60 protein-coding genes and 1 pseudogene (2 of these 61 only partly in view) are annotated in these 56,588 nt (G+C 52.7%); 45 read left to right on the forward strand and 16 right to left on the reverse strand.

Translation table 11 applies throughout. From position 1 onward, the window contains the following. From Mag101_RS08155 to Mag101_RS08250, 20 genes are all read left to right on the forward strand, one after another. Positions 1-330: the 3' end of an electron transfer flavoprotein subunit beta/FixA family protein gene (locus Mag101_RS08155; RefSeq protein WP_077403299.1), read on the forward strand. Its footprint begins 420 nt before the window's first position; the window shows 330 of its 750 coding nt (coding positions 421-750); the start codon falls outside the window, past its left edge; the stop codon is at positions 328-330. After that, the gene (locus Mag101_RS08160; protein ID WP_077403302.1) at positions 330-1,259 is read left to right on the forward strand and encodes an electron transfer flavoprotein subunit alpha/FixB family protein; all 930 of its coding nucleotides are present in this window, start codon (positions 330-332) and stop codon (positions 1,257-1,259) included. Before Mag101_RS08155 ends, Mag101_RS08160 begins: the two co-directional genes overlap by 1 nt. Before the next feature lie 225 nt (positions 1,260-1,484). Then, the gene (locus Mag101_RS08165; RefSeq protein ID WP_077403305.1) at positions 1,485-2,168 is read left to right on the forward strand and encodes a type II secretion system protein N; all 684 of its coding nucleotides are present in this window, start codon (positions 1,485-1,487) and stop codon (positions 2,166-2,168) included. A 182-nt stretch (positions 2,169-2,350) separates the two neighbouring features. Next, positions 2,351-4,231 carry a type II secretion system secretin GspD gene (gene gspD / locus Mag101_RS08170; RefSeq protein ID WP_077408160.1) on the forward strand — a complete coding sequence of 627 codons (1,881 nt, stop codon included), beginning with the start codon at positions 2,351-2,353 and terminating at the stop codon, positions 4,229-4,231. Continuing rightward, positions 4,231-5,709, forward strand: coding sequence for a type II secretion system ATPase GspE (gspE, locus tag Mag101_RS08175; RefSeq protein ID WP_077403308.1), 1,479 nt, complete (start codon positions 4,231-4,233; stop codon positions 5,707-5,709). Before gspD ends, gspE begins: the two co-directional genes overlap by 1 nt. Before the next feature lies 1 nt (position 5,710). Beyond that, positions 5,711-6,931, forward strand: coding sequence for a type II secretion system inner membrane protein GspF (gene gspF, locus Mag101_RS08180; RefSeq protein ID WP_077403311.1), 1,221 nt, complete (start codon positions 5,711-5,713; stop codon positions 6,929-6,931). Positions 6,932-6,983: 52 nt separating this feature from the next. Further along, positions 6,984-7,412: a type II secretion system major pseudopilin GspG gene (gspG, locus tag Mag101_RS08185; protein WP_077403314.1), complete on the forward strand. Its 429-nt coding sequence runs from the start codon at positions 6,984-6,986 to the stop codon at positions 7,410-7,412. A 20-nt stretch (positions 7,413-7,432) separates the two neighbouring features. Continuing rightward, entirely contained in the window at positions 7,433-8,032 is a 600-nt protein-coding gene (gspH, locus tag Mag101_RS08190; RefSeq protein ID WP_077403317.1) for a type II secretion system minor pseudopilin GspH, read from the forward strand. Then, positions 8,022-8,432: a type II secretion system minor pseudopilin GspI gene (gene gspI / locus Mag101_RS08195; protein WP_077403320.1), complete on the forward strand. Its 411-nt coding sequence runs from the start codon at positions 8,022-8,024 to the stop codon at positions 8,430-8,432. Before gspH ends, gspI begins: the two co-directional genes overlap by 11 nt. Before the next feature lie 7 nt (positions 8,433-8,439). After that, on the forward strand, positions 8,440-9,318 hold the full coding sequence (gene gspJ / locus Mag101_RS08200) for a type II secretion system minor pseudopilin GspJ (protein ID WP_077403323.1): 879 nt from the start codon (positions 8,440-8,442) through the stop codon (positions 9,316-9,318). Between the two features lie 5 nt (positions 9,319-9,323). Beyond that, entirely contained in the window at positions 9,324-10,382 is a 1,059-nt protein-coding gene (gene gspK, locus Mag101_RS08205; RefSeq protein ID WP_232325202.1) for a type II secretion system minor pseudopilin GspK, read from the forward strand. A 12-nt stretch (positions 10,383-10,394) separates the two neighbouring features. Then, positions 10,395-11,705, forward strand: a complete 1,311-nt coding sequence (gene gspL / locus Mag101_RS08210) for a type II secretion system protein GspL (RefSeq protein WP_198040137.1) — start codon at positions 10,395-10,397, stop codon at positions 11,703-11,705. Positions 11,706-11,732: 27 nt separating this feature from the next. Continuing rightward, positions 11,733-12,221: a type II secretion system protein GspM gene (gene gspM, locus Mag101_RS08215; RefSeq protein WP_077403332.1), complete on the forward strand. Its 489-nt coding sequence runs from the start codon at positions 11,733-11,735 to the stop codon at positions 12,219-12,221. A gap of 192 nt (positions 12,222-12,413) precedes the next feature. Then, positions 12,414-12,683, forward strand: a complete 270-nt coding sequence (locus Mag101_RS08220) for a hypothetical protein (RefSeq protein WP_010130445.1) — start codon at positions 12,414-12,416, stop codon at positions 12,681-12,683. Positions 12,684-12,919: 236 nt separating this feature from the next. Then, positions 12,920-13,126: a DUF2788 domain-containing protein gene (locus Mag101_RS08225; protein WP_010130444.1), complete on the forward strand. Its 207-nt coding sequence runs from the start codon at positions 12,920-12,922 to the stop codon at positions 13,124-13,126. Positions 13,127-13,175: 49 nt separating this feature from the next. After that, positions 13,176-15,380, forward strand: coding sequence for a hybrid sensor histidine kinase/response regulator (locus Mag101_RS08230; protein ID WP_077403335.1), 2,205 nt, complete (start codon positions 13,176-13,178; stop codon positions 15,378-15,380). Positions 15,381-15,625: 245 nt separating this feature from the next. After that, complete coding sequence (locus Mag101_RS08235; protein WP_077403338.1) at positions 15,626-16,627, forward strand: glycosyltransferase family 2 protein; 1,002 nt, start codon at positions 15,626-15,628, stop codon at positions 16,625-16,627. Continuing rightward, entirely contained in the window at positions 16,617-18,074 is a 1,458-nt protein-coding gene (locus Mag101_RS08240) for an ArnT family glycosyltransferase (RefSeq protein ID WP_077403341.1), read from the forward strand. The genes Mag101_RS08235 and Mag101_RS08240 overlap by 11 nt, the downstream gene beginning before the upstream one ends. 20 nt (positions 18,075-18,094) lie before the next feature. Further along, a complete protein-coding gene (locus tag Mag101_RS08245; protein ID WP_232325203.1) occupies positions 18,095-18,757 on the forward strand; it encodes a response regulator transcription factor in 663 nt (220 codons plus the stop codon). Beyond that, positions 18,758-19,993: a sensor histidine kinase gene (locus Mag101_RS08250; RefSeq protein ID WP_077403344.1), complete on the forward strand. Its 1,236-nt coding sequence runs from the start codon at positions 18,758-18,760 to the stop codon at positions 19,991-19,993. A gap of 76 nt (positions 19,994-20,069) precedes the next feature. Here the strand turns inward: Mag101_RS08250 and Mag101_RS08255 are convergent, their stop codons facing one another. Further along, positions 20,070-23,207 (reverse strand): TonB-dependent receptor, encoded by a 3,138-nt coding sequence (locus tag Mag101_RS08255; protein ID WP_077403347.1) that lies wholly within the window; start codon positions 23,205-23,207, stop codon positions 20,070-20,072. Positions 23,208-23,539: 332 nt separating this feature from the next. Here Mag101_RS08255 and Mag101_RS08260 point away from each other — a divergent pair, with 332 nt between their 5' ends. After that, positions 23,540-24,352 carry a S1/P1 nuclease gene (locus Mag101_RS08260; RefSeq protein ID WP_077403350.1) on the forward strand — a complete coding sequence of 271 codons (813 nt, stop codon included), beginning with the start codon at positions 23,540-23,542 and terminating at the stop codon, positions 24,350-24,352. A gap of 56 nt (positions 24,353-24,408) precedes the next feature. Here the strand turns inward: Mag101_RS08260 and arsH are convergent, their stop codons facing one another. The 9 genes from arsH to modA all read right to left on the reverse strand — a co-directional run bounded on the left by arsH (position 24,409) and on the right by modA (position 33,474). Then, entirely contained in the window at positions 24,409-25,137 is a 729-nt protein-coding gene (arsH, locus tag Mag101_RS08265; protein WP_077403353.1) for an arsenical resistance protein ArsH, read from the reverse strand. Beyond that, on the reverse strand, positions 25,134-26,183 hold the full coding sequence (gene arsB / locus Mag101_RS08270) for an ACR3 family arsenite efflux transporter (protein WP_077403356.1): 1,050 nt from the start codon (positions 26,181-26,183) through the stop codon (positions 25,134-25,136). The genes arsH and arsB overlap by 4 nt, the downstream gene beginning before the upstream one ends. Positions 26,184-26,206: 23 nt before the next feature. Then, on the reverse strand, positions 26,207-26,683 hold the full coding sequence (locus tag Mag101_RS08275) for an arsenate reductase ArsC (RefSeq protein WP_077403359.1): 477 nt from the start codon (positions 26,681-26,683) through the stop codon (positions 26,207-26,209). Between the two features lie 83 nt (positions 26,684-26,766). Further along, the gene (locus Mag101_RS08280; RefSeq protein ID WP_077403361.1) at positions 26,767-27,108 is read right to left on the reverse strand and encodes a metalloregulator ArsR/SmtB family transcription factor; all 342 of its coding nucleotides are present in this window, start codon (positions 27,106-27,108) and stop codon (positions 26,767-26,769) included. A gap of 222 nt (positions 27,109-27,330) precedes the next feature. Continuing rightward, complete coding sequence (gene xthA / locus Mag101_RS08285; RefSeq protein WP_077403363.1) at positions 27,331-28,146, reverse strand: exodeoxyribonuclease III; 816 nt, start codon at positions 28,144-28,146, stop codon at positions 27,331-27,333. Positions 28,147-28,272: 126 nt separating this feature from the next. Next, positions 28,273-30,378, reverse strand: a complete 2,106-nt coding sequence (locus Mag101_RS08290) for a carboxy terminal-processing peptidase (RefSeq protein ID WP_077403366.1) — start codon at positions 30,376-30,378, stop codon at positions 28,273-28,275. A gap of 376 nt (positions 30,379-30,754) precedes the next feature. After that, a complete protein-coding gene (gene modC, locus Mag101_RS08295) occupies positions 30,755-31,945 on the reverse strand; it encodes a molybdenum ABC transporter ATP-binding protein (RefSeq protein WP_077403369.1) in 1,191 nt (396 codons plus the stop codon). Next, positions 31,935-32,627 carry a molybdate ABC transporter permease subunit gene (modB, locus tag Mag101_RS08300; protein WP_077403374.1) on the reverse strand — a complete coding sequence of 231 codons (693 nt, stop codon included), beginning with the start codon at positions 32,625-32,627 and terminating at the stop codon, positions 31,935-31,937. The genes modC and modB overlap by 11 nt, the downstream gene beginning before the upstream one ends. Further along, the gene (gene modA / locus Mag101_RS08305; protein ID WP_077403377.1) at positions 32,617-33,474 is read right to left on the reverse strand and encodes a molybdate ABC transporter substrate-binding protein; all 858 of its coding nucleotides are present in this window, start codon (positions 33,472-33,474) and stop codon (positions 32,617-32,619) included. The genes modB and modA overlap by 11 nt, the downstream gene beginning before the upstream one ends. A 206-nt stretch (positions 33,475-33,680) precedes the next feature. Between modA and Mag101_RS08310 the strand changes: the two genes are divergently transcribed. The 19 genes from Mag101_RS08310 to Mag101_RS08405 all read left to right on the forward strand — a co-directional run bounded on the left by Mag101_RS08310 (position 33,681) and on the right by Mag101_RS08405 (position 47,972). Continuing rightward, positions 33,681-34,334 (forward strand): RNA polymerase factor sigma-70, encoded by a 654-nt coding sequence (locus tag Mag101_RS08310; RefSeq protein ID WP_077403379.1) that lies wholly within the window; start codon positions 33,681-33,683, stop codon positions 34,332-34,334. Then, positions 34,331-34,549 carry a zf-HC2 domain-containing protein gene (locus Mag101_RS08315; protein ID WP_077403382.1) on the forward strand — a complete coding sequence of 73 codons (219 nt, stop codon included), beginning with the start codon at positions 34,331-34,333 and terminating at the stop codon, positions 34,547-34,549. The genes Mag101_RS08310 and Mag101_RS08315 overlap by 4 nt, the downstream gene beginning before the upstream one ends. A 953-nt stretch (positions 34,550-35,502) precedes the next feature. Then, positions 35,503-35,994, forward strand: a complete 492-nt coding sequence (locus Mag101_RS08320) for an arsinothricin resistance N-acetyltransferase ArsN1 family B (RefSeq protein ID WP_077403385.1) — start codon at positions 35,503-35,505, stop codon at positions 35,992-35,994. Between the two features lie 127 nt (positions 35,995-36,121). Further along, a complete protein-coding gene (locus Mag101_RS17815; RefSeq protein ID WP_157520262.1) occupies positions 36,122-36,457 on the forward strand; it encodes a hypothetical protein in 336 nt (111 codons plus the stop codon). Between the two features lie 141 nt (positions 36,458-36,598). Continuing rightward, on the forward strand, positions 36,599-36,847 hold the full coding sequence (locus Mag101_RS08325; RefSeq protein WP_077403388.1) for a hypothetical protein: 249 nt from the start codon (positions 36,599-36,601) through the stop codon (positions 36,845-36,847). Between the two features lie 184 nt (positions 36,848-37,031). After that, positions 37,032-37,340, forward strand: a complete 309-nt coding sequence (locus Mag101_RS08330; RefSeq protein WP_077403391.1) for a hypothetical protein — start codon at positions 37,032-37,034, stop codon at positions 37,338-37,340. A gap of 158 nt (positions 37,341-37,498) precedes the next feature. Next, complete coding sequence (locus tag Mag101_RS08335; RefSeq protein WP_077408164.1) at positions 37,499-38,275, forward strand: DNA polymerase beta superfamily protein; 777 nt, start codon at positions 37,499-37,501, stop codon at positions 38,273-38,275. A gap of 112 nt (positions 38,276-38,387) precedes the next feature. Beyond that, positions 38,388-38,849 (forward strand): hypothetical protein, encoded by a 462-nt coding sequence (locus Mag101_RS08340; RefSeq protein WP_077403394.1) that lies wholly within the window; start codon positions 38,388-38,390, stop codon positions 38,847-38,849. A 128-nt stretch (positions 38,850-38,977) separates the two neighbouring features. Next, complete coding sequence (locus Mag101_RS17820) at positions 38,978-39,322, forward strand: hypothetical protein (RefSeq protein ID WP_157520265.1); 345 nt, start codon at positions 38,978-38,980, stop codon at positions 39,320-39,322. A gap of 626 nt (positions 39,323-39,948) precedes the next feature. Further along, positions 39,949-40,284, forward strand: coding sequence for a hypothetical protein (locus tag Mag101_RS08350; RefSeq protein WP_077403400.1), 336 nt, complete (start codon positions 39,949-39,951; stop codon positions 40,282-40,284). Positions 40,285-40,967: 683 nt separating this feature from the next. Then, positions 40,968-41,327 carry a hypothetical protein gene (locus tag Mag101_RS08360; protein ID WP_077403406.1) on the forward strand — a complete coding sequence of 120 codons (360 nt, stop codon included), beginning with the start codon at positions 40,968-40,970 and terminating at the stop codon, positions 41,325-41,327. A gap of 723 nt (positions 41,328-42,050) precedes the next feature. Continuing rightward, positions 42,051-42,554 carry an AAA family ATPase gene (locus Mag101_RS08370; protein ID WP_232325182.1) on the forward strand — a complete coding sequence of 168 codons (504 nt, stop codon included), beginning with the start codon at positions 42,051-42,053 and terminating at the stop codon, positions 42,552-42,554. A 73-nt stretch (positions 42,555-42,627) separates the two neighbouring features. Beyond that, a complete protein-coding gene (locus tag Mag101_RS08375; RefSeq protein ID WP_077403413.1) occupies positions 42,628-42,987 on the forward strand; it encodes a hypothetical protein in 360 nt (119 codons plus the stop codon). Between the two features lie 72 nt (positions 42,988-43,059). Beyond that, entirely contained in the window at positions 43,060-43,593 is a 534-nt protein-coding gene (locus Mag101_RS08380; RefSeq protein ID WP_077403416.1) for a hypothetical protein, read from the forward strand. Between the two features lie 36 nt (positions 43,594-43,629). Beyond that, complete coding sequence (locus Mag101_RS08385) at positions 43,630-43,974, forward strand: VOC family protein (RefSeq protein WP_077403419.1); 345 nt, start codon at positions 43,630-43,632, stop codon at positions 43,972-43,974. 216 nt (positions 43,975-44,190) lie between these two features. Further along, entirely contained in the window at positions 44,191-45,387 is a 1,197-nt protein-coding gene (locus Mag101_RS08390; protein ID WP_077403422.1) for a serine hydrolase domain-containing protein, read from the forward strand. A 235-nt stretch (positions 45,388-45,622) separates the two neighbouring features. Further along, positions 45,623-47,191: a DUF1254 domain-containing protein gene (locus Mag101_RS08395; protein WP_077403425.1), complete on the forward strand. Its 1,569-nt coding sequence runs from the start codon at positions 45,623-45,625 to the stop codon at positions 47,189-47,191. Between the two features lie 73 nt (positions 47,192-47,264). Then, the gene (locus Mag101_RS08400) at positions 47,265-47,567 is read left to right on the forward strand and encodes a hypothetical protein (protein ID WP_077403427.1); all 303 of its coding nucleotides are present in this window, start codon (positions 47,265-47,267) and stop codon (positions 47,565-47,567) included. Between the two features lie 66 nt (positions 47,568-47,633). Continuing rightward, positions 47,634-47,972 carry a PAS domain-containing protein gene (locus Mag101_RS08405; protein WP_077403430.1) on the forward strand — a complete coding sequence of 113 codons (339 nt, stop codon included), beginning with the start codon at positions 47,634-47,636 and terminating at the stop codon, positions 47,970-47,972. Between the two features lie 40 nt (positions 47,973-48,012). Here the strand turns inward: Mag101_RS08405 and Mag101_RS08410 are convergent, their stop codons facing one another. Both Mag101_RS08410 and Mag101_RS18320 read right to left on the reverse strand, forming a co-directional pair. Then, positions 48,013-49,293, reverse strand: a complete 1,281-nt coding sequence (locus Mag101_RS08410; RefSeq protein ID WP_077403433.1) for a tetratricopeptide repeat-containing sulfotransferase family protein — start codon at positions 49,291-49,293, stop codon at positions 48,013-48,015. A 15-nt stretch (positions 49,294-49,308) separates the two neighbouring features. Continuing rightward, a pseudogene (locus tag Mag101_RS18320) lies at positions 49,309-49,446 on the reverse strand (hypothetical protein); the annotation flags it as partial. 477 nt (positions 49,447-49,923) lie between these two features. On the opposite strand from Mag101_RS18320, the gene Mag101_RS08415 reads away from it, so the two are divergent. The 5 genes from Mag101_RS08415 to Mag101_RS08435 all read left to right on the forward strand — a co-directional run bounded on the left by Mag101_RS08415 (position 49,924) and on the right by Mag101_RS08435 (position 54,022). Next, the gene (locus Mag101_RS08415; protein WP_077403436.1) at positions 49,924-50,523 is read left to right on the forward strand and encodes a hypothetical protein; all 600 of its coding nucleotides are present in this window, start codon (positions 49,924-49,926) and stop codon (positions 50,521-50,523) included. A 203-nt stretch (positions 50,524-50,726) separates the two neighbouring features. Continuing rightward, positions 50,727-51,038: a DUF2007 domain-containing protein gene (locus Mag101_RS08420; protein ID WP_077408168.1), complete on the forward strand. Its 312-nt coding sequence runs from the start codon at positions 50,727-50,729 to the stop codon at positions 51,036-51,038. Positions 51,039-51,337: 299 nt separating this feature from the next. After that, complete coding sequence (locus tag Mag101_RS08425; protein ID WP_077403439.1) at positions 51,338-52,183, forward strand: enoyl-CoA hydratase/isomerase family protein; 846 nt, start codon at positions 51,338-51,340, stop codon at positions 52,181-52,183. Positions 52,184-52,191: 8 nt separating this feature from the next. Continuing rightward, positions 52,192-52,584: a nuclear transport factor 2 family protein gene (locus tag Mag101_RS08430; protein ID WP_198040138.1), complete on the forward strand. Its 393-nt coding sequence runs from the start codon at positions 52,192-52,194 to the stop codon at positions 52,582-52,584. Positions 52,585-52,777: 193 nt separating this feature from the next. Further along, positions 52,778-54,022 carry a tyrosine-type recombinase/integrase gene (locus Mag101_RS08435; RefSeq protein ID WP_077403445.1) on the forward strand — a complete coding sequence of 415 codons (1,245 nt, stop codon included), beginning with the start codon at positions 52,778-52,780 and terminating at the stop codon, positions 54,020-54,022. Positions 54,023-54,115: 93 nt separating this feature from the next. Here the strand turns inward: Mag101_RS08435 and Mag101_RS08440 are convergent, their stop codons facing one another. The 4 genes from Mag101_RS08440 to Mag101_RS08455 all read right to left on the reverse strand — a co-directional run. Next, on the reverse strand, positions 54,116-54,829 hold the full coding sequence (locus Mag101_RS08440) for a cytochrome c biogenesis CcdA family protein (RefSeq protein WP_077403448.1): 714 nt from the start codon (positions 54,827-54,829) through the stop codon (positions 54,116-54,118). After that, the gene (locus tag Mag101_RS08445) at positions 54,829-55,248 is read right to left on the reverse strand and encodes a thioredoxin family protein (protein WP_077403451.1); all 420 of its coding nucleotides are present in this window, start codon (positions 55,246-55,248) and stop codon (positions 54,829-54,831) included. Before Mag101_RS08445 ends, Mag101_RS08440 begins: the two co-directional genes overlap by 1 nt. Before the next feature lie 234 nt (positions 55,249-55,482). Beyond that, positions 55,483-56,412, reverse strand: a complete 930-nt coding sequence (locus tag Mag101_RS08450; protein WP_077403454.1) for a cobalamin-binding protein — start codon at positions 56,410-56,412, stop codon at positions 55,483-55,485. A gap of 4 nt (positions 56,413-56,416) precedes the next feature. Beyond that, on the reverse strand, positions 56,417-56,588 hold the end of the coding sequence (locus Mag101_RS08455) for a cobyric acid synthase (protein WP_077403457.1). It continues 1,334 nt past the right edge of the window; the window shows 172 of its 1,506 coding nt (coding positions 1,335-1,506); the start codon falls outside the window, past its right edge; the stop codon is at positions 56,417-56,419.

Below are 56,588 nucleotides of genomic sequence, written 5' to 3' on the forward strand. Positions count from 1 at the left end.
ACCTTCGCTTCTGAAGTGAATGTTGAAGGCGAGTCCGTAAAAGTTACCCGTGAGATTGACGGCGGCCTGCAGACCGTTGAGCTGACCCTGCCAGCGGTTGTGACTACCGACCTGCGACTCAATGAGCCGCGCTACGCCTCCCTCCCGAACATCATGAAAGCCAAGCGTAAGCCGCTGGATGTGACCACTCCTGAAGAGCTGGGTGTGGACATCGCCCCGCGCACCAAAACCTTGAAGGTTGAGCCGCCAGCAGAGCGTCAGGCTGGTATCAAGGTTGCCGATGTAGCGGAACTGGTGGAAAAACTGAAGAGCGAGGCGAAGGTAATCTGATGAGCATTCTGGTAATTGCTGAACACGATAATGCGGAGCTGAAAGGCGCCACTCTGAATACCGTCGCTGCCGCCAAGGCAATCGGTGGAGACATCGACGTACTGGTTGTTGGTAGTGGTTGTGGCGCTGTTGCGGAAGCGGCGGCAAAGGTTGATGGCGTAAGCAAGGTGCTGGTCGCCGACAATGCGGCGTACGAGCATCAGCTGGGTGAGAACACCGGCAAGCTGGTTGCTGACCTGGGCAAAAATTACAGCCACGTTCTGGCTGCGGCCACCACCACCGGCAAGAACATGCTGCCGCGCGCGGCGGCACTGCTGGACGTACAGCCGATCTCCGACATCATTGCGGTGGAAAGCCCGGACACCTTCAAGCGTCCTGTGTACGCCGGTAACGTGATCGCGACCGTGCAGAGCTCCGATGCGATCAAGGTCGCTTCTGTGCGTACCACTGCGTTCGACCCTGTAGCGGCCGAAGGTGGCAGCGCTGCGATCGAATCCGTTGATATCGTAGATGACGCCCACGTATCCAAGTTTGTCGGTGAGGAGCTGGCCGAGTCCGATCGCCCAGAACTGACCGCGGCAAGTGTTGTGATCTCTGGTGGTCGCGGCATGGGCAACGGCGAAAACTTCGAGTTGCTATACAAAGTGGCCGATAAGCTCGGCGCTGCGGTGGGTGCATCCCGCGCCGCAGTTGACGCAGGCTTCGTACCGAACGATATGCAGGTTGGTCAGACCGGTAAGATCGTTGCGCCGGATCTGTACATCGCTGTGGGTATTTCTGGCGCCATCCAGCACTTGGCGGGCATGAAAGACTCCAAGGTGATCGTTGCGATCAACAAAGATGAAGAAGCGCCAATCTTCTCCGTGGCCGATTACGGCCTGGTAGCGGATTTGTTCGATGCGGTGCCGGAGTTGGAAACCAAATTGTAATATTGGGTTCATATACTCCATACCGGAAAGGGCGGCCTCTGGCCGCCCTTTTTTATGGTTGGGTGTCTGCACGAGATGTCTGGTGCGTCACATTTTTCACGGGCGGGTTGGTTGTTTATTGACCTGTTTTGTGGGGGAGATTGCCTTTCTTCAGGGAAGCCCGGAGAATAGGCGCCCAATAACGAGAATTACGCTGTTTGTGGTACAGCAGAGACGGGTTCAATCATGTCTTTGGTCAAGCGCACATTATCTTCTGCTTTGCAGAATCCGGGATCTGCTGCCAGTACGGCAAAGCGCAGCCTGTTGGCTACGGTTGCGGTGGTTGGCACCTGGCTGACTACCAATATGTTGGCCTATGGCGATCTGGTGATTCCAAGTGAGGACGCCGCCGACAGCCTCCTGGCTGAGCGCAGTAGCCGCTCAACCGCACGCAGTAACCCTTCCTCGATACCTCCCACGGCATTTTTTGGTGTGGCCGCTGTCAAGCCAACGGCGGAGCCCGAAATTGATCTCGCCAATATCCCGATTACGCAGCTGAACCTGGTGTTGTCCGGTGTTTTGAGCAGCAGCGTTGCCGACCATGCCAGTGCGCTGGTGGCCCAGAAGGGCAAGCCGGCCGAGCGTGTGTACGTCGGGCAGGCGCTACCGGGTGGTGCGGAGGTCTATTCGGTGGAAGTCGACCATATTATTCTGCGCAGAAACGGGCAGATGGAAAAATTGACCTATCCGGATGCGGATGGGCGTCCAACGGTGCCCAAGCAGTATGAGAACTACGCTCGGCAAGCCGCAAAGGTGATTGGTGCGAATCGGGCACCCGCCGACGGGGATCGGCAAGAATCGATTCGCGAGCGCTTAAAGCAATTGCGAGAGATGGCGCGAGAGCGGCAGTCGGCACAGTCGAACAAATAAAAATCTATTGGAGCAGGTGGGGTTTTAGGGCCTGCTCTTTGTCTTCAAGACCAAACTTTTTTTGATAAGAAAGAATTAGAGCCAAAATCATAATGATGAGCGTGTTTCACCAACGGCTAGTTGCTGTCGCCTTGGGTTTTTTACTGTCTTTTTCGGTGCTGGCTCAGTCGATGCAGGAGAGGGTGACGCTTTCTCTCGACAATGCCGATATTCGTGACCTGATCAACTGGGCGGCGGACTTTACCGGCAAGAACATCATTGTTCACCAAAACGTAAAAGGTAAGGTCACGGTCGTTGCCGGTGACCCCATGACGCACCAGCAGGCATTTGACGTATTTATGTCAGTGCTGCAGGTAAATGGCTTCAGCCTGATCGAGCAGGGCGATGCCTGGAAGGTGGTACCGGATTCCCTGGCCAAGCAGCAAGCCATTCCCGTTGTCGACGAGGACAGCCGCGCACCCGGTGAAGCATTGGTCGTGCGCACCGTGCGGGTAGAGAACATTTCCGCGGCACAGCTGATCGCGATGTTGCGCCCGTTGATTCCGCAAACCGGCCATCTCGCGGCCTATGCCGACACCAATACTCTGATCGTCGCGGATCGCGCGGCCAACATCGAGCAAATTGTACGTCTGATTCGCCAGTTGGATCGCGCCGGAGCGATCGACATTGAACTGGTTCCCCTAGAGTTCGCGTCTGCCAAAGAAGTAAAGCAGGTGATGACCGAGTTACTGCAGGGCGGCGGCAAGCAGGCGGGTAACGATATCCAGCCTCTGCGAATCGCCGTCGACGAGCGCTCCAACAGTATCTTGCTAACCGGTGACCCGGTAACGCGTAGCCAGCTCAAAAAAGTGATTTATCGCCTGGACCAGCCGCTCTCGGGAGATGGCAACACCGCGGTGGTGTATGTGCAATACGCCAGCGCCGCGGAGTTGAAGCCAATTCTTGAGGGTATGAGCGGCAGTATCCAGAAAACCGAAAAAGACCAACAGATCGCCAATGTTGAGGTCAGTATTCAGGTCAATGAAGAGTTGAATGCACTGATTCTCACCGCGCCGCCCTCGCTGCTGGAGACCATGCGGGGCGTGATCGCCAAGCTGGACGTGCGCCGGGCACAGGTATTGATCGAAGCGATTATCGTCGAGGTGACAGAGGGCACCGATAACGAACTGGGCATCAAGTGGATCGCGAGCGATGAAGGCAATGTATTTGCCGGCTTCGAAAATGATGTGGCGATCGGTGACCCGGATGATCCCGATAACATCATCGTGGACGGTGTACCGATTAATCCGCGGTCCCTGGACCCGCTGAATCTGGTGCGCAGTGGTTTTAACCTCGGTTTCCTGAGTGGTACCGATGTGCGCGTCGCGCTGAATGCGTTGGCGTCCTCAAATAACGCCAACATCTTGTCGACGCCGACTGTGATGGCACTCGACAACGAAGAGGCGGAAATCCTGGTCGGCCAGAACGTACCGTTTGTGACCGGGCAGCAGTTGCGGGAAGGCAGTGGCACCGATCCATTTAACACCGTTTCCCGTGAAGACGTGGGTACCGAGCTGAAGGTCATCCCGCGGGTGAATAACAACAACTCGGTCACCCTGGAAATCGAACAGAAGGTCGAGAACGTATTACCTGTGACCGGTCCGGCAGTCGACTTGGTGACTAGCAAGCGCGAAATCCGCACCAAGGTGTTGATTGACGATGGTGCCATTTTGGTACTTGGCGGTCTGATCGAAGACAAGGTCACCGAGATCAATCAAAAAGTCCCTCTGCTGGGCGATATCCCGGGCATCGGGCGCCTGTTCCGCAACTCCGCTAAGGAAGTCAACAAGACGAATCTGATGGTGTTTATCCGCCCGAAGATTCTCAGCAACCAGATTGCGGGCTACGAGGAGACACGTCGTCGCTACCGCGACATGCAGGAGAAACAGCTTTACCTGCGCGACCGCACCAGCCGCATTTGGGATTGGAACCGCGGCGACGTTTTGCCCGATTTGCTGCCGCCTGCGGCGGCCACTGAAGAGATTCAAGAAGAGTTTCCTCTGGAGCCCGAGGACACCAAGTGATGACGGAGCTCGCCCTGAAGCGCCTGCCATACGCTTTTGCCAAGCGGCATCAGGTATTGCTGGCCGAGGTAGAAGGTGCGCCGGTGTGTCAGTACGTTGCGCCTTTGAATCCGTCTGTTCTGGCGGAGGTACAGCGCCTGTGCGAAGCACCCTTGGGTGTGGCTTCGGTCGATCTCGACACCTTTCAGCAATCTTTGCAGCGCGAGTACGAAAACCGGGAAGGGGGCAACCTCTCCGATGTCGAGAGCCTGGGTGAAGATCTCGATCTGGCTGCGGTCGCTGACTCAGTGCCCGAGACCGAGGACCTGCTGGAGCAGGAAGACGATGCACCGATCGTTAAGCTGATTAACGCGATTTTTGCCGAGTCCCTGAAGCAGGGCGCCTCGGATATTCATATTGAAACCTTCGAAAAGCGCCTCGTGGTACGTTTCCGTGTGGACGGTGTATTGCGCGAAGTGCTGCAGCCCCGTCGCGCCCTGGCGCCATTACTGGTGTCGCGTATCAAGGTCATGGCGAAGCTCGATATCGCCGAGAAACGTATCCCGCAGGATGGTCGTATCTCACTGTTGATGGGCGGCCGAGAAGTGGATGTGCGGGTTTCCACCATGCCGTCTTCTGCCGGCGAACGCGTGGTAATGCGACTGCTGGACAAGCAGGCGGGCAAGATGGATATGCGCCACCTGGGTATGGCGGAGCGCGATCTCAAGGTCATTACCGAGCTGCTAAGCCGTCCCCACGGCATTCTACTGGTTACCGGCCCTACGGGCTCCGGTAAAACCACCACGCTGTATGCGGGCCTTGCCAGCATCAACCACCGCGAAAAGAACATTCTCACCGTAGAAGATCCGGTGGAATACAACCTTGAAGGCGTTGGTCAGACCCAGGTCAATACCAAGGCCGATATGACCTTTGCGCGCGGTCTGCGCGCCATTCTCCGTCAGGACCCAGATGTGGTGATGGTGGGGGAGATTCGTGACCTGGAGACCATGCAGATCGCCATTCAGGCGAGTTTGACCGGTCACCTCGTACTTTCCACGCTGCACACTAATACCGCCCTTGGCGCCGTGACCCGTCTTGTGGACATGGGTATCGAGCCGTTCCTGCTGTCTTCCAGTCTGATTGGAGTGCTTGCCCAGCGTCTGGTAAGGGTACTCTGCCCGGATTGCCGCCAGCCACATGAAGCGGATGCGTTTGAGTGCTCGGCGCTCGGTCTGGAAGAGGGCGCCAGCGCAACTATCTACGCACCCGGTGGGTGTGAGAAGTGTAACCACAGTGGCTATCTCGGACGTGTCGGTATCTACGAACTGGTGCCGGTCAACGAGAAGCTCCGCCAGATGATTCACGATCGGGATTCCGAAAGTGCACTGGTGCAGGAAGCGCGCACGCTCGGTCCGAGCATTCGCGATGACGGTATGGCCAAGGTGCTGGCTGGGGTAACTTCACTGGAAGAAGTGCTGCGAGTAACCCAGGAGTCCTGATATGGGTGCATTCGAGTACACAGCGCTGAACAGTGGTGGCCGCAAGAATCGCGGCACGCTGGAGGCCGACAGCGCCAAAGCGGCACGTCAGCAACTGCGCGCTAAAGGGCTGATTCCTTTGGAAGTGGCGGCAGCTTCTGGTGAGGCGGCCGGGCAAGCGGCGGGGAGCCTGTTTGGCGGTAGCCCCGGTCTGGGCATCAAGCCGCTGGCTCTGCTTACCCGTCAAATTGCAACGCTGTTGCGCGCCGGTATTCCCCTCGAAGAAACCCTCAGTGCCATTGCCAACCAGACTCGCAACCAGAAGGTGCGGCGCATTGTGTTGGCGATTCGGGCAAAAGTGCTCGAAGGTCACAGTCTGGCTCAGGCGCTGGGGAGCTTCCCAAGAGCATTTCCCAAACTCTACCGCGCGACCGTTGAGGCCGGCGAACACTCCGGGCACCTGGACGGGGTGCTGGAACGGCTGGCGGACTACACCGAGAGCCAGCAGCAGTTCCGGCAGAAGGTGCAGCTGGCACTGATCTATCCCATCGTGCTGGTGGTGATCTGTATCTTGGTGGTGACTGGGCTCATGGTTTACGTTGTGCCCGACGTGATTGAGGTCTTTACCGGTACCGGGCAGACTCTCCCCATGGCGACGCGTATTCTGGTCTCCATCAGCGATTTTATTTCCGCCTGGGGCTGGATGATCCCTCCGGCGATCATCTTGATGGTAGTTGGCTGGCTGCTACTGCTGCGTCGGCCCGGTTTCCGCTACCGCTACCATCACCGCCTACTGGAAATGCCGGTTATCGGTTGGCTGGCACGTGGTGGGCAGAGCGCACGCTACGTGGGTACGCTCGCCATCCTGACCGGCAGCAGCGTACCGCTGGTGCAGGCCATGGGTATTGCCAGCGGTGTAATGGGTAATGACTATTTGAAAGAGCGCCTGCTCATCGCGCAGAAATTTGTGCGAGAGGGCGGCAGCCTGAGAAAAGCATTGGAAGACGTGGAATACTTCCCGCCAATGATGACTTACATGATTGCCAGTGGTGAATCCTCTGGCACACTGGACCAAATGCTGGTGCGTGCGGCTGAAAACCAGGAGCGCGACCTGCAGGGAGCGGTGACGGCATTCGTCAGTCTGTTTGAGCCGATCATGCTGCTGTTAATGGCGGGTATTGTTCTGTTTATCGTGATGGCCATCATGATGCCGATCATGAGCATGAACCAATTAGTAGTGTGACCTGTCCTTGTTTGAGGGTGGGTGTTTAAGATTTGTAAACGCGAGGTGAGAAATGAGCAATTTGCGTAAACAGAAGGGTTTTACCCTGATCGAGATCATGGTGGTGATCGTGATTCTCGGTGTTCTCGGCGCTTTGGTAGTACCGAACATCATGGGGCGTACCGGTGAGGCGCGCATCAAAGCGGCGACTGTGGATTTGAGAGCGATCTCAACCGCACTGGATATGTACCGTATGGACAACTTTGTATACCCAAGCTCCGATCAGGGCCTGGGCGCATTGGTGAGCAAGCCGTCCGGTTTCCCAGAGGCGAAAAATTGGGTTGAGCCTTACCTGAAGAAGGCACCCAAGGATCCATGGGGTAACGAGTACCAATACATCAGCCCCGGAAGCGCCGGTGCCTATGATCTGTTTAGTCTCGGTGCGGACGGTAAGCCCGGCGGTGAGGGCGAATCTGCGGATCTTTTCGCAGCTGAGCTCTAATTTCAGGATTTATTTCTAACATGCGCGTCCCGGCCCGCCATCAGCGGGGGTTTACCCTGATTGAATTGCTGGTGGTGATTGTCATCATCGCTTCGCTTGCTGGCATGGCGACGCTCTCGCTGCGCAATACAGATACTCGCAATTGGACCGGTGAGGTTCAACGGCTGGCCAATCTGTTACAGCTGGTGGCCGATCGCGCACTGATCGATAAAGCTCACTACGGTGTGGTATTTGAAGAGTCGAGTTACCAGGTGGTGCGTTACGACTCTTCGGCGCTCAAATGGCTGGAAGTGGATTTCTCCGCAACCCCCGGCTCCGCCAATGCCAGCCGTTTCATGGCTCACGAACTCCCGCCCAATATGCGTCTTGAAGTTCTGTCGCAAACGGAATTACCCGATGCCGATGGGCAGACAACCAGCTTTTCCCCAAACTCCTCAAGCTCGAAGAAGCAGGACGATGAAGAGATAGCCCCGCAGTTCGCCGCGCTTTCGAGTGGTGAAGTGTTGCCGGTGGAATTGGCGTTTCTGCTGATGCGCAACGGCGATGTCGGTCGCGGCGCGATTATTTCCTACAGCAGCCTGTATGGCATGGAGCTGGAGTGGCAGGCCGATGACTACTAGTCGTACTGGCGGTGCCGCCCGTTCTTTGTCGCCTACGTCACCCGTGTCGAGAGCCCGTGGCTTCACACTGGTCGAGGTGCTGGTGGCGCTGGTGATTTTCGGTGTGATTGCAGCGAGTGTGTTGAAGACGCTTCAGGACAGTGTGCGCCAGCAGGCCGCTCTGGAAGAGCGCCTGACCGCGAATATTGTGGCGCAGCAGGTGCTGGCAGAAATTCGCCTGCGTACGGATTGGCCGCCCCTGGGTAAAGAGACCGAAACGGTCTTGCTGGGGGATCGTGAGTGGGAAGTCTCGGCAGAGGTGAAATCCACCAAAGAGCCGCGTATGCGCCACATCATTGTGCAGGTAGGCTGGCCGGAGAAACCGCCGATTCTCACCGTCGACTCCTGGGTAGCGGAGTAATCGGCCGATGAAATCCTCGCGACTTTGTCCTGACTCGCCGTCACGCTTCCGCCCGCGTAACCCACAGCGTGCTCCTCGTCGCGCCGGTGGTTTTACGTTGATCGAAGTAATGGTGGTGCTGGTCATCGTGTCGATTATTGGTATCGGCTCTTATTCACTACTAGAAACCTTCTTTACCACTGATCGCGTGCTAAATGCTCGCGCAGACGAGATGCGCCAATTGTCTATGGCGATGTATCGCCTGGATGACGACCTGCGTCAGTTTACGCCGCGCCCGGTAAAGAATGGCTACAGCGGCTATGAGCCGGCCTTCAAAGGCGTGACCAACGAATTCGAATTTACGCGCCTGGGCGCGGCAAATCTTACCGGTGACCCTCGCGGTAACCTCCAGCGCCTGCACTATGGCATCGGTTATCCGGATGAGGACGATGACCGTTTCGACTCCCTGGAGGATGATGACACGGTGTTGTTGTTGCGCAGCCGCTGGCGCGTATTGGACCGCGGGCCCGACTCCGAGGCCGTTGTCGAGCCGGTGCTCGACGACATCGTAGAGCTCAATGTGCGTTACTTCGACCGCGATACCCGCGTCTGGTTGTCCCAGTGGCCGCCAGTTTCTTCCGCCACCACACCTGGCGCGGTTGACCTGCGCTTGCCCCAGGCGGTTGAGGTCACGCTGGTAACCCGCACTGGCGGTGAAATGCGTCGATTGTTTTCTCTGCCTGAATTCAACGCGTCCAGCGCTGCATCTGGTGCCAGCTCGGGCGGTGCTTCCGGCGGCGGATCAAACGGCGGTGACCAGAGTAGTGGCGGCAGTAATGGCGGCGCCGGCGGTAATTCTGGTGGCACCGACGGCAATGCAGGCGGCGAAGGAGGGGAGCGTCAGTGAAGTTGATGTCCCTGTCCCGACAGAAAGGCGTGGCACTGATTACCGTACTGCTGGTGATGGTTATCGCCATTGCCGCCATCACACATGCCGTAACTCGCAATCGCTTGGCGATATCGCGCACCAGCGCCATTTTGGCAAACACCCAGCTTGCCGAGTTTGTACATGGGGCCGAGGCGTGGGCGATTATCACGCTGGAAAAAGACTTTATTGAGGATCAGGCCGCGTCCGAGTCCAGTGATAACCTGATGGAACTCTGGGCTCAGAAGCAGGTTGAGTTCAACCCGGATAATGGAAAAATTCGTATTTTAATCAAAGACTTACAGTCTTGTTTTAATGTGAATAATCTGACAGCTCCGCGCTCTGGTGGCGGATCTAGCTCTGGAGCGGGCAGAGGAGGATCTTCCAGTGGCTCGTCTAGCGGTGCTTCTGGTAGCTCGGGTGGCAGTTCAGGTGGCAGTTCAGGTGGTACTGGGGCGCACCAGGTGCTGCAGCGTATGGTGCGCAATCTGGGTGGGCAGCCAGATGTCGCGCTGGCCATCGAAGATTGGCTCGATGCCGGCGACACCCCGTTGGCATCCGGCTCAGAGGATAACGGCTACCTGGGGCTGGAACTCGCCTATCGGACCCCGGATACCTTGATCACCGATCCTTCAGAGCTCCGCGCGGTGCAGGGGATGGAGGCGGAAACCTGGAGTCTGTTGCGTCCGGAGCTCTGTGCGTTACCCGAAGCGGGTACCAGCGTAAATGTGAATACCGCATCGGCCGAGTTGCTGAACGCTATGTACCCGTCGGCGAACATTGCCGGTCTGATCTCTCAGCGTGAATCTGGTGTGGTATTTAGTCAGATGGCTGATCTCACCGCTTTTGATATCACCGGCTCAGGCGAACTGGACTTTAGTACGAGTTACTATGTCGCACATATTGCCGTGCAGTTGGGGTTGGAACACCGCCAGTATTGGGAATCGGTATTGAAACTCGACAACACGACGGGAAAAATACAAGTAATCCAGCGCCAGCGGCGCGAGTTTTCCGGCCAGTTTTTGCAGGAATTATTGGGGGTCTAAGTGAGCCATGAAGTGAAACTATTGCGGTTGCGCGAGACCGGCGACAGTGCGGTAGCACTGGACTGCTGGCGGGAGGCGCAATGGCAGTCGGTGGCCATCGATGAAGATTTCGCGCAGGCCTTCGGTGGCGCGGATCAATTGCCCCCTGTAGCAGCTACGGATGCCGATGCAGTGCCCGCTGAGTCAGGTGTTGAGCTTGCATTCGAGGCAGGCGAGCGCGCGGTCCTTTTGCTCCCAGGCTCCTGGGTGTGGAATGGGCTGGAAACCGTACCCCGTGCGGCTCGCCGTCAAAGCCAGGCGGTGGGTTATATGGTGGAAGAGCAGCTGGCAGAAGATGTTGAAGATCTCCATTTTACCTGCGAGGCGGTGAACGGCGATTTGTGTAGTGTCATGGCTGTGGGGAGCCTGAAGCTGGCGACGCTCAAGGCGCAGATCGAGCGACTCGGTTGGCCGGTCACTGCTGCGATTCCCGAATATCGATTGCTGGCGAGCCTTGAGCAGGGCTCTGGTGTCTGGCTGGAGCCGTCATGGGCGCATTTCTGGGATGCACGTGGCCGCGGGCTTTCCGTGCAGCGTCCACTGGCCGGCGTAGTGGCCGAGAGTCTCTTGGAGGTGACGGACGCATCCGAACAGGCGCCGGAAGAGGGCGGCGATGAAGTCGCTTCGGTCGCGCCAGAGGGGCGTGCCACTTTATCCCTACTGGGTGATGCCACTGAATTGGAACTCGCAACCCTGCAACAGCTTGGCGAGGTTCAGGTGCTGGAAAAAGCGCCGGAAGCGCTATTCCTCGAACACCTAAAGCCGTCGGTACCGGGGAATCTACTGAGTGGAGCCTATCAGGTAACGTTGCAGTCGGATGAAGGGCCCTGGTGGAAAAAGCCCGCCATTGCAGTGGTCGCCTGCTTCGTCCTGCAGCTGACATTTTTCATAGGTGCTGGCATTTATTACAAGGTGCAGGCAAGTAATGCGGATAAGCAGGCCCGTGCGTTGTTCGGCGAGATCTTCCCGGGGGATTCGGCCAGTGCAGATCTGCGCCGCCAGATCACTGGTTACCTCAATCAGGCTTCGGGCGGTGGTGGCGAATTTGCCGGTCAGCTCGAACAATTGAGCGGTGTCTGGGGCAGTGGTAATAGCGGCGGCTTGAAGCTGCAATCGCTGCGCTTTGACGGCGGGCGAGGAGAGCTGGTGCTGCAACTGCGTGCCGCCAATCTGGGCCAGCTGGATAGCGCGGTGAATAAGCTGGGGCAAGGCCAGTACCGCGCCGAGTTGTTGGCAGCGAATGAGCTCGAAAATGGTGTTTCCGGCCGTATACGTTTGCGCTAATTGCGCAACAGCAAAGAAAGATTTCTTATGAATCAGACAATTGAACAGTGGCGCCAGAAGTGGACCGCATTGCCGCCCAGCGATCAGCGCGCATTGGGCACCCTGGGGTTGTTTCTCGGCGTTATCATCATCGTGTTTGGCTTGTTCAAACCTGCACAATCCTTCTTTGAAGGCGCTCACGCGGAGGCCGAGGCATCTCGCGAGCTAGTGGCCTGGATCGAAAAGCAGCGCCCGCAGCTGGAGCGCGTGCAAAGGAATACCGGTGGCCAGTCACAAGCGCAGGGCACCTTGCTGCAGCGGGTCACCGCAGCCGCAAAAAACCATAAGTTGACCATCAAACGTTTTGAGCCCGAGGGTGATGGCCGTATTCGTCTGTGGATTGACGAGGCGCGCTATCAAGATTTGCAGCCCTGGTTAAATACATTGCTTCAGCAGCGCTTTGTCATTCGCTCAATCAGCATCGATTCACTGGCTGAAGAGGGCATGATTTCCGCACGTTTGACGCTCGAGCGATAGTTCGGCTCAGCCACCCTTGGTTTTACTTATCTTTTCGTTTTTCGTGAACCTTTTACGCCTTTAAACCCATATTTGGTACGATTTTCTAGGTCTGCATTCGAGTGTTGGCTTGGAATCTTTATAGATTGGCATCCCGGGTGGCGCAGTTTTCTCCCTATACTGGAAGGTAGTACGAGGAAATAGGGGCCAACCATGCTGTTGAGAGATTCCGAAGGTAATCACCTGATCGACGTTGCCGATATCGTAACGCTGGCTAACCCATACGAACTGACCGTCGTCGGGCGCTATCTGTGGGGTGAAGAGGTTCAGGACCCGGAAGTGTTCGACAAGTCTCGCCTGCGCTTTCTGTCCGGGGAATCGCTGCCGCGTTGCTGGCATGACAGTCGGTATCGTGACCGAGAGGTCCGCCGCGTCAAATGCGGCACCAAGGCGGATGACAGCGACTACTATCAAGGCGCGTAAGCACAGTTCGATAGCTGTCTAGCTTCCGTCCGATAAACGCATAGGCGTGATTCTGCGCTAGGGCATCATCACGAGGCCGAGTGGTTAGCCAAAACCCTCGGTTTTTCGCTGTGTCTTCGTGGTTTCACGCCAAAAGCTCCTATACAATACGCGCCAATTTTTGCGCCGACACTTTCGTTGGCAGCATTTGCCAGCGCCCGGGATCTTACTGGGGAAACGCGTTTAGAAGAGGTTGCATGAGCTTCGAACTGTTTGAAGAGTATTCCCTGATCGTCGGTATTGGTGGCCTGATTCTGTTTATGATGTTTATTGTGTGGAATCTGGCCAAAGAATCCAAAGCGGGTCGTTTCGGTACCTTTATCTTGTTCACGGCGCTTGGCCTCGGCTTGCTGGGTTTTGTGATAAAGACCGTGCTGGTGGAAGTCATGGGGTTGGGCCAGTAGCCCGCCGCCGTGACGTTTCGGATACAGGGAGCGTTTCCCGGATACCTTTATGCCTTTATTTGATCACCCCGAACTCAAGGTGCAGAAAGATCGCCGTGTGTGCCGTAACACGGATACGCGCATCGCGAAATATAGTCGCCGTGGCATGCTGTTCAGCTTGCTGGCGTTTGCGGTTGCGGTGGCCATCGGGGAACTGCGTGTTACTGCCCCCAAGCTGGTATTGGTACTTGCGCTCGTTCTGGTACTGCTGACTCTGGTCCGCGCCTACTACGTATTCCGCTTTGATAACCTGTATGCCACAGGCCCCAAGCGCTGGCGGAGCCGCTACTTCATAGCATCTACCGCTGGTGCGGTTTGGTGGGGTGTCATCCTGCTGAGCCATGTGTTTTTGCTTGGGTTTTCTCCTGCGACCCAGTTTCTGTGGCTCTATACCGTCGTATTCTGCGCGAGTGTCGCATCCGTTTTCTCTCCATATTACCGATTCCTCACCTGGTTTCTGGCTGGTTCCCTGGTGCCTGCGGCGCTGCAGGGGTTTATGACCGCCGACATTCTCGGCGCTATCTATGGCGCGCTCACTCTGACTTTTGTCTGGCTAATGGCTCATCAGGCCCGCCGCGAGTCCGAGAACTACTGGGACCGCGTGGCCGCCATGCAGGCGCTTCAGCAAAAAGCCAGCAACCTCGCAGAGGCTCGCAAACACTCGGATGCGGCCGTTGAGGTTACCAATGAGTTTCTCGCCAATGTGGGCCAGGAATTCCGCAGCCAGCTCTCCGATTCTCTGGGTGCCCTGGCACTGCTTGAAGGTGACCGCCTGTCGGAGCGCCAGCAGGAATGGATTCGTCTGGCCAAGAACGCCTGTAACCAGCAACTGAAGTTGGTGGATAACGTGGGTATGTTTACCCGAGTTGCGCGCAAGGATATTCACTTGCGACGTGCGCCATTCAACCTGGTGCGGACCATGGAGAAGGCGTTTAAGTTCGCCGCCCGTGCTGCTCAGCGCCAGCGGCTGGAGTTTAATTTCCAGATTAGCGAAGACCTGCCGGTAATGGTGACCGGTGACAATCGTAAAACCGCACAGTTGATCCGCAATCTGGTGGACTCCGCTACGGTAATCGCCGATACGGGTGAGCTCTGGGGTGAGGCGACTTTCGAGCAGGTCGGTACCGACGAGGGACAGCTGACGCTCAAACTGGTCGATAACGGTCGCGGGGAGATTTTACCGGACGAGTCGGAACTGTTCGGCGCCTTTTCACGCATGGATACCACTCAGGTCACCACCGGATTGGGCCTCAGCATCGCCAAGGGGCTCGCAGAAGCCATGGGTGGCTACCTGCAGTTGCATTCGTCGCCTGAAGGAAATCGCTACCAGGTGGTGATTAAATTTGAGATTGAGCCCAATCAGCGTATCTACCTGCAGCCAGATCGCCGCCTGCAAGATACTGAGGTATTGCTGTTACACCAGCGTGGGTTGTTTGTCGGCGGTATTACGCAAATGCTGGAATCCTTCGGTATGGAGATTTCGTGCAAGGCGTGGGATGACGGTAGCACCGAACCCATGGATGAGTTGCTCCAGTTTATGGAGCGGGGGCAACTGGTGGTGCTCGCGCCCGCGGCAGGGGATGGGTGTTTGCTGAGCGGCGTCACACAGGCTATACATTCGATCTCGAATGACAGTGCCAAATTTCCGCTGTTGTGCCTGGGTGGCTATAGCCACAAATTGGAGTTTGCACCGCTGGCCGCTGCAGACCCGGAAGCACAGTACCTTCCACGACCGGTGACACGGAAAGAGTTTCACGATGCCCTCGTTGTGCGCCTTTTTGGCGGTCACAAAAAGATCAGCCGTCGCGTGGTCGGCAACCATTCGGAAGTGAATCGTAAAAACCGTTTATTGCTGATTGAGGAATCTCGTCAACACCAGGGTGTCACCGAAGAAATGGTGCAGGCTCTCGGATACCAAGTGGAAGTGGTTCCGTCCGTGGAGTCCGCTCTGGCACTGCTTCCAGACCAGAACTTTGATCTTGTGCTGGTGGATTGCCAGCAGAACACTGCGCACAGTGCCGAGATTATTGAGCAGCTGCGGATCTGGGAGGGTGAGTATTCCCCCGATGACCGTTTGCCCATCGTCGCTCTGACCAGTACCACGGAAGAGCAGTTCGAAGGCCGTTGTCTCGCTGCCGGTATGGACGACTTCCTTACCAAGCCGTTGAGCAAAGACAGCTTGGCGGAAACGTTGGAGCGCTGGTTAGGGGAATAAGCGCTCCAGGTAATGATCCCGAGTAAAAAGGCCTGTCTACGACAGGCCTTTTTTGTATCTGACTTTTGGGCTTCAGGCACTAGGCGCGCCGGAAGCGCATCAGGTTTTCCCTAAAGCATGATTTAACGAGTAAATTTCCCAAGGATCGTGCGCAATTGAAATAGGGGACTCTTGTCACGGTAATGGACATTTCGTAGACCTGGCCACACGTATCCTTCGCTCAACTTCATTTGTTGAGAAAAGTTATGCACGTGATCAGTCAAGGCGCTGTGTACAAAGGAGATGTCACGCTCAGCATTATCGTTCCAGTGTTCAATGAACAAGAGGTACTGGAACTATTTCATCATCGACTTCTCAGGGTTCTCAGTACCCTCGACGAAGATACCTTCGAAATCCTCTATATCAACGATGGCAGTAGCGACCGCAGTTGGGAGATACTCCAGACTCTCTCCGCGATTAACGCAGACATTCACTGCATCAATTTGACGCGCAATTTTGGTAAAGAAGCAGCGTTAACAGCCGGTATTGAACATGCCCGTGGGCAGGCGATCACGATACTCGATGCTGACCTGCAAGATCCTCCTGAACTCATTCCCGAAATGCTCGCTGCCTGGCGATGTGGCTATGACGTCGTCAACATGAAGCGCTCAGCGCGCCTCGGTGAGTCGAAGTTCAAGGTGTGGACCGCCCATCTCTACTACCGAATACTCGATTATCTTTCAGATGCACCGGTTGAGCGCGATGTAGGTGATTTCCGATTAATCAGTCGCCGAGTTGTCGAAAACATCAAGCTGCTTAATGAGCGCAACCGATATATGAAGGGCATTCTGTCGTGGCCCGGTTATAAGAAAGCCACCATCGAATTCGATCGGCCACAGCGTGCCGATGGCGATACAAAGTGGTCATTTCTCCAGCTGGTTCGCCTTGGTGTTTCCGGGATCACCGCATTTAGCGTGAAACCCCTGAGGTTGTCGACCTGGGCTGGGGCGCTCATTTCCCTTGCCGCCTTTGCGTATGGCCTATGGGTCCTCGCGAAGACGGTCGTGTTTGGTGAACCGGTTGCCGGATACCCCTCAATGATGTTGATGCAGCTCTTTCTGGGCGGTGTCCAGCTCATCGCGGTGGGTGTGCTGGGTGAGTATGTCGGGAGAATATTTTCAGAGGTAAAAGCGCGGCCCATTTATCTGGTGATGGATATTGAGCATAAACCGCAGGCAAATGGGGTGGTAAAAAAGCATGCGTCCTGATGATTCAATGTTTGCAGATAGTGAACGCAGTATTGTTTACTGGGCCGGAATATTAATTCTCGCCATTGTGACGTTTCGGCTGATCTCCCTGGGCCTGTATCCACTCTACGATACGACGGAGGCCCGATACGGGGAGATGGCGCGCCTGATGCTCGAAACCCAAAACTGGATTACGCCGCAATACGATTACGGTGTCCCTTTCTGGGGCAAGCCTCCGTTCCATACCTGGATCAGTGCGGCTAGCTTTTCATTGTTTGGGGTTAGCGAATTTGTCGCGCGTCTTCCGCATTTTGTTTGCGGAGTTGTCAGCCTGTTTATGGTGTATGGCTTCGCTCGCACGTTTTTGGGTCGAAGCACCGCGACCTTTGCCGCGCTCGTCTTCGCTTCCTGTATTGGAACGATTGTCGCCATTGGTATGGTGATGACCGACAGCGCATTATTGATGGCGTGTACGCTTGCCATGGTGAGCTTCTGGCTTAGCTATTCCGGGCGGAACCGCTCACTGTTTGGTCACCTGTTTTTTGTTGCCATTTCCTTGGGTATGTTGATTAAGGGCCCTGTGGCCGTGGTGATTATCGGGATCGCACTGGTGTTTTGGAGTGTGTGGCAGGGCGTATTGCTGAACGCGATTCGCAGTTTGCCTTGGTCAACCGGATTGCCCTTGTGCCTTGTTTTGACCCTGCCGTGGTATATATGGGCAGAGATCCGGACTCCAGGTTTCCTCGAGTACTTTATTGTCGGTGAACATATCCAGCGCTTTCTGGTTTCCGGCTGGGAAGGGGATTTGTACGGGTCTGCCCACGACAAACCGCGCGGGATGATTTGGTTGTTCTGGTTGGTTTGTGCCTTTCCGTGGTCATTCTGGATTCTCAAGTCGGGCTTCCGACGTTTATTTGGTGGTAAGCCACTAAAGAGTAAAGCAGAACAGGGCGCCTCCCAAACCGCTTCACTTAATCGTTACCTGATTGCTTGGATGGTGGCTCCTCTACTGCTGTTTACATTGGCAGGTAATATTCTTCCAACCTACGTGCTACCCGGATTTAGCGCCATGGCGCTGCTTGTGGCTACAAACAATCCATTGACCCGCAGCTCCCTATATATGGCACTGCTTTCCCTGTTTGTGCTCGCGATTCTTGTTGGGGTAGTTGGGCTGGGCAAACTGAATAAGCCGAACGAATCGGTGCTGCTACGGTCTGAAATGCAGGCCATCGGTACTGCTGACCTATACTACTGGGGCCATCGTCCGTACAGCGCGCAATTCTACTCTGATGGCAATGCCAAACTGCTGGATGATGATGAGCACTTTGCCTCTCTTCTGCAGCAGAGGATCCCGTTCTTTCTCGTGATCGATCATCGTAAATACCGGAAGTTCGAAGCTGAAATCGACTCTGTGTGCAGAAGCACAAGAGTACTGGATGATCGCGCACTGTATGTTTGTCATCCCTGATACTGGAGATGTACTTGAACGTGCTATTGGTGGAGGATTCCAAGAACGTTGCCGAGGTGATCTTTGACTACTTCGAGGAAAGTGCGATTACCCTGGACTATGCCGCAACGGGAACCTCGGGGCTGAACCTTGCCCGCTCAAAGAAATACGATTGTATTGTCATGGATCTCATGCTTCCTGGTCTCGATGGCTTAAAAGTGTGTGAGCTGTTGCGGGAAGATGGCAACAATACCCCGATCATTATGCTAACTGCGCGGGATACCGATGCGGATATGTTGTCCGGATTCAAGCAGGGTGCTGATGACTACATCGTAAAGCCTTTCAATATCGAACTTCTCGAGGCGCGTATTCATAGCCTGGTAAAGCGGTACTCCGGTCAGGGATATAAAACCATCTTGGCATCCGGTGACCTGAAGCTCGACCTGACCACGCATCAAGTCTGGCGGAACGGCAACGAAATCCGGCTTTCACCCAGTTGCTTCAAAATATTGCAGGTGTTGATGGAGCGGAGCCCAGAAGTCGTAACGCGAGAAGAAATAGAGGGTATGTTATGGCAGGACGATATGCCGGATACCGATATTTTACGGAAGCATATCTATCAGTTGCGTCTAAAAATTGACAAGCCTTTCGAAGATGAAATTATTGAGACGATACCCAAGGTCGGATATCGGCTAAAAAGCTAGATGGCAAAAGATAACACCACTGCCGGCATAATCGTTCGGACTTATATGGTCGGGGCGCTTTTCTTACTTGTGTTCTATGGTGTCATTTTCTACAACTTGACGCTGTATACAGAAGATAGGAATAGCGAGAAGCGGCTACAGCTATTGAGCGAGTACTATAGCGAGAAGTACGATCTTGCAGACTTCGATACCATTCAGATCGATCCGTTGTTGACCATCTATGGTGATTATTCAAACTTGCCCGATACGCTCAGTGCGCAGTTTTCAGAGAGCTGGGTAGGTGCCACAACGTTTCACATCGATAATGACGAAGAATATAGCGTGCTCGCGCAAAGGATTGCATCGGCTAGCGGAAATCAGACGATTTACTTTGTCGAAGCCATCGGTTCCGTCGAACTTGATCAGGTGGATATCATCCTGTTCCAGTCAATGCTCACCGGTGCCGGTATTTTTCTATTTTTGATTGCGGCAGCTTATATCACAAGAAGTGCGAGGAAAATTGGCGGGCCTATATCTAGCCTGTCGAACCAGCTTGAGGCCTCCGAAAGTGATTTCTCACCGATCAACCTCTCTGGCCACCTTCCGGACGAAACCAAGCAGATGCTTTCGTCGGTAAATGCCTATCGAGCGCGTATCAAAAGGGCATTGCACCGGGAGCAATTGTTTACTCGTTATATTAGCCATGAGTTGCGCACCCCACTGACGGTAATCAAGGGTAGTTTGAGCGTGTTGAGGAAGTCTGGGAACGATAAAACACTCAAGCATGTAGGGCTGATGTCGACCTCTGTGGCTGAGATGGAGGAGTTGACGCAGACATTTCTGCTGTTAGCGCGCGAAAAACTTGATCGGGATGTGGTGGCGGTCGACGAACAGCTTGTCGACCGGCTGTTAGAGAATTTCTCGGGCCTTATTCAGCGGAATGAGGTGCATGTAACTCGGGTGTTGTCAGCGCCTTTCTCTCTTGATGCGCATCCACAGCTGTTTTCCGCGGTCATCAATAACCTACTAAAAAACGCAATTAACTGTAGCTTGGGTGGCAAAGTATCCATTTTCTTATCCCCGGAGCGAATCGATGTTATCGATAATGGCGTGGGTCTCGGAGAAAAGCCCCGTGGGTACGAAGGGTTTGGTATTGGGCTAAAAATTGTTAACGACATCTGTGACAAGTATGGATGGATGTTTAAATTAGAACCCAACCCGTCCAGGGGCTGCACGGCGACGGTGTTGTTGAAGTAGCAGTGGGGCAGGGAAACGAAATGGCCCGTCGAAACGGGCCACCTCTATTTGTCGGGTAATCGGGTGCCGGATGCGATTAAAAGTCGTATTTCAGTCCCAGTTTTACCCGCCAGGTTGATTCTGCAGCTTCGAAGCGGCTGAAGTTCCGACTCTCCAGACCACCAAATGGTTCGTCGTACACGTATTGCCCCTGGTCATTGATGTCGAACGCGAACAATTTCTGCTGTGGATACTGGATATCGTAGACCTTGCCCCAGTCCTCATTTAGCAGGTTGGCAAAGTTGTCGATGGTCAGGTACACCAAGCCACGGTGTTCTGCCATGAATCCGGGCACCTCCTGACTGATTGCCAGATCCATGGTCGTCACCCACGGCATATTGTCCGAGTACTTCTCAATAAAACCACCCGCATTGCCCGCGACGCCAACCGCGCGTGCCATTTCCATGATCTCTGCATAACTAAGCCCATTTTCAAAGTCGACAAGCGGGTCATCGGCACCCGACGGAATGTAGGCCAGGTAAACATCGGAGTCGTCAAAACTTGGCTGATCACCGAAGTCATCATCGCGGTAGGAGTCCAGCGTCCACGAGAATGGGCGGCCGGACCGACGCTCCATAAACAGATTGAAATTGGTGGCATAGCCCTGGATAAACTCGGTACGGTAGCCGAGATTTAACACAAAACGGTGTTCAATTTCATAGTAGGCAGTGCCCTCAAGGGGTTGATTCCGATTTTCCATTACTTCGTACTGGAAATTTGATTCCGCAGTGGAGCTAGTGCCTGGGTTTACCTCGGTAATGTCCTGATTTGTGTAGGAGAGATTGACCGAGAGCCCGTTGTTGAAAGCCTTCTCCAGCGCTGTTGACCAGATAATACTGCGGCCGCCATTATCGACATTGCTCAGTTCAAGGTCGTAGTTGCCTTCGGTATCGGTGCCAGCGTAAACGCTGTCCCAGATGATGCGGTCACCGACACGCTGACCACTGTCGATACGGGAGAGGTCGCGCCAGTGGACGGCATTCTCACGGTCGACAAAGGTCAGTTCGGTGGTCCAGTTGAAGTCTTCCCCGAGTCCCGGCACAGCGAAACTATAATCAGCGGCGAGCTGGTAGCGCCAATCTGAGGGTAGCTCGAAATCCGGGTCAATCGTGTTGGTGCTGCCTGCGCCGGGTGCTAGGGCATTCATAGCGACTTGAGGCACGCGAGTAAATCCTACATCTGCCGCTTCCAGGCTGGTGAAGTAGGCTGCGTCTTTGGTGGTGCCGTCATTAGTGTAGGCATTGGATACCCAAACCAGTGGCATACCACCACTGAAGCGACCGACACCCCCGCGCAAGGTGAGATCGTCCTGCAGTGTCCAGTTGAACCCTACACGTGGCAGGAAGATGTCACGGCCATCAAGATTCTCGGTGTTGCTGAAGCCATAGGTTGCTTCGAAATTTTCATTCCGATTTGGCGCACTGTCGATACTGAGCGTCTCATAGCGCAGTCCAGCCACCAATTCGAATCCGGCGAATGGCTCGAGAGTGGCTTCACCATATAGGGAGTAGGTGGTGCCATTCACATCGTACGCAATATCCTGGATGTTGTTGGTATAGGCATTGCTGTATTCGAAACTGGCAATCTCGCGATTCTCGAAATCATCCAGACTGTCGAATGTCCAGGTTCCCAGTGCATCGCGGCCGTAAAGATTGTAGTTCCAGGTGTCCTCGAGCTCTGCACCAAACCGGTATTGCACGCCTCCCGCCAAGTAGGTGCCATGCACACCGAAGTTCCACACTTCGTTGGCAAGCACATTTGCGTGTCGGTTTTCATCGGCGCCGGCGACGATGGTGCCATTCTCTGTACGAATGTTGATTTCACCCCAATTGGAAGTGGTGAGTGAAGCCTGTTCATAGTCTTTATAGGACAAGTTTATTTCTGTGCTGAATACGTCGTTCCAGTCGGAGAACAGATGCGCCGTGTAGTAGGTGGTGTCCTGAGCCATGGTCCAGAGGTTGGAAGACAGATTTAGCGTGTCGTCGCTATCGGTAAAGTTCCGGGCTGAGCGTGTTTCCTGATTACTGTAAGTGAAGTCTGCACGCTGGTTGTCGGCAATATTCCAATCCAGTTTAACCAGAACCTTCTCATCGCTGTCGGGAGTGGGGGCTGCGCCAATCCCATCGGTTAGCCCATAGGTGTCTTGTAGGATACCGATGGCACGATCGCGTTCAGTGGTAGTAACATCATGGTTGGCGAGGCTGTCTAGGTCATAGTCAAAGGCCACTTCTTCTTCCCACTTTTCGTAGGAGGTAAAAAAGAACAGTTGGTCTTGGATCATCGCGCCGCTAAAGGTCGCGCCGTAGGTTTCCTGTTCTGTATCAATATCGATTTCATTGACAGTGCCATCGGTTGGCAGCCGGTCGTCTTTCGCGGTGCCCGACCACGGCGTACTTTCGAAATAGACGCTGCCCTGATACTCGTTTGTACCAGACTTGGTGACCGCATTGATGCTGCCACCACCGAACTTGCCGGCCCGCGTATTAAACGGCGCATAGGTAATTGAGATTTGCTCTACCGCATCCAAGGAAATAGGCGGGCGGTTCGTAGGGTAGCCATTGGACTGCAAGCCAAATGTATCATTGATGCCTACGCTGTCGATGGTGAGGGCGTTGTATTTTGGGTTGGTGCCGGCAATGCTTAGCTGGTTGCCGTCTGGGCTAACGACTGCCAATGGGTTGGCTCTGATCACCTCTTTGAGATCGCGGCTGAAGGTGGCTGCGGAGGAAATCTGCTCTTCGCCAAATACACTGCTGGAACCACGGTTTTCATAAAACTGTGCTTCGGCGGTCACCACAACTTCTTCAATACTATTGACTTCAAGTGAGTCGCTATCTAGATCGATCGGCAGAACCAGTGGTGTGCCAAGGGTCAGGAAAATGTCGTTGAGGATCTCTTCACCGGAACTAGACTCCACCTTCACAGTGTATGGGCCACCGACGCGTAGTCCCGATACATTGAAGCGGCCGGAATTTCCGCTTTCAATCACACTTTGTGTATTGGAGGGCTGGTGAATAATCGTAATTTTAGCATCGTTTACTGGGCTGCCGGCTTCCGCCGTTATCAGGCCACGAATACTTGAGGTGGTTTGTTGCGCGCTGGCCGGCGACGCAAGGCCCAGAGCTGAAATTACCGCAGCGGAAAGTACTGCGATGGGGAATTGTGTGCGTTTCATGGAACTCTCCTAGTTCTCGCGTTACTGATTTTGACCTGATGAGTGTCTGGTCGTAATGGCTTGTCGTATGCTCGACACTTGCCACGCAACGCTGTGTGTCTCGTTGAATTGGCTTCTATAGCCCACCGCTAAGCAGAGGGTTGCCGTTATTCGGCGCGCCTATTGTTGTGGAGAGTTCTTTCAGGCTGGTGAAGCTAATATTTCGCATTTGTCTCTAATTTGTGACGAATATCCTGCATTGCGAATTCATATGCCAATTCATCCTTTGCAATAGTTCTGAAATAGTTTCCTTATAGTTTGTCGATGTTTATTTCTTTGATGGGAAACACGACATGAGTTTCATGAACAGAATTGCCGTGCTCGCGATTGCCGCAAGTACTCTATTTTCCGCCTCGCACAGTTATGCGTGGGGTGCAGATGGTCATCGCGCGACCGGTGAGATTGCCTGGCAGCTATTGGATACCTCGGTGCAGCAGAAGGTGCTAACACTTTTGGCGGCAAAGGGAGAGACAAGTCTCGCTGAAGCAGGTACCTGGGCCGATCGGATGCGTGGTGATGCGAGTTACGACTGGGCCAAGCCGATGCACTACATCAATTTACCTGTGGTCTGGGAGGGTTACGAAAAATCCCGCGATTGCCCTCAGTATGGTTGTATCGTCGAAGCGATTTATACTTATCGTGAGCAACTGGCAGATACCGCGCGTACGGACGCTGAGCGCGCCGAGGCGCTACTGTTTCTTGTCCACTTTGTAGAGGATATTCATCAGCCGATGCATACCGGCTTGCGTGAAGATCGTGGTGGCAACGATGTAAAGGTCACATTCTATGGAGAAGAAACCAATTTACACGCGCTTTGGGATACGCATCTTCCTGCACGCTTTATGGATAATTGGCAGAGCTTCGCCACGCATCAGGTTGACCGGATTGACCGCCGTCAGTTGTTTGACTTGGCAAATGGCGAAATCGGCGGGCCTTTGGACTGGCTGGCGGAGTCGCATCGGCTTGCGCATTCCAATGCCTACAGCGATATGAGTGTGTTAAGCGAGGGCTACTATGAGAAGAATCGGGCAGTAGCCGAGTTGCGTTTGCGTCAGGGGGGTATGCGTCTGGCGGTGCTATTAACAGATGTGCTGGCCAGCGAATAGCGCGGGAATAGACAGAGGCATCGACATCTCGTCGGCGCCTCTGTCTGATTGAAGAATTAGATTGACCGCTGATCGATGCGCTTGCGGAATTCCTCGTTGGTTTCCTTGCGCTCGGAGTAGCGGTCGGTGAAGTAATCCCGCTTGTCTTTCAACAGATAGGTAAACTTCATTAATTCTTCCATTACATCGACAATACGATCGTAATAGGAAGAAGGCTTCATGCGATCGTTATCATCAAATTCTTGCCATGCTTTGGCCACCGATGACTGGTTGGGAATGGTGACCATGCGCATCCAGCGTCCAAGGATACGCATCTGGTTTACGGCATTGAAGGACTGAGAGCCACCGCAGACCTGCATTACCGCAAGGGTTTTGCCCTGTGTTGGGCGCACCGCCTGCACCGCCAGCGGAATCCAGTCGATCTGGGTTTTCATGATGCCGGTCATGGCACCGTGGCGCTCGGGTGAGGACCACACCATTCCGTCGCACCACATTGCGAGATTGCGGAGCTCCTGAACCTTTGGGTGCTCCGCATCCACGTCATCGTCGGGCAGGGGGAGGCCGGATGGGTTGAAGATCCGGGTCTCTGCGCCGAGCGAAGTCAAGATGCGCGCAGCTTCTTCCGCGGCAAGTCGACTAAATGAGCGTTTGCGCAGTGAGCCGTACAAGAGCAAGATTTTGGGGGCGTCTTGTTCAATTGCCGCAGTTAGTTGGCCCATATCGGTGTTAGCAAAACACTCGGGGACCATATTCGGCATGTTCTCGTCGATATCCGCTTTGCTCATGATTTTTCTACCTCTTTGTCGAGTGGTGGCTCACCGAACCAGCCGCGCGTACGATTTGCAAACGCCACCAGTGACAGCATTACGGGGACTTCTACCAGTACGCCAACGACGGTAGCTAGCGCCGCGCCCGAATGCAGGCCAAACAATGAAATAGCCACAGCAACTGCGAGCTCAAAGAAATTTGAGGTGCCAATCATGCAGGCTGGTGCAGCGACATTGTGTGGTAGTTTCATTTTGTAGGCAGCGAAATAGCTGACCGCAAAAATACCGTATGTCTGAATCAGAAGTGGGATGGCAATAAGCACGATTGCCAACGGATTATTGATGATGGTCTCTGCCTGGAAGCCGAATAGTAGTACCACTGTGCCCAGCAGCCCCGCGACGGAGAAGGGTTTTACCCGGTGCAGGAATTGCTCCAGGCGGTGGTGATCATTGGCTGAGTCCAGTGCGCGGCGGGTAAGTATGCCGGCAATCAGCGGTAGCAGGACATACAGAATCACGGATAGCAGCAGCGTATCCCACGGTACTGTAATGTCACTCACGCCCAACAGCAGTGCAGCAATAGGCGCGAAGGCGAAAATCATAATGACGTCGTTTACTGAGACCTGCACTAAGGTGTAGTTTGCATCACCACGGGTAAGCTGGCTCCAAACGAAGACCATGGCTGTACAGGGTGCCACGCCCAGTAGAATCATACCGGCGATGTATTCAGAGGCCGTTTGCGGGTCCACTAGATCGGCGAAGATAACGCGGAAAAACAACCAGCCAAGCGCGGCCATGGTGAATGGCTTGATGAGCCAGTTGACCACCAGGGTGAGTGCCAGGCCTTTGGGCTTGTCGCCGACGTGTTTGATGGAAGAAAAATCCACTTGTACCATCATCGGGTAGATCATTACCCAAATAAGTACCGCTACCGGCAAATTTACGTGGGCGATTTCCATCGCGGCAATATGCTGGAACAGCTCGGGCGCAAGGTTGCCCAGCAAAAGCCCCGCGAGAATACATAGTGCTACCCAGACAGAGAGATAGCGCTCAAAAATACCCATGTGCTGAAGTCCTTCTTTCGTTGTTATTGTTCGCCGTCAGCAAGCGCCTGCATGGCTTCTTGCAGTGCTGTGCCGCTTTTTTTATGGAGACCTTGCTCAAGCATTTGCTCAACACGCTGCTGGATGATGTCGATAGTTTGGTTGAAGGCCCGTTCGATTTCGTCCTCGCTGCCTTCCAGCTTGGAAGGGTCTTCCAGCCCCCAGTGCACTTTGGCAGAATTGCCAAACCATACCGGGCAGCTTTCACCGGCAGCACTGTCACATACCGTCACGACTAGATCGGGCGCCCATTCTTCAAAGTCGTCCCAGGACTGGCTCCGCAGAGAGTCGGTCTCGATTCCACGCTCTTTCAGATACTTGATCGATAGCGGGTGAACCGCGCCACTGGGCTGGCTGCCAGCACTGCGCGCTTCAATGTGTTCCTGGCCAAGACTGTTAGTGACAGCCTCGCTCAGGATGCTCCGGCAGCGGTTATGGGTGCAGATATACAAAACTTTCATCGGTGGCTTCTCAATGGGTTTTCACTGACGGGGTTTGAGTTAAAGAAACAATAAGGTGGCGTTTGCCTTGCAGTAGCAGGTTGCTAGCAGCAATTACTGCCTGCTGGACGGTTCTGCATGCTTGCCAAGGACTGTTGGCTGGCTTCTATGAACGCTTGGTTCGCATCCAGCGTTTGAGTCACTACTTCATTGACCCAATGCGGTAGATCGGCGGCCAGGCTGTAATAGACCCACTGTCCACGGCGTTCATCGGTCAATAGGCCCGCAGCACGCAGCTGGGCCAAGTGACGGGAGATTTTGGGCTGGCTCTCATCCAGTGCGCACATCAACTCGCACACGCAGAGTTCGCCCTCGCTGGCGATCAGCAGGAGACTGCGCAGGCGGGTGTCATCGCCGAGACACTTGAAGATTGTTACGGGATCCATGGATTCCTCGCGTCGTAGAGGCTAATCATCTGCTAGTGATTTGCGGAGTATATGTGGTAAAGCGTATATATGGAAATTCGTATATAACGGTTAAGCTCGAGGTCTGAGTTGCGGGGCGGATTTGGGGCGGAGGAAAGAGCGAAGACAGCTGATTCAGGGGGAATCGGAGCAGATCAGCACACCGCGCAGACGCGGTGTGCTGTATGGGTTAGGGAAGGCCGCTCAGAGGTCGAACTTGGCCCACACTGGTGCGTGGTCTGATGGGCGCTCCATGCCGCGAATCTCGTAGTCGATACCGGTATCGACGCAGCGGTCAGCAAGGCCGTGGGTGGCCAGGATCAGGTCTATACGCAGGCCGCGACGGGGCTCGCGGTCGAAACCACGGCTGCGGTAGTCGAACCAGCTGAACAGATCGTTGGTTTCCGGGTTCTGTGCACGGAAGGTGTCTACCAGCCCCCAGTTGTACAACTTGTCCAGCCACTCGCGTTCTTCCGGAAGGAAGCTACATTTGCCGTCACGCAGCCAGCGCTTGCGGTTCGGCTCGCCAATGCCGATATCGAGATCGCTCGGCGAAATGTTCATATCGCCAATCACCAGCACAGGCGCCTTGCTGTCGCAGCTGTTGTTCAGGTATGCGTCCAGGTCTGCATAGTATTTTTGCTTGGCCGGGAATTTCACCGGGTGCTCACGGCTTTCCCCCTGCGGGAAATAGCCGTTGATTACGGTGAGAGGCTGATCGCCGCCGATATCGAACTGCCCGGCAACCAGGCGACGTTGGGCGTCGTCTGCATCGGTAGGGAAACCGTACTGTTTCTTCAGGAACGGGTAGCGCGAGAGCAGGGCAACGCCATAGTGGGTCTTTTGGCCGAAGTAGATAACCTCATAACCGAGGTCGCGGATGGCATCGATGGGAAAGTCTTCATCGGTACACTTGGTTTCCTGCAGGCCGATGATGTCGGGCGACTGCGATTCTACCAGTGCTTCCATCTGGTGCAGGCGTGCACGGATACTGTTGACGTTAAAGGATACAACTTTCATTTTTCCCCCAATATGCAAATAAACCAAAGCCCGCTATTCCCTGCGGAATAGCGGGCCTGGCAATGTTGTTTTAGGCCAGTGCGTTAAGTGGTCGGCACTGGCTGCTTGCATTAGCGCAAGCTGGTCTTAATCAAAATTCGCTACTTGTGGCGAGCTTGCGCGTTTTTTAAGGCCGATAAAGTCGGCCATGATGTAGCCCGCTTCGTTCAGCACCGGATCGTCTTCCAAGGTGATTTCGGTCGGGCCACCCACCGGCGCGGTGTCATCGGACTCGCTCTTTTCGTAGGCTTCAAACGTTGCGTAAGGCTCCAGACCTTTGGCCTGGCGACGCTGGTTCTCAATGGCCAGCACACTCTGGTTGAGGTCTTCGCGCTCCTGAACTCGGGCGCCTTCGTTCAGAGAAACCGCTTTGCGGTTGGCGCGATCCGTCTGGAACTTGAACTGTTTGCGCAGGAACACAAAGTCCGGATCCACCTCGGTGCGCTTGTCATGCTTTTTGATCAGATCCGGCAAGATGTCTTTCAGATTGAAATACTTCGCATGGCGTACAGCGTGAATACGGTCCCAGGGCAGGGCGGTATCGTACGCGCTCTCACCCACGCTTTCGCTGTCGATGAGTTCCGGCATCAGGATGTCCGGGGTTACACCCGCGTGCTGAGTACTGTCACCAGACACACGGTAGAACTTGGACTGGGTAATCTTCAGCTGACCTTCTTTCAGTGGCGCCATGGTCTGCACGGTGCCTTTACCGAAAGACTGGTTGCCCACGACCAAGCCACGGTTGTAGTCCTGTATCGCTCCGGCAAAAATTTCTGATGCTGATGCAGACAGGCGGTTGATCAGTACCACCAATGGGCCGCGATACATGGCGCGGGAGCGCGAGCGGTTGTGGCGAGAGATCTGCTCGTTTGCGTGGCGAATCTGCACCACCGGGCCCTGATCGATAAACAGGTCGGTGAGCATGGTCGCTTCCTGCAGGGAGCCACCGCCGTTGTTACGCAGGTCCAGAATAATGCCGTCCACACCTTCCTTCTGCAGCTCGTCCAGCAGGCGCGCTACGTCGCGAGTGGTGCTTTTGTAGTTGGGGTCGCGGCGGCGGTAGGCCTCGAAATCGATATAGAAGGTGGGCAGGTTGATTACACCTACTTTGAAGTTTTGGTCACCATCGGAGAATTCGAAGGTCGCTTTCTTCGCGGCCTGATCTTCGAGTTTTACCTTGCTGCGCTTGATGGTAATGGTGCGGTGGGTACCGTCACCGCCCGTGGGAATGGTTTCCAGGCGCACGTAGGTGCCGGCCGAGCCCCGAATCAGGTCCACGACATCGTCCAGGCGCCAGCCTACAACATCGACCATCTCGCCTTTCTGATCCTGGCCAACCGCCACGATCTTGTCGTTGGGTTTGATCTTACCGGTACGGTCCGCTGGGCCGCCTGCTACCAGGCGCGCTACCTTGGTGTACTCGTCTTCCATCTGCAACACGGCACCGATGCCTTCGAGAGACAGAGACATGCTCATGTTGAAGTTTTCCAGCGAGCGCGGAGACAGATAGTTGCTGTGCGGGTCGTACAGACGGGTGAGTGAGTTCATGTACAGCTCAAACACGTCGTCGGAATTCTGCTGGTCGAGACGCTTCAGCTGGCCTTTGTAACGGCGCTTCAGCAGGTCGGCAATCTCATCATCGTCTTTTTCAGTCAGGCGCAGATTTAGCACGCTGCTTTTCAAACGCTTGCGCCACAAGTCGTCAGCGGCGCTGATGGACTGGGGCCATTCGCTCTTTTCGCGGTCCAGCTCCAGAGATTCCTCTTTGGTGAAATCAAAATCCGGCAGGCCATTTTCCAGTTGAGACACGATGTTGTTCAGACGGTCGGTCATGCGCAGGTGATAGCGGTTGTAAATATCAAAACCGCGATCCACATTGCCTGCGCGCAGGTCGTCATCCAGCTGGGTGCGCCACTGGCGGAATTCATTGATGTCGGAGGCGAGGAAATAGCTCTTGGTGGGGTCGAGGCCATTAATGTACTCGTCCCACAGGCCCGCGGACATCTCATTGCCGACTTTGAGCTTGTTGTAGTGCAGCATTTCGAGTTTGCTGACGATCTCTTTTGCCGTGCCGCCCTGGTCTTCATGGGGCTTCAGGTCTTTTGGATCTGCCGCCAAGGTCATTGGCGAAAGGAGAACCAGGAGTGATACGGACAGGCCGGAAATCAGATTAGCGAATCGATTGCTATGCATAAGGAGTCTCTTTATACGTCCTACTTCAAGGCGCCCCACTGTCTAGTTGGAGCCGGAAGAGGGCTTCCGGAGCAGTGGCGACTTATAGCTTAGGACAAGTATAAAGGCTGAAAGCTCCGAAAGGCATGAAATGCTTCTTCAAGAAGGCGAATGGTTTCCTGTTTGGGGCGAATGGTGAAATGAATTGGCCGCCACTAGCCAATAGATGATACACAATTGCTCACTTTCCCGGCACTCGGGTACTCGTTCCGGTGGTAATCGGTGATTATCCGGCCTGAAATGGCTACCGTGGCGGCACATATCAGCACTTCGGTATGGGAGATTGGCCCTCACCCCGGCACGTGTTCCCGGCGATAACTTGGACCGCTCAGTCGCGCTAGCGCACAATCGCCACCGATTTAATCTGTGCCCACACCTCTTCACCGGCCGCCAAGCCTAGTGCATCCTGCGAGCGTCGCGTGACCCTCGCGGTAATGAACCCTTGGTTGTCGGATATGGGTGTGGCACGTGGGGTCATACGTACCAGCACCATGGCTGGATCTTTGTCGGCTGTGATATCGACCACCCGCATTGGCAGCCGGTTGAGGATGCTCGAGTCTGTGTCTTCGGTACGGGTGAGGCTGACGTCCCGCGCCAAAACTCTTATCCGGATACGTTCACCCGGGGCCTCGCCGCTATCCCGTAACCACAGGTCGCCGCCGTCAAAGCGTGCACGTAACAAGTTCCATTGGGTATCTCGTTCGATTACATCCGCCTCCAGTAACACACCCAGGTCATCTCCCAGTTGCACCGGAAAATCTGTGCGTGAAAGCAATGCGGGGGCCGCACCAGCTTGCTGAATACGGCCGTCTTCCATCAACAACAAATAATCGGCAAGGCGTGCAATCTCCTCGACGGAATGGCTGACGTACAGAATAGGAATATCGAACGACTGATGGAGCCTTTCCAGATAGGGGAGAATGTCGCGCTTGCGCGCGAGATCTAACGCCGCCAGTGGCTCGTCCATTAACAAGAGTTGCGGTTTAACCAGTAGCGCACGTGCAATGGCGACGCGCTGCTGTTCGCCACCGGAGAGCGATTCCGGGCGGGCGTCGAGCAGGCCGCTCAAATCCATCAACTGGATGATCTCGTCATAGTCTTCTGCGCGAACCGGTTGTGTTGCCCGCTTGCGCGCAAATGCGAGATTTCCCTCGGCAGTCAGGTGCGGAAACAGACTCGGCTGCTGGAATACATAACCAATTGGGCGTTTGTGTACCGGCAGGGTTATTGCGCCAGTGTCGGCGGATTGCCAAGTCTCTCCATTTACCCGGAGGTGGCTCTGCGTACAGGGCTGTAAGCCGGCGATGCAGCGCAACAGGGTGGTTTTTCCGGAGCCAGAAGGGCCGAAAATACCGGTGACACCACTACCGGGTATGGAAAAATCCACATCCAGAAGAAAATCGGCTTGTCGTCGGCCACGGGTGAACGGCAGATAAAACCGACCGTCGATGGTATTGGTCGCCGCAGGCGCACTGGCCAAATTGTTTATTTGGTTTCCGGTAGAGCTTTTGATCGAGCTATGGGCCATAGCGCCATCCTCCGGCAGTTTTGCGTCGCTGCAAGACGTACAGGGCCAGTAGCACGGAAAACGAAAAGATGAGCATGGCCGCAGAAAGCCAGTGGGCCTGGGTGTATTCGAGAGCCTCAACGTGGTCGTAAATCTGGATGGAAACCACCTTGGTGACCCCGGGGATGTTGCCACCAATCATCAGGATTACACCAAACTCGCCCACTGTATGGGCAAACCCCAGCACCGCGGCCGTGATCAGGCCGGGCTTGGCCAGCGGCAGCGTGACGTGCCAAAAGCTATCCCACGGGCCTGCGCGCAAAGTAGCGGCTACCTCGGCCGGGCGCTGTCCCTGAGCTTCAATCGCGTTTTGGATCGGTTGCACCACAAACGGTAGCGAATACAGCAATGAAGCAATGACCAGCCCGGGAAAGGTGAACGGCAGCGTCCCAAGCCCCAAGGATTCAGTGAGTTTTCCCAGCGGGCCCTGCGGGCCCATAAAGATGAGCAAATAAAACCCGAGCACTGTTGGTGGAAGCACCAGGGGCAGGGTGACAAGCGCACTCACCGGACCTTTCCACCAAGACCGTGTTTTTGCCAGCCAATAGGCCAGCGGTGTGCCGAGGATCATCAACAACAGTGTCACCGTTGTTGCGAGCTTTAGTGTCAACCAAATTGCCGCGAGATCATTATCACTTAGCATCGCGCACCTCCTTAGTGGAGGTGGTGGGAGGTTCGGGGTTGGCTGCGTTTGTAAGATAGCCGTATGACTCAATGATTGAGCGAGCTTTCGGGCTGCGGAGAAATGCCCAGAATGCCTTGGTCGCAGCTACTCGCTCGGGTGGGCCTGCACTTATATTTCTGAGTATCACGGCGTCTTGGCGGATCGGTCGGTACAGCGCCTGCGGTACCAGCCAGGATGAGCCTCCGGTGATTTTGCCATCCCGGTAGACTTGGGAAAGGGCAATCAAACCCAACTGCGCGTTGCCACTCGCCACGAACTGGAACGCTTGGGCAATATTTTCTCCGAGCACACGGCGGCCACGGGTGGTCTGTTCAAACTCTAGCGCGGTCAAGGTTTCCATCGCGGCAACCCCATAGGGAGCAAGCTTCGGATTGGCGATTGCGAGCTTGCGAAAGCGATCACCGGCCAGCACAGCTGGACCTTCGTCAATCAGTGCACTATCTGCAGACCACAGAGCCAGTTGACCCAGGGCATAAGTAAGACGGCTATTGCTAACGGCAAGGTCGCGCGCGATCAAACGATTGACCTTGTCCTGGTCTGCAGAGAAAAAAGCGTCGAAGGGGGCACCGTGGTATACCTGCGCATACAGCTTTCCGGAGGAGCCAAACGCGAGGCGCAACCGATGTTCGCCGGATACCCGCTCAAAGGCGGCCGCAATGTCTCGCATGGGGGCCGCAAAGTTGGAGGCTACGGCAATCGTGATCTCGCCAGCAGCGCTGAAACATGAATAGAAGGCGGCCAGCACGCCGCAAAGCGCTCGCAGCAAGCGACGAAAAGAAGGGGGGAGGGCTGGCGTTCCCTGCACGAAATGACTCCTGGATACCGGTTCCGGGCACGTGGCGCGGTATGACCGCGGTATAGTTGTTCATCTGACCAGGCATTTCAAGGTCGGTCGAACGTCAGGGTGGTTGAATTGTACTGACCCGCATCGGCCTAAAGTGTAAGAATACGCCCAGTTAACCGACAAACCATTATGGCGCCCAAACCGCCATCAGTACTGAGAGTGAGTACATGACTGAAAGTGTCCCCGTTGGCCGGGATGGCATTGAAGCTGGTCGAGCACCACACGCCCAGACGCTCCAGGACGCGCAGTTTTTGACCGAATTGCGGCAACAGATGCTCAAATTCGCGCGTCTGCAGCTGCGCGACGACGACCAGGCGGAAGACGCCGTACAGGAAGCTTTGGCAGGTGCACTCAAGAACGAGGACTCCTTTAAGCGCCAGGCCGCACTGCGCACCTGGGTATTTTCGATCTTGAAGTACAAAATCGCAGATATTCTGCGGTATCGCCAACGGGTGATCGCCACCAGTGAGCTGGGGGATGACGAGCACCGCGAGAAGGCGCTTATGGATGGGCTTTTTGATAGCGGTGGCCACTGGCACAAAGCGGAGCGCCCGAGCAGTTGGAGCGGCCCGCAAGGTGGTGTCCACAGTGATCATTTTTGGCGGGTGTTTGATGCCTGCCTGAATGGGTTGCCTGAGAGGCAGGCAAGGGTATTTATGATGCGTGAGTTTATTGAACTCGAATCCGAAGAGATCTGTGAGCAGCTCACCCTGAGCACTAGCAATCTTCATGTCACCCTGTATCGAGCCAGACTGCGCTTGCGGGCATGTCTGGAAAATGGATGGTTCGATCCGGCTACCTCGGAGGCAGCAACACCATGATGGACTGCAAACAGGCAACGCGCCTCTTGTCGGAGCAGCAGGAGCGCAACCTCAGCCGCCGGGAAAAGCTCGCGCTTAAGTTTCACGTATTTATGTGCAAGGCATGCCGTAATTTCGGGCAGCAAATGGGTACCTTGCGTGACCTGGCACGATCATATGCCAAGGGAGAAGACAATGGGTCAAATCCGAGTAAAGATAAGAATCCAAATGAGTAGGTGACGTACCCCAATCGCCTTACGTATCCGTACAAACGCTATTGAGCCGATCCAACTAATGCGGAAGTAGACATTCCCTTTCCTTCGTTCGAGCCGACTATTTGTGGCTTCTTATTCTACAGGCCACCAACCCAGCATTGCATTTTGTATCTATTAATTCCCATCTGCTACCCGTACGCCCACGCAGAATTCTTATCTGAGTGTTCAATAAAGCCTACCCAGAACTCTTATCTGCAAGCAAACCAGCATGCAACTGCGTGTTTTCTAATCAACATCTACTAAAAACAGCAGCCTATGGCTTGTGTTCACAGATTGAAGTACGCTAACCAATTGATTTATATAGATATGTATAACAAGAAAAGAGCCATTTCAGAAATTGAAACAATAGCCCCGGGCTTCTTTTGATATTTTTGCTCAACGCGTCTAACTCGCTAAGCAATTGATTTTTTGGGGGTTATTTGGCGTGGCGTTTAATGGCTCCCGGGAACAATAGCCATTTACAACAATGGACCGGGGCTTATGAATAAAACTGTTAGATTTGGTCGGGGGCGGAGTACTTGGCCTTTTAATGATAAAGTATTTTTCGAGCTGTATGTAAATACAGTATGGAAATAATAACTAAACATATACAGTGGTATTTATTCTAAAAGGAAGATGACGATCAAAAATTTTTCGTGTTACCGTGAAGCGCTGCTTCCGCACGCAAGCACGAGTGGTTGCGGACGTAAGCCTCTCTTCACGGCAAGGAATTTTGTCGCATCTACTATCCCTTTCAGTAGAAACTCCACTTTCATACCGTTCGTTAAGTTCTGCTTAAGCAGAGGCAAGTAGGGCCGGAGATGACGATAAACGAATACAGTTCGCTCCGGCTAAAATCTAACAAGTCGCCGAACGATACCCTGCGAAAAGCGCAGGGATCGTTGGCTGATCTTTAAGCGGCAGTAAGAGTCAATATGATAAGGCAAGCTGAAAAATCGGATGCAGCTAGGATTGCTGAAATCTATAACTACTACGTGATAAATACATACATTACGTTTGAAGTAGATCCAGTGACAGAAGCGGAAATGTCTCTCCGTATATTGGAGTGCCATGAAAATGGTCTGCCGTGGCTCGTCGCGGAGCATGAAGGCGAAGTAGTCGGTTACTCTTACGCAAGTAAATGGAAGGGCCGCTGTGCATATCGACATTCTGTTGAAGCTACCGTATATCTAGATCGAACTTCTCTATCCAAAGGGTGGGGCTCAAGACTATATTCAGATCTATTTTCCAAGTTAGCTAAAAATGGAGTACATGCAATAATCTCGGGTATTGCATTACCGAATGATGCCAGTATTGCATTGCATGAAAAATTTGGAATGGAGAAAGTGGCTCATTTTAAAGAGGTTGGACGTAAGTTTGATAATTGGGTGGATGTTGGCTACTGGCAGCGCGTGATCCGCGCTTAACAAACAGCGGCAGAGCGACAGCCAACGCTACGCACATTTTGTGTTACTCGCTGGCGCTCAAACATTAACACAAAATGTGCTCCGCGCTGGCTCCGCCTGCGCTGGGCGTTATGCGGCAGTGTAAAAAATGACTAAAGACAAACTAATTATTCTTGGAATCATCTTCGGCTTTGTTTGGTTTTCTGTTTCTAGCTGGTTTCCAACCCCTGAAGCTAAAGATGTTGTCCGTTCAGCTATAGGTATTTCGTTATGTGTATGCCTGTACCTAGGTTACGCTTGGTCAAGATGGGTATTGGGTGTTCTCTCGCTAATCGCTGTCGTATTTGGTGTAATTATCGTAGCTGCTAATTCAGCCAATTTAGGAGGAAATAGTGTTGCAGTACTGGCTTTGATGTTGTGTTTTTACGGGTATGCAGCTTTCTATCTGCTCAATCCCAAACTGCTGCAATCCCATTTCAAATAGTGGCCGCATAACAAGCAGCGGCAGAGCGACAGCCAACGCTACGCACCTTTCGTGTTACTCGCTGGCGCTCAAACATTAACACAAAATGTGCTCCGCGCTGACTGCGTCTGCGCTGGGCGTTAAGTGAGTAAAGGAATACCAATGAAGTCATTTTTGTTCAATCTGGTGGGCCTTTTAGGTTCTTGGCACTTTATAGATCTGTCCTCTAGCTATTCACTCAATTCAGTCTTTGCACCAATCATCTTTACTGGCTTTCTCATATCTAGCATTCTCTGGTTTATTGTGAAATTTGGTGCCAATCAACGTACCAGTAGCGGCGGGTATTTCGGGGGCGATGGCGGTTATGGTGGTGGAGGTGACGGCGGAGGTGGGGGCGATGGCGGGTGCTAGTCCACACTTAACAAGCACGGGCAATGAAGCTCCGGCCCTTCGGGCCTCCGCGGGACGGCTTACCTTATGCACGTTTTGCGCTGTCGCTTCGCTCTCATTTTCGCGCAAAACGCGCATAAAGTAATCCGCCCCTGCCGTGGGCGTTATGTGGCAAACATAAATGTGTAAATTGACTGGAAGTGAAGTGACAGAGCTGCAATGGGGAGACGCCGAGTTCACTGGCTACTATTGGGATTCCGAGCTAAAAGATCCAGCGCTAGTAATTCGAGTTAAGCCTTCTAAATCTACTTTCCAGGAATTGATTTGCTTCTGGGCCACCAACCTGAATTTGAACCTAAATTACTTGGATCAAGTGGGCTCTTTACGTACATGGGCGGTAACCTTTGAAAGCCTGCCAGAGGGAAGATGGCGTGTACTTTTTGATTTTGCTGGCCAAGGAAGTGTCGAGTTTGAGTGCAACAGTCTGGCAATACGCTCCGTGCTCGGTGCCTAAGCCACATAACAAACACAAGCAGAATGCTCCGGCCCTTCGGGCCTCCGCGGGACGCCCAACGCTACGCACGTTTTGTGCAGGTCGCTGCGCTCCCAGTTTCGCACAAAACGTGCATAGCATTGGTCGCCCCTGTTGTGGGCGTTAACTCAAAGACAAGTATGATCGAGCCTAGCGTTAAAAGAGAAATTCTTGAAAGAATCAATAGAGCCGAAAAAGAACATGGAGTACGTGTTCTTTATGCTATTGAGTCTGGAAGCCGAGCCTGGGGGTTTGAGTCTCCCAATAGTGATTATGATGTTCGTTTTATTTATGCGCATCCCAAGGATTGGTATGTTGCGGTTGATCTCGAAGACAAAAGAGATGTCATTGAGTATCCAATTGTTGATGAAATCGACATCAATGGCTGGGATGTACGAAAAGCCTTAAAATTATTCTCTAAGTCAAACCCAGCGTTCGTTGAATGGTTACAGTCTCCTATTGTATATATTGAGCGAGGTTGTTTTGCTCAAAAAGCAAGAGAAATTCTTCGTGATATTTACTCTGTTAACAGGGGGATATACCACTATCGAAGTATGGCAAAGACGAACTATAGAGGTTATCTTCGAGAGGACATCGTTCCAATCAAGAAATATTTCTATGTTTTAAGGCCACTGCTTTCAATTATGTGGCTAGAGAAGTATCGAGAGCCTGCCCCAATTCAATTTGAGGTGTTGCGAACTCTAATTGCCGATAACATTGAGCTAAATGGTCAAATCTCAGATCTACTTCAGAGAAAAAAGATAAGCCTAGAAAAAGAGATGGCGCCAAAAATTACTGAACTAAATTTCTTTATCGAATCTGAGCTTGAGAGATTGGAGGACTTTTCAGATGCTTCCGAGAGGGCTGGCGAAATCATGGGTGAGCTAAATTGCCTGTTCCACGAGATCCTGAGTTAACAAGGTGCTGCAGATGACGTCTTACTTTATGCACGTTTTGCGCTGTCGCTACGCTCCTATTTTCGCGCAAAACGCGCATAAAGTAAGCCGCCGCAGAGCACGGCGTTAACACATGAAATACATCGTAATTTTAGGGCTAATAATTTTCTGCTCTCCAGCATTGGCCACAAAATGCTGGACTCAATCTCAAAATGAGTTGGTAGCTAACAGCGTCGGTAAAGATGCGTTTGAGTTTGCTATTGAAAGGGCCCAGTTTATCTTCGTAGGAAAGGCGAAGAACGTTCAAAAAACGATCTACGAACAAGAAGGTGCAGAGCCCCGAGTTCTCGCAGTGGAAGCAGAATTCGAGGTTGAAGAAGCTATAAAAGGCAACGTTTCTGGTGAGCTAGTTACTAAAAGTGATGACATTTGCGCTTGTAAGTATCAATTTGAGCCCGGAATTACATATTTGGTAGTAGCTGGTAAGTACAAGAATAAATTGCAAGTTTATAGTTGCGAGTACATTAGTCCTGTAGATCAATCAAGGGTCGCAGATGCCCGCAGGATCATAGATGTTAACAAAGCCAGGCAGTAAAGCTCCGGGCCTCCGGCCCTCCGCGGGACAGCCTACCTTGTGCACGTTTCACGCGGGTCGCTGCGCTCCCATTATCGCGCAAAACGCGCACAAGGTAGGCTGCCCCTGCTGGCGGCGTTAGGTATCACATGAAAATTGCAACCATAGTGGCTGCTATATCGTTGTTTGCAATGAATGTTACAGCTGGTGAAAGTGAGCAGCGGATATTAGTTCGGGAAGCCGGTTATATATATCACGGACATACATACAAAGGTATCAATGAATTAAAGTCGGTTCTTGATCCACTGCCGCCAAATCATTCAATTTCGTATCATTTTTTACCTTGTTCTGAGAGGATTAATTCACTTAAAAACAGCTTAGAGACCTATTTAAAAATACGAAATTTTTCGAAGGTTTCTAGCTCCTTCCCGCTTTGTGGTTGTCACTGTGGAAGTGATAAGGTACAAGAAATACCTAACAAGGCCAGGCAATGAAGCTCCGGGCCTGTGGCCCTCCGCGGGACAGCTTACCGTGTGCGCGTTTTGCGCAGGTCGCTGCACTCCCATTTTTGCGCAAAACGTGCACACGGTAAGCTGCCCCTGCTGGCGGCGTTAGCTGTGGTAAAGAGAATTATGAGAAGAAAATATACAGCGTCAGAAATATACGAAGAAATTGGGCCGAATTTAGTGAGCTGCTGGATCACTTCATACCTGATGGGAGTGTTGTTTCTTGGTTCTCTCGCTTCCACAATACTTGGCGGGATGGGCTACGACACGATATTGCTCGTTTTCTCAGGCCTCATTCTAATCCAGGCTATCCGTGGAATTGTAAAGCTAAGAAAATTGCGGGCAAGGTTACAAGCAGATCCTGAGTCAGTTCGTATGTCAGAGGTTTTAACAGCCCCGAGCTTCAAGGGTATATATGCCTTTGTGAGGTAGCAGCTAACAAGGCCGGGCAACTTGCTCCGGGCCTGTGGCCCTCCGCGGGACAGCTTACCTTGTGCACCTTTTGCGCAGGTCGCTGCGCTCCCATTTTTGCGCAAAATGCGCACAAGGTAAGCTGCCCCTGCCGGCGGCGTTAGCAATAGAGATATCCCCATCTGTCAAAAAGGACAAGACAAATGAAAAACATGTTTAAATTTATTTTTGTATCTATCGTTGCGCTAGTATCAACTTCGGTATGGTCATTAGAAATAACTGCTGACGAAGTCCGTAGCCACGCTGGTAGTGAGTCAAGATTATACTCGGGTAACGTAAGGGTTTTACTCCCTGAAAATTCAGATTTCGAAACAACCTCTCTGACTGTGAAGACCCTATCAAGTGGTGAGCAAATCTTTGAGGGTGGCGTCACCATTAAATTCAAGGATTTAATATTGAAGACGGAAAAAGTAGTAATATCATCTACTGAGGGCGGCCTCATGGCTTCAATGGATAGAGCGGAAGTAACGGGCAAGTAAATTGCTAACAAGGCCGGGCAATCTACTCCGGGCCTGCGGCCCTCCGTGGGACAGCTTACCTTGTACACCTTTTGCACGGGTCGCTATGCTCCCATTTTCGCGCAAAACGCGCACAAGGTAAGCTGCCCCTGCCGGCAGCGTTATGAGTCTTAAGCATGAAGCTACTCAGGGAGTTTACATCGCTGTCAGATGCCGAGCTTTTGTCCAATAGGCTCAGGTCAAAAGGAATTCTCACGCATATATCTGGAGTGAACTCGAAGCAGCTTGGAGCAATAGCGACCGGAACAGTTAAAGTTGGAGTTTGGGCTGTCTTAAACGAGCAAGTGGACGATGCTACAGCTTTGCTTACAAATAGTAGGCATACTGTTAGGCATCAGCTCACAGAAGAAGAGATGTCGCGTCTAGAGAGTGAATCTCAAGGTAAGGTTGCAGCCTCTCTGAGTTCGCTATTGAATAAGCTAGTTTTTGCCTTGGTAGCACTAATGATTATGGTGGTAGCGTACAGCGTACTATCAAACTCATAACAAGGCCGGGCAATATGCTCTGGGCCTTCGGCCCTCCGCGGGACAGCTTACCTTGTGCACCTTTTGCGCGAGTCGCTGCGCTCCCAGTTTCGCGCAAAATGCGCACAAGGTAAGCTGCCCCCGCCGACGGCGTTATCTTCAAGATGGAATCATGATCCGATGAAATATTTATCCCTCTTGTTACTTCTTATTCCTTTTCATGGATATGGTTCGAGTAACAGCATTCCTGAAGAATATTGGGGTACTTGGGACAGGCATTGTAAGGAAGGCAGAGCCGCCACTGATTCTATCGTTCATATCCGCAAAGATGTCATTTATGGGTATGAAGAAAAGAAAGATATATTGAGCGTTGTGCTTCCTGAAGAAAATAAAATTGAAGTCGAATATATCTTTATCTACGATGGGGTTGAGTACACTGGGTCTTATAAATGGGAGCTCCGAGGTGAGTCTCTAGTTAGTGTTCATCCAGGGACAGGCGAGGAGTGGGTCATCCATAAATGCGGTCCGTATGAGCCCTAAATAAAGATAACAAGGCCGGGCAATAGCTCAGGGCCTTTGGCCCTGCGCGGGACAGCTTACCTTGTGCACGTTTTGCACGAGTCGCTGCGCTCCCATTTTCGCGCAAAACGTGCACAAGGTAAGCTGCCCCTGCCGGCGGCGTTAGTTGTCCTAAGGAGAATCATGAAAGGGCTTCAGGTTACGGGGTTAACCATGTCCTTGCTATCACTGCTACTTGCCTATTTCCTGTTGGTTCCAGTTGAGCCAAGCACACCGAGTTCCTCAGCAGGTGCAGCTGGGTTAGGAATAATGTTCATTGTGCTTCCTGCATTGGGAGCGTCCGCGATTATGTTTGTTCCAACATCTGTCGCATTACTATGGGGTATTAATCGTATACGATCGCGGTTTACTGGGCTGTTTTGGTACAGTGTGTGGGCTCTGAACGGCATTTTTACACTGATATACATGCTTTTGGGGGCTTGGCTCATATATATGTGGGCTTTTCATGCTCCGGCCAACTAACAAGGCCGGGCAACTTACTCCGGGCCTGCAGCCCTCCGTGGGACAGCTTACCTTGTGCACCTTTTGCGCAGGTCGCTATGCTCCCATTTTTGCGCGAAATGCGCACAAGGTAAGCTGCCCCTGCCGGCGGCGTTAAATATAAGACTTACCCACGTTTAGTAGACACCCAAGAATGAATAAGGTAATAACCTCCGGAGCTTAACAACGACGTTGTCTATTACCATGAAGGTATATATTTTGCGTAAAATTTTGATCTTTGGGAATTCCGGATCTGGAAAGTCTACCCTAGCTAAGCGTCTTTCTGATGAGAATGATTTAGTACATTTAGACCTGGATCTATTTGCCTGGCTGCCAGGTTCGCCGCCGCGAAGAATGCCGCTTAGCGAGTCTAGTGAAAAAATCGCTACATGCCTCAAGGGGCGTGATAGTTGGGTGGTGGAGGGGTGCTACACAGATTTACTGGAGATATTGGCGAAAGATGCGTCTGAGATGCTTTTCATGGATCTGTCAATCGAGAAGTGTATCGCAAATGCCAAAAATCGGCCTTGGGAACCACATAAGTACGAGTCTAAAGAAGCTCAAGATGCAAATCTTGATATGCTGGTGAGTTGGATAAAGGAATATGATACGAGACTGGATACTTTTTCGCGTGCAGCCCATCGAGAGTTATTTGCCGCCTTTCAAGGCAAGAAAACACTTTATACAGAGAATCAAGTGCACGATTAGCGCAGCAGTCTAGAGGCCTGTGATATATATGTTCTTCCTCAATAATTAGGCTAGACACAAATAGGAGAGGTATATGTCTGATCCCATCGTGAATTTTTTTGACGCATGGAAAATTGAAGACCCTACTGCTCGGTTTGAAAAAGTTGCCAGTGCAGTAACCAAAAGCGTTGACTACGACGACCCTCGCACCCCAGAAACTATCAATGGTATCAATGCCCTAAGTGATTATGTTGGCATGTTCAGTGCAAATGCGCCGGGCTGGTCGGCAAAAGTCATTAATACCGATACGACGGCTGGTGTGACACGGGCTACAGTCGCGTTTAGTGGGCTCGGTCCTGACGGTAGCGAGAAAGTGCAAATTGGGCAATATTTCGTCGAACAAGAAGGCGAGTTGATAACGCGGATGGTGGGCTTTGTTGGTACCGGTGAATAGCGGTTGGCTGAATTTTTTACAGCGGGCTAAGGCTACCATCTATCCGATGCGTTTCAGGGACCTAGAGTTGATATGAGAAAACTCGCAGTTTTTCTAGTTGCTGTGCTTGTTTCTGCTTGTGCAAATATCCCCCTGGGCACAATGCTAAAGTACAGCTCTTTCGATATTGATGATTTTCTTGAGTTAAACCCTGCTGAGATCAGCGCTAAGGTCGAAGTAGAAGGTGGGCTAGAGCTTTCTGATGACGGTCAAAGGCTGGCCGTTACCATGGAAACGGCAAAGGGTGAAAGGGACTTTACTTTTCCCCTGGTGATTGAAGAGCATGGATTGGAGCCGAAAAGCGACAGTTGGTTCGGTACAAGTGGGCCTACCAATGTTTATACATTGAAACTGTCAGGTGAGGGAATTTTAGCGTTTGAGGCCCTGCAATTAGCAATTCGCAAGGAAGTTCCGACCGGATTTGGGCTAAAAGTGAGTACGAGATTCAAGAAGATGGAGGAGTATCCGGACGAAAATACGGTTTCGATTTTGATTCGGCTGGCTGCCTCTGAAAGCTACGTAACATTGATTGATGATGCACCCCTTGAGCTTGAAGAAAGCACATAATGGTGAGACCGGTTGAATGGTTATGGAGGAGAATCTATGAAAATACATTATCTCGAAATTGTATCTCCAGATGTGGATTCTGTATGTGCGGCGTATGAATCTACTCACAATGTTACATTCAATGAGCCGGATGAGCTTCTAGGTGGGGCAAAAACGTGTACATTGTCCGATGGAAGTATTGTTGGTGTGCGTCGCCCTCTACGAGATACAGAAGAACCTGTGGTGCGGCCATATTGGCTGGTTGAGGATATAGAAAAATCAGTTGCTGATGTTGAAGCAACTGGAGCGGTAATAGCCGTTCCACCATTAGAGATTCCGGGCAAGGGAATTTTTGCCATTTATATATGTGGCGCTGTTGACCATGGATTCTGGCAACTGTGAGGGCTGTCTGCAGAGCAAGTAAGGACTTTAGGTAATCAATCACCGCAGTTATGAGCGGTATTGATGGTCACACAAATTGACCCTTGGCGGGGCGTCGAATCCGCTTCATTTCGAGTTATTGATTTTCATCAATGTGTTGGCCGGGCAAGTATGAGTGTATCGGTTTTGCAGTATCTGCCCCAGAAAGCCCCTTACTGAACGTGACTCGGAAACATCATGCGGCTACTCAGAATTCTCCTTATTGTACTTGGTGCAATTATTTCGTTACCCGTTTTACTCTTCAGTTATCTATACGTTACTGAGCCGGTCGTTGCCGCTCGTTTTGTCGAGATGTTCACGGCAAAGGAGGGTGACTACTCTGCCCTTACACCACGTTCTGCTGCGGTTGGTGATAGGCCATACGTGTTCTCGAGGGCAAAAGATGGCGAGTTCACGATCACAAGAGACGCTTTGTCGAAGATGCAAGACTATGCAGATGCGCACAACTCTTTCTCGCTCATCGTGATCCATCGTGGAGTGATTCAGGCTGAGTGGTATGCGACCGGTTGGGATGCGGCTCGGCCAGCCCAATCACAGTCGATGCACAAGAGCGTCTTGCCACTGCTGATCCAGGCGGCAATCGAGCGGGGGGCGATAGAGTCCGTGAATGACTCTATCGGGGGCTACATCCCTGAATGGCAGAACGATTCGCGTGGGGATATCACTATTGAAGATCTGTTGGTGATGTCGAGCGGTCTGTATGCCCCGCCATTTTCTATCAACCCGTATTCAGATGATTTTCTGGTGCTGTTTGGTACGGACATCACACCTGTTTTACTACGCACTACGATGGATGGAGTAGCGGGTGAGGCGTGGGAGTACAACAATAGTGCGAGTGAGTTGCTTGGGCTAATCTTGGAGCGGGCGACCGCCATGCCTTACGCGCAGTTTCTCGAAGAAGTGCTATGGGGGCCAATGGGTGGGCTCCGGGCCGAAGTCTGGCTGGATGCGGAGAATGGCAAAGGGCATAGCAACTGCTGTTTGATTACTACCGCCAGAGATTGGGCTGTTTTTGGTCTGATGTTGTTGAATCATGGTGCACGGGACGGTCAGCAGATCGTTTCAGCTGATTTTGTCCGGCAAATGACTTCGCCGGCCGCGACAAGTCCATGGTATGGCTACCAGATCTGGACCGCGGATCCAGGAGGTGAAAACCCATGGTTGAGCCTCACTAAGGGTTACCAGCGTACCGAGCCATTCTTGCGCGACGATACTTACTTTGCGTCCGGCTATGGTGCCCAGCGAGTGTATGTTGTTCCCTCAGAGGACCTTGTCATTGTGCGCATGGGCCCGTCGCGTGGCCCATCGCCAGTAAGGCCGGAGTGGGATAATGCATATCTGGTCAATACGGCGATACGACATATCGTGCCGTGACTGGGATTGGTCCGTCATCTGTCTGATTACGAATATGGAGAATAGGCGCGCCCGGGCTTCTATTGAGCGGTGCTATGGTCCCTTTCTTCCGGGTTGCATTGTGTAGTAGCTAGCGCCAATTGCGTGAGTCTTTACCTGTGTTTCGTCTCAATACCGCCAATCCACCTAATATTGACTGGTGAAAACCAGATTGATCAATCTGGGAGCTAATCGGACCCAGGGGTGGTTACGGCATATGCGATTAACGTCCTATCCTATTTTATTCGTTCTCTGCCTGTACCTAGTTGAAGCTATGGCCTCGGAAGAAGTCAGGCCCGGTTACAACACGCCAATTCCACAGAACATTCTAACTCCAGAGCGCGTAGAGACATCGATCGGTGTACTTGAGTTTCAGGACGGCAGGCCGTCGCCTGAAACCTCTGAAAAGCTCTATAACCACCTCGACTTCATCCGCGGTACCGAGGTATTTCTCAACCTTATTCCGATGGCGTCTCTGCAGGCGCTCTATCTTGGCCACCAGTCGGTTGGGGTGGATGCGGTAAACAAGGTTGGCGTCATGACACAGCTCATGGACTCGACGCCACTATTTCTGACGGGCAACACAGATACCGTGTACGCCTCATCCTTCCTCGATCTCAAGGAAACAGGGCCTGTCGTCGTTGAAATACCCGCTGGAATTGGCCCCAGCACTATAAATGACGCATTTTTCCGATTTGTCGTCGATATGGGCGTTCCAGGATTAGATAAAGGGAAGGGTGGCCGCTACCTGATACTTCCGCCCGACTATCAGGGTGAGCTGGCCCCTCCAGAAGGAGGGTATACGGCGAAGGTAGATGGTACCGAGTACTTCGTGGCCAAAACGACGAGCTACGTCAATTGGTTGATTGCACGGGGCTTTCTCGTAGACGGCAAAACAGACACTGCGGTTGAAACTTATAAAAAAGGCCTACGTATCTACCCGTATGCGGAAAGAAAGAGTCCGCCAAAGATGGAGTTTGTCTCGTTATCTGGCCTTCCGTTCAATACGATTCATGCAAATAATTACGATTTTTACGCAGAGATAAATGAGGTCATCCAGCGAGAGCCGATATCGATGCTGGACCCCGAGTTGAGGGGGCTTGCTGCTTCTATCGGTATCGAGAAAGGGGTGCCCTTTCGTCCGGATGATCGGATGAAGAAGATACTGACGGATGCGGTGGCGGTCGGAAACGGCACGGCGCGCGCGATAATGTTTGACAATCGATATCCCTCCGCCCGTGTATACAACGACCGTCAGTGGTATAGCGCATTTGTTGGTGGAAACTATCAGTGGCTCCGGGGCCCCAATGGCGAGGGTGGCCGTAATTTGGATGCGCGCACGGTCTTCTTTTATCAGGCAACGGTAAACACACCCGCCATGGTCCTCAAGATTCCTGGCGCGGGCTCCCAGTACGCGGCTGCCTATCGGGATTCCACAGGCGAGTTTTTTGATGGTGGCCGCTACTACAAATTGACTCTCCCCAAGGATATGCCAGCTAAGGATTTCTGGTCAGTGGTTGTTTATGACCCACAAACACGGTCCGAATTACAAACCGGCCAACGTTTTCCCTCCAAAAATAATAAGCGCGATGAGCTTAAGCTGAATACTGATGGTTCAGTTGATCTCTACTTTGGCCCAAAGGCGCCAAAGGATTTTCATGAAAACTGGATACAAACGGTACCGGGCAAGGGCTGGTTTTCGATTCTCAGGCTTTACGGTCCAACCGAGGCGTGGTTTGAGAAAAAGTGGAAACCAGGTGATTTTGAGCCGGTAGTTGTTGAATAATCACAGCTCTTCTTTTGAGCGATACCCGTTGAGGGTGAGCGCTCTGTTTAATATCGATTTTTAAGGGCTAGGCATGAGTCAGCAAGCATTACTGGAATATTTCATTTCTAATCAATGGATTACTATTCCCGCATTCATCATATTTGTTATCGGGGTCACTTTGTGCTGGTTTGGTGGTTTGATGGCTGCGCTCACAGCAATAGGAAACCAGCGCTGGGCCTGGGGCTTGGTTACTATCTTTCTAGGGCCCGTCACCGGAATTCCGTATTCGCTATTGTACAAGGAGGCGGAGTATCCGAGGTCACTGATGATGAGAGGGTTATTGGTCATTCTCGTCGCAGCAATAATCTTTGGTGTCGGCTGGTTGGTTAGCTAGCAAGGCCAGTACACCCCACCACAGACTGTAAGAAGTAATGTTTTTCGATATTACAGGTGAATTCCCATGGAAAAGAGTCAGTTGGATGCGTTTGAAAATGTACCCTTCTATGTATGGGCAAAAGATGACGCAGGGGTGTACTTGTGGGCAAACAAGAGAATGGATGAGTATGCTGGCACGCGTGTAGCGGGGAAAACGGACTACGATATCTCAGCTCCGGATGTCGCCGCATCCCTACAGGCGGATGACAAAATCGTCGCGCAAACGGATACCGTGCATACCTTCAACGAGCAGGTTGACGATCCGAAGCGCGGCAGGGTGACTCTCAGTGTATGTAAGTATCCGGGGGAGTTGGATGGCAAGCGCTGTGTATTTGGTGTCAGTTTCTTTGTGGAAACGAGCTAAGGCTGGCTGGTCCGCGTTTCGTCGGGGGGCACCAGCCAGTTCAATCTGGCAGCAGGTCACTGATCAAGTCGTGTAGCGGCATAAGCGCATTTTCAAATCGTTTCCAGCGCGCGGACGAGCTTTTGTAGATGGGTTTTCTTACCTGGGCGACACTTGCTGTTTTCACGGTGCGATCGCTCTTGTGAAAATTGAGGCACTCATCGCTCCAGCCCACCCCGATAAAGTCCAGGATCCTCGCAATCTGAGCCCGCGGATCCTCAATCAGTGTTTCATAGTTAACACTGAGGATGGTATTTGGCGGCAATACTTGCTGCCAGTGATCCATTACCGCTCGGTAATAGCGGTAATAGCATGCCAGACCTTCAAAACTGTAGCTCCAATAGACTCCCTCCGAGTAGAGCTTTGAGAAATTGGAAAACAGTGTATCCATCGGGTGGCGCTGTACATGGATAATTTTTGCGTCTGGCAGTGCCAGTTGAATGAGCCCCAGGTGGGCAAAGTTGGCCGGCATTTTGTTGGATATATGTTTTGCTTCGGGCGCGAGCTCCCACAACGCGTTCAGATAGTCCTTTCCTATTGCCGTATAGTCCAGCGTTTTACTTGCCTGTGCGGTTTTACCTTGCCCAAGATTCCGTTCAATGGCGAGCCCCAAAGTCCGAATCTCACCGGCGCCATGGCAGTCGGGATGCGCATGTAATATTTGTTCGACCAATGTACTGCCAGCTCTCGGCATGCCCACAATAAATACGGCTTCAGCACCTTGTCGATGTGTTGGCTTGTTCGCCGTAAGGTACTCCAGGCAGTAGCGCTTACGTATCTGTTGCTCCTGCTCACGTAATCTTGCGTGGTCAAATTTGATTGACGCGGCCTGATTCTGGTTGCCGTTGCGGTAAGCCTCGAATGCCTGCGGATACTCTTTGCAGTCTTCGTTCGCTTTGCCTAACGCAAACCACACTTTAGCCTGGTCTTGCTGGGTTAGACTGTCGGCTTTCGCTGCCAGCGCTTCGAGCTGCTGGCGATGACTATCCTGCGCTTGATACTTGTGTATGGTGGCGAGGTTGTAGTGCGGGTTGATAAAGTCCGGTTTTATGGCGATTGCCTGACGTAAATAGTATTCGGCTTCGGTAAATTCGCCAGCTTGAGAAAGCAGGGTGCCAAGGTTGTTATTTGCCATCAAGTGATTGGGCGAGCGGGCAATCGCAGCTTTGTAATTTGCGATCGCCATTGCTGTTTGCCCACTATCTGCCTGGGCAATGGCCAGATTGTAGTAGGCTTCTGGATCTTCCGGGCTCAGCCGAATGGCGGTCGTTCCGGCACGCACGGCTTGCTCTAAATCTCCGCGGCGCCGGAGTAGCTCGGTGATATTTCGGTGGTAGAGCCCAATCTGTGGTGCGATTGTGATAGCGCGGGCAAGATGACGGGCACTTTGCTCAATTTCCCCTTGGGCAATCAGCGTTACCGCTAGGCCGTAAATGTGTCGATTTAGAAGGGCAGGTCATTTATTCCGAAAAGTACCATCGTTCCAGTTTCGGGCAAGAGCGTATCCGAAGAAGTCGTTATCCACTATCGATTTACCAATGCGAACTATAGAAGCAAGCCCTATTTGGTCCTGAATAACGTTGCGGACAAGTACCGGTGTGCAGAGTTTTGCCTGCATGATTCCTCTTGTGTTGTTTCTACCTACTATGATGAGAATTCTTGGAAGAAATTGCATTCACAATGCAAGTTAAGGAAGAGTATTAAAAACCCAGAGCTTGATGCGAAAGGCGCTCATAGCTGGATCAAATAACTTAGTTGGTTCGACTGTACTAGTTGTCGATATTGTTTTGCCTTGGGAATTTACGAGATAGCACTTTTAAAATATTATCCTTTGCAAAGTACGGATGGTGCTTGATGTTCCTCTTAAATGAGTAGCATGTCGATCAATCGAACGGCTCTATAAGGACTTACTATGCCAGCAATTGATGTTCAAAGTGTGCGAAGTGTTTTAGAAGGCGGCGGAAAAATTATTTTCAACCGCAACAATATCAATCCAACAAAGTGCTCAATGCAGGCTAAGCTCCCTGCGCCTCTTGGTACTTTTGATAATACCTTGATGGCAAAAGCCACTATTGCCGACAATACCATCAAGATGGTGGCGACGAAGGATAATGATCTGACGGCTAACGCTGTGAATGTGCTCTATGAAGATCAGTACGCGACTACCGGCAGTATTAAGCCGCCTGGGTACATCTTTTCCGACAGCTTTGGTGGCTGCTCTTTTTACCTGTTTCGTGGGCCAATGGGTAACATCCATGGCGCGCATGCTTCCCGGGGAAATCATGGACAGGTTACTAATCCCACCTCCTATTTCACTAGCCGTGGTGGCACACTTCTTTATACGTGGCACAGTAAAGGCAACATTCCCGATCAGCGCTTAATGAATTACGAGCTGGGTGCCGTGCTTGCGGTGGTCAATGCCGATGTGACGGATATTTTCTGCATCACCACAAAGAACCAGAAAGTAACCTCTGTGCTTAGCCATGAGCAAGTAAGTAACTCGGCAGGTTGATTGGTACGCGCCCTGATGCTGATTATTAGGGGCATTTTTCTGTATGTTTGAAAATTGAGCCGGTAGAAATGACATGTTTCTACCGGCTTTTTCTTTGATTTATCAAATTTTACGGAAGCGCGGGGTTCTGGTACTTTTAGGGAAGAATTGCTTTGTCGGCACGGCCGATAGAACAGTTAACCGTCATTATTGGTGAAAGTCTTATGAAACTGGTTTATACGCATGAGAACATTGCTATAGCCTCGAATGTTCAGTCGATACTCGAGGCCGCGGGAATTGAAACCGAGTTGAAAAATGAGTTTTCCGGTGCGGGCCGAGGTGAATTAGGCGTATTTGATACCTGGCCCGAAGTTTGGGTGCGTTCGGAAGCGCAGTATAAGAAAGCCCGCCAGTTAGTTGATTCGATCACGGAGTTACCAGAAGGCGGAGATTGGCGATGTGGGACTTGTGGCGAAGAAAATGGCGCTGCTTTTTTCACTTGTTGGTACTGCCAGTCCAAGAAGCCTGAATCATAGCCGGACGCTTGGCAATCTCTTCTATATCGTGCGTACTGGTGATCACGCGTCAAAATTCTACTCTTCTATTTTTGCTCCCCCTCCCTAATCTTGCTTTTTCCGCACCATCATTGCTCCGCTGAAAATGAAGTCTAACTACCTGTTTCTCGCTAGGTATTGAAGAGTAGGGGGGCAGTATTCCCTAGCGTAGTTTTTATTGGATCGGCATACCTTGGACTATGGTTGTAGCAACTTTTGGCCTGTGCACTTCGCCGGATGTCACCTTAATCACTGCATTAATTTGAATAGGGATGTTACTTATGCCATACGAGAATTTTCAGACGTTCACTGTAGAGGTTAAAGGCGCTGTTGCCTGGGTCACTTTTGATTTTCCGCCAGTGAATGTTCAGGGCCAGCAAATGTTGGCGGATCTGAACGCCTTGGCATTTCGCCTTGAAAATGATCGAGGCGTAAAAGTTGTTGTTTTCCAATCCGCGAATCCCGACATCTGGGTTTGCCACTACGACACCGATTTGTTGAAAGAAATGCCCACAGAAGCCATTGCGCGGGACGAAGCCGAGGTGCTCGATTTGCAGGCGGTATGTGAGCGCATGAGCAAGGTACCGCAGGCGACGATTGCCAAACTTGAAGGTATGGCGCGTGGCGGCGGCCATGAATTCGCGCTGGCGCTGGATATGCGCTTTGGTGCGCGTGGTAAGTACAAGATGATGCAGATGGAAGTCGCTATGGGTATTTTGCCATGTGGTGGCGGCGCATCACGGATGGCGCGTCAGGCCGGGCTAGGGCGTGCGCTCGAGATCTGTCTGAGTGCGAGAGATTTTGACGCAGATGAGGCCGAAGCGTACGGGACTATTAACAAGGCTCTGGATCCAGATGAAATTGGGCCCTATGTAGAAAACCTTGCCAACCGGATTGCGAAATGGCCGGCGCATTCCATCAATGCGACGAAGAAAATGGTGTATGAATCGATTGATCGGCCGATCGTCGATGCCTTGAAGGCGGAGGCCTATTGGCTGTATCAAGCAACAAGTCATACCCCTGCGGTGAAGCGCTTTACCTGGGCCAATGATGAAGGTGCACAGTTTGATCTCGACAATCAGAAAGACTGGGAAAAACTCGTGGTGCAGGTTCAGGACGTGAATTGATGAGCGGTGTGGCTAACCGGAAGGTTGTAGAAGATTTTTGGCGTTGTTTTTCGGCAACGGACACTGACGGTGCGCGCGCTCTGTTGCATGAAGATGTCACCTGGCGTGCCATGGGCCAACAAGGTGGGCTGCCCATTTCTGGTGAAATGGATCTCGATGGCATCTTGGCGCTGATGCAGTCGGTTCGTGAATCCTCTAAGGACGGCCTGGCGCTGAAAATGCTCGAGTGGACTCTCGACGGTGAGCGTGTCGCCGTCGAGATGGAGGGGCTCGCGCATATGAACAATGGTAAGACCTATAACAATCGATATCATTTTCTGGTTATTGTCCACGACGGCAAGATTCTGCGGCTGCGGGAGTATGGTGATACCGACCAGGTTCGGCGGGTGTTTTTGGAATAAACGCCCGAAATCCTGTCTTGGAACCGCATAGAAATATGCCGTAATTACGCGGTTCCAAAGCGGGTTGTGCTGACGACCACTGAGTGGGCCGATACATGACGCATTTAAAGTCCGATACCCTTTAGTATTCGACATAGCGTATTTATGCCTTTAGAATGGTTTCATTGCTGAAATCCGGACTTCTGGCGCATCTATGGCTATTCCACACCCCGTTCCACTCTATCCCACGTACAGTGAGCTCAAAGATCTGAGCTTCAACAATTACCCGGACCTCAACAAGTTTCTGCAGGATGGCGATTCCTGGTGGGTGCCGCATTGGCTATGGGGCCAGGAGTTTCTCTCTTACACGGGCCGTAACAAGTCTGAACATACCTATACACGCTTTCGCAACGAAACCGAGCGCTTTCTCCTGTGGCTGTTCCTGGTCAAAGGTGTACCCATGGAGCGGCTACGCAAAGCGGACATTCTCGAATACGCAGATTTCTGCTGGCAGCCACCGGTTGATTGGATCTGCCTGGCGAACCACGAGAAGTTTCAGTTCAACAATGGTCGTTTTGTGGCCAATACTGCCTGGGCGCCATTCAAGCTGAAAGTACCGAAAAACCTCGAAAATACGAATTCTGAGCCGGATAAGCGCAAATACAAGCCATCTCAACAGACTTTGACGGCGACCTTTACCGGAATCATCGCATTCTATAAGTATTTGATGAATGAAGAGCATCTATATGGAAACCCCGCCCAAATCGCCAAGCGGGATTGCCGGCATTTCATCAAGGATGCCCAGGTCAAAGAAGTCCGACGCTTAACCGAGGCCCAGTGGCAATACGTATTTGATGTTGCGCTGACGATGGCCGATGAAGACCCAATCTACGAACGTAGCCTGTTTGTTATCTGTGCCTTAAAGACATTGTTTCTGCGGATATCTGAGCTGTCAGAGCGTCCACAATGGAGCCCGATTATGAGCCACTTCTGGCAGGACACTGATGGCAACTGGTGGTTGAAGATTTTTGGTAAAGGCCGGAAATTGCGTGATATCACCGTACCAGACAGTTTTATCCCGTTTTTAAAGCGCTACCGGGCCTACCGGGGCATGAGCCCTTTTCCGTCAGCTGGCGAGAATCAGCCAATCGTCGAAAAGATTCGCGGTCAGGGCGGCATGACTTCACGACAGCTTACCCGTGTTGTGCAGCAGGTATTCGATCGCGCCTACGAAGAGATGCGCCAGGCAGAGGGCGAAGATCACGCGTACAAATTGAAGGAAGCCTCCAGTCATTGGTTACGCCACACTGGGGCGAGCATGGAGGTCGAGCGCGGCCGTGCACTTAAAGATCTATCAGAGGACTTGGGGCACTCAAGTATGGCCACAACGGATACGATTTATGTCCACACCGAGAGCAAGGTGCGCGCAAAGAGTGGAAAACAGCGGGATGTGAAGTGAGCCTGGCTACTTGTTTTTACGAATCGGCCTGGCCTATTCCGCGTTAATATGCGGGAACAGGCCAGGTTTTAAATGGCGAAAAAAACTACCCAGTTACAGGGAGAGTGCCCAATCCGGCAGGATACCGAGGGCAAATGCCTCGAGAACCTTGTCCATACCAGTCAGGACCATGACGCCCAAAATCAGGAGTAGTACGCCCAAGACCTTTTTCGCACGTTCGCCGTTGGTCATGATGCCGCCGCGCCAGCGATCCAGCAACCGGCCTGACAGGTAGGCCGCTACCAGTAACGCAGATGCGGTGCCGACACCGAATACAAACATCACCAGAAAGGCAGTCGGTACCTGCTGCCCTACAGAGGCAAGGGCGATGGCCGCGCCGAGCGTTGGACCGACGCAGGGCAGCCAAACAAGGCCCAGTAGAGCACCCATAAAGAACTGCCCTGCTCCACTATTTTCTGTCGAGTTATTGTTGGCGCCGAAACGACTCGTAAGCCGTGACAACTGCCCGCTCAGCCAATATCCCAAACGCGGAATAATCAGCGTTAAAGCGACGAAAACTAACAAAACGGCTGCGAAATTTCGGTAGGCGACGGGGTCGAGACCGAGGTTAATCAGCAGTAAAGTGAGTACGGTGCCCGCTATAGCAAAAGCGCAAGCGAGGCCGAGGGACATAAATAGCGGACCGCGACGCCCACCAGTGCTCGACGAGGTCATGACCACTGGGACCAGGGGCCAGACACATGGAGATAAGATCCCCACGATTCCCGCAATAAACGCCAGCGGAATTGCTGCAAACTCCAATCCCATTAGGAGTTGCCCTTGCTGGCCTGCGCAACAGCTTGATCGATTTTATCTGCGATTACTTCCAAACGTGTTTCGGCAACACTGAACCAGGTCTGTTTATCGCCAGCGAATAATACAAGCGTTGACTGTCGTGGTGCACGGAAGTGGCGTACCCAGTCTTTGTCTGCATCAAAATCGACGATCAATACATGAAATTTCTTGTCCGGGTTGTTTTCACGGTATTCCTGCAAGACTTTCTGTTGCTTTGCGCAGGTTGGACACCAGTCCGCGAATACGTCAATCAGTACGACTTCACCGGCAGCACGCAGTTCGTTAAAGCGCTCTTCGGTGAATGGCTCTTTGTCGGCAGCGGTAGCCGTAGATACCAGGCAAAACATGAGAGTGAGTAAGGCAAACAGCTGCTTAAAGGGTGATAGCGACATGTAGGTAGCTTCCTTTGGTTATCTCAGAACAGGGTTGGCGTGACAGTCGGAGGGGCTATTAGGCACACCTATCACGCGGATTCCCCAATTGGTCGTGCGGCTAGCGAGGTTTCTTACACTTACTGGCAAAAAAATATGACGGGCAAGGAATTGGATGGGGCGAGCCGTTTTATGGCTGGAGGTAGTGCGATTGGTTGGGTGGGAAGCGGGCGTCCGGAGGGTAAAGTAGGTGCCCTACTTCACTGTCTTGGATACGCGCATCTTCTTATCGCGGGCCTGATCGAGCTGGTCACAGACCAGCTGCATGCCATCCAGAACACGCATCGTGTGGCGCTGAATGATATCTGGCGGTACATGATAGAGATTGTTGAGCTGTACCGCCGTGAGCCCCGAGTAGCGTTTCCAGTCATCCAGAGATTGAGGGCGTGATTCGCCCAGTCCGCTGGCGATAATGACATCTGGATCTCGATCCAGTACCGATTCGACGCTGATTTGGGGCGCCAGCACGATGGCGTCTTCATAGGCATTACGGCCACCACAGGCCTCAATGACATTACTGATTAGGTGATCCCCATTCAGCGTCTGCAGCGGCTTGTGCCAAACCTGATATAGAACGCTCACTTGTGTTTTGTCTTCGCTATCGCGCATCAGTTCGTGCAGGCGACGGGTCCAGTCATCGGCCGCTCGTTCCGCAACACCACTGGTGCCGGCGATTTCGCCAAAGGTGCGAACGTTACTTGCAATATCTTCCAGAGATTTGGTTTCAGTGACGAACACCGTGAAGCCGAGTTCCCTCAGCTTTTCTATCTTGCGGCTGCCTGTGCCGGACGACCAAGCGACAATAAGGTCGGGCTTTAGTACAAGCAGTGCTTCGTAATTGATGAGTTGATAGTTGCCGATTTCGGGTAGTTGGCGCGCTGCTTCGGGGTAATCACTGCCAATCGCCGCGATGAGCTTGTCCCCTGCTCCTGCACTGTAGATGTTTTCAACAATGCTCGGGGCGAGTGCCACGATACGTTCTGCAGGCTGCTTAAGCTCCAGCCACACACCATCTGCGCCTTGCACACGTATTGGGGGATTTGTAGCAGGATTACTGCCATACACGCTGCTCGCGCTCGCAACGATCCAGGTGGCAATTACCAGTCTAAGAATTGTACGTAGCATTGCTTTACGAGTCCTCATTACTTTGATGAGCAAGTTCCGAGGAGCAAGTTTCAAATTTTTCGAGCCAATCCTTGCACATATGCTCGTCGACCACATCCGCGAGACGGTCCAGTTGGTGTTGTCGATGATCCGTCAGGTTTACCGCAGCGCTAGAGTCCAGTCCGGCCCATTGCAAT

This window comes from Microbulbifer agarilyticus (genome assembly GCF_001999945.1).
Classification (GTDB): domain Bacteria; phylum Pseudomonadota; class Gammaproteobacteria; order Pseudomonadales; family Cellvibrionaceae; genus Microbulbifer; species Microbulbifer agarilyticus_A.

Excerpts from the sequence above, each read along its gene's own strand:
- gspM (WP_077403332.1), top strand. The coding sequence starts at position 11,733 with ATGAATCAGACAATTGAACAGTGGCGCCAGAAGTGGACCGCATTGCCG.
- Mag101_RS08310 (WP_077403379.1), top strand. The coding sequence starts at position 33,681 with ATGACTGAAAGTGTCCCCGTTGGCCGGGATGGCATTGAAGCTGGTCGA.
- Mag101_RS08320 (WP_077403385.1), top strand. The coding sequence starts at position 35,503 with ATGATAAGGCAAGCTGAAAAATCGGATGCAGCTAGGATTGCTGAAATC.
- arsB (WP_077403356.1), bottom strand. The coding sequence starts at position 26,183 with ATGGGTATTTTTGAGCGCTATCTCTCTGTCTGGGTAGCACTATGTATT.
- Mag101_RS08435 (WP_077403445.1), top strand. The coding sequence starts at position 52,778 with ATGGCTATTCCACACCCCGTTCCACTCTATCCCACGTACAGTGAGCTC.
- Mag101_RS08160 (WP_077403302.1), top strand. The coding sequence starts at position 330 with ATGAGCATTCTGGTAATTGCTGAACACGATAATGCGGAGCTGAAAGGC.
- gspI (WP_077403320.1), top strand. The coding sequence starts at position 8,022 with ATGACTACTAGTCGTACTGGCGGTGCCGCCCGTTCTTTGTCGCCTACG.
- Mag101_RS08230 (WP_077403335.1), top strand. The coding sequence starts at position 13,176 with ATGCCTTTATTTGATCACCCCGAACTCAAGGTGCAGAAAGATCGCCGT.
- modC (WP_077403369.1), bottom strand. The coding sequence starts at position 31,945 with ATGGCCCATAGCTCGATCAAAAGCTCTACCGGAAACCAAATAAACAAT.
- Mag101_RS08385 (WP_077403419.1), top strand. The coding sequence starts at position 43,630 with ATGAAAATACATTATCTCGAAATTGTATCTCCAGATGTGGATTCTGTA.
- Mag101_RS08405 (WP_077403430.1), top strand. The coding sequence starts at position 47,634 with ATGGAAAAGAGTCAGTTGGATGCGTTTGAAAATGTACCCTTCTATGTA.
- Mag101_RS08325 (WP_077403388.1), top strand. The coding sequence starts at position 36,599 with ATGAAGTCATTTTTGTTCAATCTGGTGGGCCTTTTAGGTTCTTGGCAC.
- gspG (WP_077403314.1), top strand. The coding sequence starts at position 6,984 with ATGAGCAATTTGCGTAAACAGAAGGGTTTTACCCTGATCGAGATCATG.
- Mag101_RS08445 (WP_077403451.1), bottom strand. The coding sequence starts at position 55,248 with ATGTCGCTATCACCCTTTAAGCAGCTGTTTGCCTTACTCACTCTCATG.
- modB (WP_077403374.1), bottom strand. The coding sequence starts at position 32,627 with ATGCTAAGTGATAATGATCTCGCGGCAATTTGGTTGACACTAAAGCTC.
- Mag101_RS08220 (WP_010130445.1), top strand. The coding sequence starts at position 12,414 with ATGCTGTTGAGAGATTCCGAAGGTAATCACCTGATCGACGTTGCCGAT.
- Mag101_RS08275 (WP_077403359.1), bottom strand. The coding sequence starts at position 26,683 with ATGAAAGTTTTGTATATCTGCACCCATAACCGCTGCCGGAGCATCCTG.
- gspJ (WP_077403323.1), top strand. The coding sequence starts at position 8,440 with ATGAAATCCTCGCGACTTTGTCCTGACTCGCCGTCACGCTTCCGCCCG.
- Mag101_RS08360 (WP_077403406.1), top strand. The coding sequence starts at position 40,968 with ATGAAATATTTATCCCTCTTGTTACTTCTTATTCCTTTTCATGGATAT.
- Mag101_RS08335 (WP_077408164.1), top strand. The coding sequence starts at position 37,499 with ATGATCGAGCCTAGCGTTAAAAGAGAAATTCTTGAAAGAATCAATAGA.
- Mag101_RS08375 (WP_077403413.1), top strand. The coding sequence starts at position 42,628 with ATGTCTGATCCCATCGTGAATTTTTTTGACGCATGGAAAATTGAAGAC.
- Mag101_RS08290 (WP_077403366.1), bottom strand. The coding sequence starts at position 30,378 with ATGCATAGCAATCGATTCGCTAATCTGATTTCCGGCCTGTCCGTATCA.
- gspH (WP_077403317.1), top strand. The coding sequence starts at position 7,433 with ATGCGCGTCCCGGCCCGCCATCAGCGGGGGTTTACCCTGATTGAATTG.
- Mag101_RS08165 (WP_077403305.1), top strand. The coding sequence starts at position 1,485 with ATGTCTTTGGTCAAGCGCACATTATCTTCTGCTTTGCAGAATCCGGGA.
- Mag101_RS08380 (WP_077403416.1), top strand. The coding sequence starts at position 43,060 with ATGAGAAAACTCGCAGTTTTTCTAGTTGCTGTGCTTGTTTCTGCTTGT.
- gspE (WP_077403308.1), top strand. The coding sequence starts at position 4,231 with ATGACGGAGCTCGCCCTGAAGCGCCTGCCATACGCTTTTGCCAAGCGG.
- Mag101_RS08370 (WP_232325182.1), top strand. The coding sequence starts at position 42,051 with ATGAAGGTATATATTTTGCGTAAAATTTTGATCTTTGGGAATTCCGGA.
- Mag101_RS08420 (WP_077408168.1), top strand. The coding sequence starts at position 50,727 with ATGAAACTGGTTTATACGCATGAGAACATTGCTATAGCCTCGAATGTT.
- Mag101_RS08350 (WP_077403400.1), top strand. The coding sequence starts at position 39,949 with ATGAAAAACATGTTTAAATTTATTTTTGTATCTATCGTTGCGCTAGTA.
- gspK (WP_232325202.1), top strand. The coding sequence starts at position 9,324 with ATGTCCCTGTCCCGACAGAAAGGCGTGGCACTGATTACCGTACTGCTG.
- Mag101_RS08440 (WP_077403448.1), bottom strand. The coding sequence starts at position 54,829 with ATGGGATTGGAGTTTGCAGCAATTCCGCTGGCGTTTATTGCGGGAATC.
- Mag101_RS08240 (WP_077403341.1), top strand. The coding sequence starts at position 16,617 with ATGCGTCCTGATGATTCAATGTTTGCAGATAGTGAACGCAGTATTGTT.
- Mag101_RS08395 (WP_077403425.1), top strand. The coding sequence starts at position 45,623 with ATGCGATTAACGTCCTATCCTATTTTATTCGTTCTCTGCCTGTACCTA.
- arsH (WP_077403353.1), bottom strand. The coding sequence starts at position 25,137 with ATGAGCAAAGCGGATATCGACGAGAACATGCCGAATATGGTCCCCGAG.
- xthA (WP_077403363.1), bottom strand. The coding sequence starts at position 28,146 with ATGAAAGTTGTATCCTTTAACGTCAACAGTATCCGTGCACGCCTGCAC.
- Mag101_RS08390 (WP_077403422.1), top strand. The coding sequence starts at position 44,191 with ATGCGGCTACTCAGAATTCTCCTTATTGTACTTGGTGCAATTATTTCG.
- Mag101_RS08425 (WP_077403439.1), top strand. The coding sequence starts at position 51,338 with ATGCCATACGAGAATTTTCAGACGTTCACTGTAGAGGTTAAAGGCGCT.
- Mag101_RS08255 (WP_077403347.1), bottom strand. The coding sequence starts at position 23,207 with ATGAAACGCACACAATTCCCCATCGCAGTACTTTCCGCTGCGGTAATT.
- Mag101_RS08260 (WP_077403350.1), top strand. The coding sequence starts at position 23,540 with ATGAGTTTCATGAACAGAATTGCCGTGCTCGCGATTGCCGCAAGTACT.
- gspF (WP_077403311.1), top strand. The coding sequence starts at position 5,711 with ATGGGTGCATTCGAGTACACAGCGCTGAACAGTGGTGGCCGCAAGAAT.
- Mag101_RS08250 (WP_077403344.1), top strand. The coding sequence starts at position 18,758 with ATGGCAAAAGATAACACCACTGCCGGCATAATCGTTCGGACTTATATG.
- Mag101_RS17820 (WP_157520265.1), top strand. The coding sequence starts at position 38,978 with ATGAAAATTGCAACCATAGTGGCTGCTATATCGTTGTTTGCAATGAAT.
- Mag101_RS08315 (WP_077403382.1), top strand. The coding sequence starts at position 34,331 with ATGATGGACTGCAAACAGGCAACGCGCCTCTTGTCGGAGCAGCAGGAG.
- Mag101_RS17815 (WP_157520262.1), top strand. The coding sequence starts at position 36,122 with ATGACTAAAGACAAACTAATTATTCTTGGAATCATCTTCGGCTTTGTT.
- Mag101_RS08280 (WP_077403361.1), bottom strand. The coding sequence starts at position 27,108 with ATGGATCCCGTAACAATCTTCAAGTGTCTCGGCGATGACACCCGCCTG.
- Mag101_RS08340 (WP_077403394.1), top strand. The coding sequence starts at position 38,388 with ATGAAATACATCGTAATTTTAGGGCTAATAATTTTCTGCTCTCCAGCA.
- Mag101_RS08400 (WP_077403427.1), top strand. The coding sequence starts at position 47,265 with ATGAGTCAGCAAGCATTACTGGAATATTTCATTTCTAATCAATGGATT.
- Mag101_RS08225 (WP_010130444.1), top strand. The coding sequence starts at position 12,920 with ATGAGCTTCGAACTGTTTGAAGAGTATTCCCTGATCGTCGGTATTGGT.
- Mag101_RS08415 (WP_077403436.1), top strand. The coding sequence starts at position 49,924 with ATGCCAGCAATTGATGTTCAAAGTGTGCGAAGTGTTTTAGAAGGCGGC.
- Mag101_RS08450 (WP_077403454.1), bottom strand. The coding sequence starts at position 56,412 with ATGCTACGTACAATTCTTAGACTGGTAATTGCCACCTGGATCGTTGCG.
- Mag101_RS08235 (WP_077403338.1), top strand. The coding sequence starts at position 15,626 with ATGCACGTGATCAGTCAAGGCGCTGTGTACAAAGGAGATGTCACGCTC.